48 protein-coding genes and 1 riboswitch (2 of these 49 only partly in view) are annotated in these 57,671 nt (G+C 32.4%); of the genes, 30 read left to right on the forward strand and 18 right to left on the reverse strand.

Features of this window, described 5'->3' with window-relative positions; translation table 11 throughout:
- Both C8D80_RS11095 and C8D80_RS11100 read right to left on the reverse strand, forming a co-directional pair.
- Nucleotides 1–201, reverse strand: partial view of a deoxynucleoside kinase gene (locus C8D80_RS11095; protein ID WP_133610374.1) — the start only. 414 nt of this gene lie to the left of the window's left edge; 201 of the gene's 615 nt are visible here — the first part of the coding sequence; the start codon lies at nt 199–201; the stop codon falls past the left edge of the window.
- Nucleotides 201–944: a hypothetical protein gene (locus tag C8D80_RS11100; RefSeq protein ID WP_133610376.1), complete on the reverse strand. Its 744-nt coding sequence runs from the start codon at nt 942–944 to the stop codon at nt 201–203. The genes C8D80_RS11095 and C8D80_RS11100 overlap by 1 nt, the downstream gene beginning before the upstream one ends.
- A gap of 175 nt (nt 945–1,119) precedes the next feature.
- Between C8D80_RS11100 and C8D80_RS11105 the strand changes: the two genes are divergently transcribed.
- Together C8D80_RS11105 and C8D80_RS11110 are read left to right on the forward strand one after the other, a co-directional pair.
- A complete protein-coding gene (locus tag C8D80_RS11105) occupies nt 1,120–2,028 on the forward strand; it encodes a GLPGLI family protein (RefSeq protein ID WP_133610378.1) in 909 nt (302 codons plus the stop codon).
- A 17-nt stretch (nt 2,029–2,045) separates the two neighbouring features.
- Nucleotides 2,046–4,790, forward strand: a complete 2,745-nt coding sequence (locus C8D80_RS11110; RefSeq protein WP_162845073.1) for a TonB-dependent receptor — start codon at nt 2,046–2,048, stop codon at nt 4,788–4,790.
- A 30-nt stretch (nt 4,791–4,820) separates the two neighbouring features.
- Here C8D80_RS11110 and C8D80_RS11115 read toward each other — a convergent pair whose 3' ends face one another.
- Nucleotides 4,821–6,908, reverse strand: a complete 2,088-nt coding sequence (locus C8D80_RS11115) for a tail fiber domain-containing protein (protein WP_133610380.1) — start codon at nt 6,906–6,908, stop codon at nt 4,821–4,823.
- 96 nt (nt 6,909–7,004) lie between these two features.
- The gene (metK, locus tag C8D80_RS11120) at nt 7,005–8,255 is read right to left on the reverse strand and encodes a methionine adenosyltransferase (protein ID WP_133610382.1); all 1,251 of its coding nucleotides are present in this window, start codon (nt 8,253–8,255) and stop codon (nt 7,005–7,007) included.
- 628 nt (nt 8,256–8,883) lie between these two features.
- Here metK and C8D80_RS11125 point away from each other — a divergent pair.
- From C8D80_RS11125 to C8D80_RS11160, 8 genes are all read left to right on the forward strand, one after another.
- Nucleotides 8,884–10,176, forward strand: coding sequence for an O-acetylhomoserine aminocarboxypropyltransferase/cysteine synthase family protein (locus C8D80_RS11125; protein ID WP_133610384.1), 1,293 nt, complete (start codon nt 8,884–8,886; stop codon nt 10,174–10,176).
- 64 nt (nt 10,177–10,240) lie between these two features.
- Nucleotides 10,241–11,206: an alpha/beta fold hydrolase gene (locus C8D80_RS11130; RefSeq protein WP_133610386.1), complete on the forward strand. Its 966-nt coding sequence runs from the start codon at nt 10,241–10,243 to the stop codon at nt 11,204–11,206.
- 96 nt (nt 11,207–11,302) lie between these two features.
- A complete protein-coding gene (gene thrA / locus C8D80_RS11135; RefSeq protein ID WP_133610388.1) occupies nt 11,303–13,717 on the forward strand; it encodes a bifunctional aspartate kinase/homoserine dehydrogenase I in 2,415 nt (804 codons plus the stop codon).
- Nucleotides 13,718–13,807: 90 nt separating this feature from the next.
- Nucleotides 13,808–14,980 carry a trans-sulfuration enzyme family protein gene (locus C8D80_RS11140; protein WP_133610390.1) on the forward strand — a complete coding sequence of 391 codons (1,173 nt, stop codon included), beginning with the start codon at nt 13,808–13,810 and terminating at the stop codon, nt 14,978–14,980.
- 152 nt (nt 14,981–15,132) lie between these two features.
- Nucleotides 15,133–15,242, forward strand: a riboswitch (SAM riboswitch).
- A gap of 81 nt (nt 15,243–15,323) precedes the next feature.
- Nucleotides 15,324–16,310, forward strand: a complete 987-nt coding sequence (locus C8D80_RS11145; protein WP_133610394.1) for a homocysteine S-methyltransferase family protein — start codon at nt 15,324–15,326, stop codon at nt 16,308–16,310.
- A 143-nt stretch (nt 16,311–16,453) separates the two neighbouring features.
- Nucleotides 16,454–19,129, forward strand: coding sequence for a methionine synthase (gene metH, locus C8D80_RS11150; RefSeq protein WP_133610396.1), 2,676 nt, complete (start codon nt 16,454–16,456; stop codon nt 19,127–19,129).
- Between the two features lies 1 nt (nt 19,130).
- A complete protein-coding gene (gene metF / locus C8D80_RS11155; protein ID WP_133610399.1) occupies nt 19,131–20,087 on the forward strand; it encodes a methylenetetrahydrofolate reductase [NAD(P)H] in 957 nt (318 codons plus the stop codon).
- A 256-nt stretch (nt 20,088–20,343) separates the two neighbouring features.
- Complete coding sequence (locus C8D80_RS11160) at nt 20,344–20,733, forward strand: tetratricopeptide repeat protein (RefSeq protein WP_133610401.1); 390 nt, start codon at nt 20,344–20,346, stop codon at nt 20,731–20,733.
- Between the two features lie 59 nt (nt 20,734–20,792).
- Here the strand turns inward: C8D80_RS11160 and gldA are convergent, their stop codons facing one another.
- Nucleotides 20,793–21,698, reverse strand: coding sequence for a gliding motility-associated ABC transporter ATP-binding subunit GldA (gene gldA / locus C8D80_RS11165; protein ID WP_133610403.1), 906 nt, complete (start codon nt 21,696–21,698; stop codon nt 20,793–20,795).
- 266 nt (nt 21,699–21,964) lie between these two features.
- Here gldA and C8D80_RS11170 point away from each other — a divergent pair, with 266 nt between their 5' ends.
- The 10 genes from C8D80_RS11170 (at nt 21,965) to aroA (ending at nt 32,999) form a co-directional block, all read left to right on the forward strand.
- Nucleotides 21,965–22,792: a prephenate dehydratase gene (locus tag C8D80_RS11170; RefSeq protein WP_133610405.1), complete on the forward strand. Its 828-nt coding sequence runs from the start codon at nt 21,965–21,967 to the stop codon at nt 22,790–22,792.
- Nucleotides 22,793–22,834: 42 nt separating this feature from the next.
- Nucleotides 22,835–23,917 (forward strand): bifunctional 3-deoxy-7-phosphoheptulonate synthase/chorismate mutase type II, encoded by a 1,083-nt coding sequence (locus tag C8D80_RS11175; RefSeq protein ID WP_133610407.1) that lies wholly within the window; start codon nt 22,835–22,837, stop codon nt 23,915–23,917.
- A gap of 64 nt (nt 23,918–23,981) precedes the next feature.
- Entirely contained in the window at nt 23,982–25,637 is a 1,656-nt protein-coding gene (locus C8D80_RS11180; protein WP_133610409.1) for a hypothetical protein, read from the forward strand.
- A 114-nt stretch (nt 25,638–25,751) separates the two neighbouring features.
- Nucleotides 25,752–26,729 carry a ribosome small subunit-dependent GTPase A gene (gene rsgA, locus C8D80_RS11185; protein WP_133610411.1) on the forward strand — a complete coding sequence of 326 codons (978 nt, stop codon included), beginning with the start codon at nt 25,752–25,754 and terminating at the stop codon, nt 26,727–26,729.
- A 68-nt stretch (nt 26,730–26,797) separates the two neighbouring features.
- Nucleotides 26,798–27,250, forward strand: coding sequence for a D-aminoacyl-tRNA deacylase (gene dtd, locus C8D80_RS11190; protein WP_133610413.1), 453 nt, complete (start codon nt 26,798–26,800; stop codon nt 27,248–27,250).
- An 80-nt stretch (nt 27,251–27,330) separates the two neighbouring features.
- Entirely contained in the window at nt 27,331–29,157 is a 1,827-nt protein-coding gene (locus C8D80_RS11195) for a DUF3857 domain-containing protein (RefSeq protein ID WP_249038411.1), read from the forward strand.
- Nucleotides 29,158–29,175: 18 nt separating this feature from the next.
- Nucleotides 29,176–31,086, forward strand: a complete 1,911-nt coding sequence (locus C8D80_RS11200) for a DUF3857 domain-containing protein (protein ID WP_133610415.1) — start codon at nt 29,176–29,178, stop codon at nt 31,084–31,086.
- An 8-nt stretch (nt 31,087–31,094) separates the two neighbouring features.
- A complete protein-coding gene (locus tag C8D80_RS11205; RefSeq protein ID WP_133610418.1) occupies nt 31,095–31,421 on the forward strand; it encodes a nucleotide pyrophosphohydrolase in 327 nt (108 codons plus the stop codon).
- 1 nt (nt 31,422) lies between these two features.
- Nucleotides 31,423–31,749 (forward strand): DMT family transporter, encoded by a 327-nt coding sequence (locus C8D80_RS11210; RefSeq protein ID WP_133610420.1) that lies wholly within the window; start codon nt 31,423–31,425, stop codon nt 31,747–31,749.
- Nucleotides 31,749–32,999 carry a 3-phosphoshikimate 1-carboxyvinyltransferase gene (aroA, locus tag C8D80_RS11215; protein WP_133610422.1) on the forward strand — a complete coding sequence of 417 codons (1,251 nt, stop codon included), beginning with the start codon at nt 31,749–31,751 and terminating at the stop codon, nt 32,997–32,999. Before C8D80_RS11210 ends, aroA begins: the two co-directional genes overlap by 1 nt.
- Here aroA and C8D80_RS11220 read toward each other — a convergent pair.
- Complete coding sequence (locus tag C8D80_RS11220) at nt 32,996–33,742, reverse strand: LytR/AlgR family response regulator transcription factor (RefSeq protein ID WP_133610424.1); 747 nt, start codon at nt 33,740–33,742, stop codon at nt 32,996–32,998. The two genes, aroA and C8D80_RS11220, sit on opposite strands and share 4 nt — an antisense overlap.
- Nucleotide 33,743: 1 nt before the next feature.
- The gene (locus C8D80_RS11225) at nt 33,744–36,602 is read right to left on the reverse strand and encodes a sensor histidine kinase (protein WP_133610426.1); all 2,859 of its coding nucleotides are present in this window, start codon (nt 36,600–36,602) and stop codon (nt 33,744–33,746) included.
- Nucleotides 36,603–36,796: 194 nt separating this feature from the next.
- Between C8D80_RS11225 and C8D80_RS11230 the strand changes: the two genes are divergently transcribed.
- The 5 genes from C8D80_RS11230 (at nt 36,797) to C8D80_RS11250 (ending at nt 44,545) form a co-directional block, all read left to right on the forward strand.
- Entirely contained in the window at nt 36,797–38,572 is a 1,776-nt protein-coding gene (locus C8D80_RS11230) for a fibronectin type III domain-containing protein (RefSeq protein ID WP_133610428.1), read from the forward strand.
- Between the two features lie 176 nt (nt 38,573–38,748).
- Nucleotides 38,749–39,798 (forward strand): tRNA preQ1(34) S-adenosylmethionine ribosyltransferase-isomerase QueA, encoded by a 1,050-nt coding sequence (queA, locus tag C8D80_RS11235; protein ID WP_133610430.1) that lies wholly within the window; start codon nt 38,749–38,751, stop codon nt 39,796–39,798.
- Between the two features lie 135 nt (nt 39,799–39,933).
- A complete protein-coding gene (gene kynU, locus C8D80_RS11240; protein ID WP_133610432.1) occupies nt 39,934–41,214 on the forward strand; it encodes a kynureninase in 1,281 nt (426 codons plus the stop codon).
- A gap of 80 nt (nt 41,215–41,294) precedes the next feature.
- Nucleotides 41,295–43,373, forward strand: coding sequence for a T9SS type A sorting domain-containing protein (locus C8D80_RS11245; protein ID WP_133610434.1), 2,079 nt, complete (start codon nt 41,295–41,297; stop codon nt 43,371–43,373).
- A gap of 95 nt (nt 43,374–43,468) precedes the next feature.
- Nucleotides 43,469–44,545, forward strand: coding sequence for an agmatinase family protein (locus tag C8D80_RS11250; protein ID WP_133610484.1), 1,077 nt, complete (start codon nt 43,469–43,471; stop codon nt 44,543–44,545).
- 35 nt (nt 44,546–44,580) lie between these two features.
- Here C8D80_RS11250 and C8D80_RS11255 read toward each other — a convergent pair whose 3' ends face one another.
- Genes C8D80_RS11255 through C8D80_RS11270 form a run of 4 tightly spaced genes read right to left on the reverse strand, consistent with a single transcriptional unit; the run spans nt 44,581 to nt 48,183 of the window.
- Complete coding sequence (locus C8D80_RS11255) at nt 44,581–46,113, reverse strand: cryptochrome/photolyase family protein (RefSeq protein ID WP_133610436.1); 1,533 nt, start codon at nt 46,111–46,113, stop codon at nt 44,581–44,583.
- Complete coding sequence (locus C8D80_RS11260) at nt 46,114–47,406, reverse strand: DASH family cryptochrome (RefSeq protein ID WP_133610438.1); 1,293 nt, start codon at nt 47,404–47,406, stop codon at nt 46,114–46,116.
- Nucleotide 47,407: 1 nt separating this feature from the next.
- On the reverse strand, nt 47,408–47,548 hold the full coding sequence (locus C8D80_RS11265) for a DUF2256 domain-containing protein (RefSeq protein ID WP_133610440.1): 141 nt from the start codon (nt 47,546–47,548) through the stop codon (nt 47,408–47,410).
- Nucleotides 47,548–48,183: a flavin reductase family protein gene (locus tag C8D80_RS11270; RefSeq protein WP_133610442.1), complete on the reverse strand. Its 636-nt coding sequence runs from the start codon at nt 48,181–48,183 to the stop codon at nt 47,548–47,550. The genes C8D80_RS11265 and C8D80_RS11270 overlap by 1 nt, the downstream gene beginning before the upstream one ends.
- 150 nt (nt 48,184–48,333) lie before the next feature.
- Here C8D80_RS11270 and C8D80_RS11275 point away from each other — a divergent pair, with 150 nt between their 5' ends.
- Nucleotides 48,334–49,674: an FAD-dependent oxidoreductase gene (locus C8D80_RS11275; protein WP_133610444.1), complete on the forward strand. Its 1,341-nt coding sequence runs from the start codon at nt 48,334–48,336 to the stop codon at nt 49,672–49,674.
- 24 nt (nt 49,675–49,698) lie between these two features.
- On the opposite strand, the gene C8D80_RS11280 is transcribed toward C8D80_RS11275, so the two are convergent.
- From C8D80_RS11280 to C8D80_RS11295, 4 genes are read right to left on the reverse strand one after another with little or no spacing between them, the layout of a single operon-like run.
- Nucleotides 49,699–50,061: a cupin domain-containing protein gene (locus C8D80_RS11280; RefSeq protein WP_133610446.1), complete on the reverse strand. Its 363-nt coding sequence runs from the start codon at nt 50,059–50,061 to the stop codon at nt 49,699–49,701.
- Entirely contained in the window at nt 50,058–50,348 is a 291-nt protein-coding gene (locus C8D80_RS11285; RefSeq protein WP_133610448.1) for a GIY-YIG nuclease family protein, read from the reverse strand. Before C8D80_RS11285 ends, C8D80_RS11280 begins: the two co-directional genes overlap by 4 nt.
- Nucleotides 50,348–50,716 (reverse strand): DMT family protein, encoded by a 369-nt coding sequence (locus tag C8D80_RS11290; RefSeq protein WP_133610450.1) that lies wholly within the window; start codon nt 50,714–50,716, stop codon nt 50,348–50,350. The genes C8D80_RS11285 and C8D80_RS11290 overlap by 1 nt, the downstream gene beginning before the upstream one ends.
- Nucleotides 50,716–52,233: a helicase HerA-like domain-containing protein gene (locus tag C8D80_RS11295; RefSeq protein WP_133610452.1), complete on the reverse strand. Its 1,518-nt coding sequence runs from the start codon at nt 52,231–52,233 to the stop codon at nt 50,716–50,718. The genes C8D80_RS11290 and C8D80_RS11295 overlap by 1 nt, the downstream gene beginning before the upstream one ends.
- Nucleotides 52,234–52,373: 140 nt before the next feature.
- On the opposite strand from C8D80_RS11295, the gene C8D80_RS11300 reads away from it, so the two are divergent.
- Both C8D80_RS11300 and C8D80_RS11305 read left to right on the forward strand, forming a co-directional pair.
- Nucleotides 52,374–53,006 carry a 7-carboxy-7-deazaguanine synthase QueE gene (locus C8D80_RS11300; protein ID WP_133610454.1) on the forward strand — a complete coding sequence of 211 codons (633 nt, stop codon included), beginning with the start codon at nt 52,374–52,376 and terminating at the stop codon, nt 53,004–53,006.
- Nucleotides 53,007–53,011: 5 nt separating this feature from the next.
- Complete coding sequence (locus tag C8D80_RS11305; RefSeq protein ID WP_133610456.1) at nt 53,012–53,389, forward strand: energy transducer TonB; 378 nt, start codon at nt 53,012–53,014, stop codon at nt 53,387–53,389.
- A 39-nt stretch (nt 53,390–53,428) separates the two neighbouring features.
- On the opposite strand, the gene C8D80_RS11310 is transcribed toward C8D80_RS11305, so the two are convergent.
- On the reverse strand, nt 53,429–54,133 hold the full coding sequence (locus C8D80_RS11310; protein ID WP_133610458.1) for a class I SAM-dependent methyltransferase: 705 nt from the start codon (nt 54,131–54,133) through the stop codon (nt 53,429–53,431).
- 163 nt (nt 54,134–54,296) lie between these two features.
- On the opposite strand from C8D80_RS11310, the gene C8D80_RS11315 reads away from it, so the two are divergent.
- Nucleotides 54,297–54,794 (forward strand): YkgJ family cysteine cluster protein, encoded by a 498-nt coding sequence (locus tag C8D80_RS11315; protein WP_133610460.1) that lies wholly within the window; start codon nt 54,297–54,299, stop codon nt 54,792–54,794.
- Between the two features lie 73 nt (nt 54,795–54,867).
- On the opposite strand, the gene C8D80_RS11320 is transcribed toward C8D80_RS11315, so the two are convergent.
- On the reverse strand, nt 54,868–55,440 hold the full coding sequence (locus tag C8D80_RS11320) for a hypothetical protein (protein ID WP_133610462.1): 573 nt from the start codon (nt 55,438–55,440) through the stop codon (nt 54,868–54,870).
- Between the two features lie 17 nt (nt 55,441–55,457).
- Complete coding sequence (locus tag C8D80_RS11325; RefSeq protein WP_133610464.1) at nt 55,458–56,690, reverse strand: exo-beta-N-acetylmuramidase NamZ family protein; 1,233 nt, start codon at nt 56,688–56,690, stop codon at nt 55,458–55,460.
- Nucleotides 56,691–56,697: 7 nt separating this feature from the next.
- On the opposite strand from C8D80_RS11325, the gene C8D80_RS11330 reads away from it, so the two are divergent.
- Nucleotides 56,698–57,671, forward strand: the 5' portion of a protein-coding gene (locus C8D80_RS11330; protein ID WP_133610486.1) for an ABC transporter permease. It continues 259 nt past the right edge of the window; only the first 974 of its 1,233 coding nucleotides appear in the window; its start codon is at nt 56,698–56,700; its stop codon lies beyond the right edge, outside the window.

Here is a 57,671-nt window from a genome sequence, read left to right on the forward strand (position 1 = left end):
TTGCAATACTTGACGAAAACGACTGTTTAGGAAATAAATCTGAAGATTAAAACTCCAACGTTCCATTTGGTGATAAAAATCATCCAAATACGGATTATCCACAACATCCTCAAAGTGTGGTTCCCATTTAAAATGTTTCGCTAATAATCTTGTTAACGTCGTTTTTCCTGCTCCAATATTTCCTGCTACTGCTATGTGCATTATGGTAAAATTATTTTGTAATTAGTAATTTCATTTTGGGTAAAAATAGACAAAATTCCATCTCTAAAGAAAAATTTTGAAATGATTTTTTCATCAATTGCTATTTTACTGCTACTCTTAGAAGTTAAGTCGTAATAATACAATTGATGTTCTATTTGATAAATTAAATTGTTGCTTTTTGTTAGTTGAATAGCTTCAAATTTTGGAAGAATTACTAATTTTTCAATTGTACCATAGATTGAAATGCGATACAAATTCAAATTAATATCGGTCCAATAAAAATGCGTGTAATCGGATTCATAGTGTAATATCGGATTTTCAAGCATCGTAGAAATCCATTTAAAAGTATCTGTATTTACGTTGTATAAACCAATTTTTGATGAAATACTGTCGTAAATCCAAATTTGGTTTTGGGAAGACAATGCAACAGCTTCTAAAGTGACCGGAGTTGATTTTAAGTTGAAATCTATTTTTTTGATTTCGTTTAATTGATTGTCTAAAAGGACTACAGTGTTGAAATTTTTATAGAAAACGACAATTTGTAATGGATTTTGAAAGTCTACTCTTGTGATTTTCCCTAAACCTAAATTATTGTATTGATAGGTTATAGTTTCGCTATTTTTGATTAAAATATTGTTTTTGATGCTGTAATTATTCTGTTGATTGTCAAAGCCTAAAAAAACATCACATTCTATTTTTATGCTATTTTGTTTTGTGGTTGAAATTAGTTCTTGACCTTTCATTGAAAAGCAGAACAAATTTAAAATTAATATAAATAGTGTTTTTTTTACCAGCATCGTTAAACTATTTCTGAAAGTCAGGGTCTAATATACTACTTTAACATAAAAATAGCAGTTAAATTGTGTAACAAAATGCACTATTTGTAGTCTATATATACATCTATAACATTTGAAAAGAATGAAAAAAATAATTATTGCTTCGATTTTAATGATTTCTGGGTTTCTAAATGCTCAGAATTTCCAAGGAATGGCGGTTTACGAATCTAAAACGAGTACGGCTGATTTCATGAAAGGAATGGGTGGAAACCGTGAGATTACTCCCGAAATGCAAAAACAAATAGAAGAGCGTATGAAAAAAATGTTTGAAAAAACATTTATTTTAAATTTTGATAAAACAGCCTCTATTTATAAAGAAGAAGAAAAATTAGATGCTCCAGGTCAACAAGGTGGTGGACGAATGATGATGTCGATGATGGGCGGTGGTGGAACACACTATAAAAACGCAAAAGACAAACAATATATTGTAGACAAGGAATTCTTCGGAAAAGAGTTTTTAATTAAAGATTCGTTACCTAAATACGATTGGAAATTAGAAGGGGAGTCAAAGCAAATTGGAAATTATACTTGTTTCAAAGCAACAGCAGTAGTGAAAGTAAGTGAGTCTGATTTTAGAAATTTTAGATTTAGAAATAACAACAATGCTAAAGAAGGTGATAAAAAAGCAGAAACGGTAAAAGATACTGCAAAAGCTAAGAAAACCAATTTTACAGATGATTGGGAAATGCCAAAAGAAAATACTATTACAGCTTGGTATTGTCCTGAAATCCCTGTGAATCAGGGTCCAGAGAATTATTGGGGATTACCAGGTTTAATTTTGGAAGTTAACGATGGGAAAACTGTGATTTTGTGTTCTAAATTAGTTTTAAATTCTAAAGAAAAGGTTGAAATTAAACCTGCTTCTAAAGGAAAAGAGATAACTCAAAAAGAGTATGACGAAACCGTGAAAAAGAAAATGGAAGAAATGCGTGAGATGAACTCAGGTCCAGGTGGTCAACGTGGTGGATTTAGAATGGGAGGCGGACGTTAATTTTCTATAAAAGAATTATGAAAAAAATATTTTTTATCCTTATAATGGCACTTACTACAAGTGCCTTTTCTCAAAATATCCGTTTCGAAGGTACTGTTAAAGATACTACAGGTGTAGGCTTGGAAATGGCTAATATTATGGCGATTAATCAACAAACAAAAGCCATGGATGCTTATGCTATCACAAATGAAACGGGAAAATTTATCCTAAATTTAAAAGCGGGCACGGCTTACACACTTAAAGTAAGCTATATTGGTTTTCAAACGTTTGAAAAATCGGTTACGACTGGAACAACTGCTATGAATTATCCAGTGGTATTAAAAGAAGGAACTCAACTAAACGAAGTAGAAATTGTACATGAAATGCCAGTGAGTGTTTCAGGGGATACGATTATTTATAATTCAGATTCGTTTACTAATGGCACCGAACGAAAGTTGGAAGATGTTTTGAAAAAGCTTCCAGGTGTTGAAGTAAATAAAGATGGGGAAATTGAAGTAGAAGGTAAGAAAGTTCAAAAAGTAATGGTAGAAGGAAAAGATTTCTTTGACGGTGATACAAAGTTAGCTACCAAAAATATTCCTGCAGACGCTTTAGATAAAATTCAAGTTTTACGTAATTATAACGAGGTTTCTAATTTAAAAGGATTAGAAAATAACGAAGAAAGTATCGCCATAAACATTAAACTTAAAGAAGGGAAAAAGAATTTCTGGTTTGGAGATATGATGGCTGGAATTGGTGTTGGAATGGAAGACACCCGATTCATAGTCAATCCGAAGTTGTTTTTTTATAGTCCGAAATACAGTTTAAATGTAATTGCTAATGTGAATAATATTGGAGAATTACCATTAACAGCTCAAGATTATTTCAAGTTTACAGGTGGTTTTAAAAATATGATGCGTAAAGGTGGTTCATCTTTTAATGTAGCTTCTAATGACTTAGGAATTATGGGACTTCGAAATAATCAAGCAGCTAATATTGAGTCTACTTTTGGAGCAGCTAACTTTAGTTTTAATCCATCGAAAGCTTGGACTTTAAGTGGTTTTGGAATTTTGTTAGGAAATAAAACCGAAATTGAAACTACAACGATTTCAAATCGTACAGATAATTTACCTGACGGATCAACCGAAACTACAATAGAAAATCGCGAAGATTTTACGAGACAAGATAGTAAACAAGTATTGTTTAAATTAAGTTCAAGTTATGTACCTTCAGAAAAAGTACATTTCGATTATGATGCGTTAGTTAAGTTTTCTGATCAAAAAGAAAATACAAGTGTATTTTCAAGTTTGTTGTCTGATATTTATACAGGAAAAGAACAAAATCCATTTTCTATTAATCAAAACTTAAACTATTATTACACGTTAAGTGAAAAGCATGTTTTTGCTTTTGAAATGCAACACTTGTATCAAAAAGAAGATCCGTTTTATAATGCTAATTTAGAAACGTTGCCATTTGCTCCTTTGTTAATAGGATATGTTAATGAAGGTGCTGGAGTACGAGACGATATAACTCAAAATCGTTTTGTGCAAACCAATAAAGTTGATTCAAAATTTGATTATTATTATATGTTAACTCCAAAAAGCAATATCAATTTGACTTTAGGAAACACTTATTCATATCAAAATTTTGATTCTTCAATTTTCCAGATATTGAACAACGGGACACAGAATAATCTAACGGATGCAACTTCAGTAAATGATGTAAATTATGCATTTAATGATGTGTTTTTAGGTGTGCACTATAAATTTATGTTGGGTAAATTCACTTTTAATCCTGGATTTAGTGTGCATCAATACAATATGAACGATGAACAATTAGGCGCGTCAAACAAGCAATCTTTTAATAGATTTTTACCTGATGTTTACGCACTGTGGCAAATTAAAAAATCGGAAACGTTAACTTATAATTATTCGCTTTCTAATAATTTTACAGATATTAATAGGTTAGCTCAAGGTTATGTGTTTTCAAACTACAATAGTTTGTTTAGTGGAAATAGATTTTTAGAAAATTCAACTTCTCAAGTGCATTCGTTGCGTTATTTTAAATACAACATGTTTAATTTTGAGAATATTTTTGCTAATATTTCGTATACAAAACAGCTGGAAGCTATTAAAAATAGAGCATTATTATTAGGTGTAAATCAAATTTCATCATCAGAAAATATGAATTCTAATTTTCCAGATGAAAGTTTGTCTGCAAGTGGAAATTATGGTCGTTCGTTTGCAAAATATTATAAAGCAAATTTAAGAGTTGGAGTAAACTGGTCTAAATCGAATAATATTCGTGTTTATCCTGACGCTGACACGGATCCAAATAACAATCCATCTGAAGTGCAAACAATCGAATCATATTCTCAAAGTTATGGTTTGAGCTTTTCAACGAATTATAAAACATTACCAAATTTAACTTTGGGTTACAATTATTCAATTAATGACAACTTTTCGGATATAATTTATGTGGATAGTCCAACGGTTACTTTGGAATATTTCTTCTTAGATGCGTTTTCATTTGTTTCGGAGTATTCTTATTTTCATAATAGAAATAAAGCCAAAACAATTGATAGCGAATATGATTTCTTAACAGCAAGTTTAATGTATCAAAAGAAAGATAGTAAGTGGGAATGGAAACTTTCAGGAACCAATTTGTTAGATACTAAATCTTTAGATACTAACAGTTTTAGTCAATTAGGAGGAACTAGTACTTTTTCAAGTTATAGAGTACAGCCGAGATTTGTTATTCTGAGTTTAAAATATACTTTATAATAAAAAAAGACCTGAAATTTCAGGTCTTTTTTATTTAAGTTTTTCTTCGATTGCTTTAAGCCTTTTTTCTAAAGCTTCGTTTTTTTGTTTTTGAAGTTCTAATTCTAGTTTTAATGCTTCAATTGTTTTTTGCTGTTCTTGTATTGATTTTACAATTGGAACAACAAATTCAGCATAACGTAAACTGTAAAAATCATTTTGGTTTTTAGGTACATCCACGCCACTAAAATCGTAGTTTGCTTTTTTAGCTGTTTCTTCAACATCTTGTGCAATAAATCCAGAATATCTTATAGTGTTGTTTTGGCTTTTTGGATCAATAGCTTTGAAATTATAATTATAAGTGACAGGTTTTAGATTTAAAATAAAATCTAATCCTACAACATTATTTTGTATGTTCTCTTTCAAGCGTCCATCTGATAAATTAGACCATCCAACAGCCCCGCCAATACTTGTAATATCAAAATTACCAAGTCTAATTTGATTGTCTCCCGAAATATATGCGTTAAATCCAATTGCAGTTGAATTGTTGTAATCTCCAGAATTGTAAGCATTGTAACCAATGGCGGTATTGTGATTTCCAGTATTATTTGAAATTAACCCATTGTTTCCAATGCTTGTATTAAAAGAGCCATTAATGTTGTTAAATAAGGAATTGTTTCCCAATGAAACATTGTGGTTTCCTGAAGTAGTATTTGACAAGGAATTGTAGCCCAAACTTACATTGTTTTCTCCTATATTGTTGTTTTTAGAAGCATTGTTTCCTATGCTAGTATTGAAACTTCCAGTTGTATTATTTTCCAATGAATTTGCTCCAACAGCTACATTATTATTTCCAGTAGTGTTTGATTTTAAGGTGAATTCTCCAAAACCTGAATTGTAATTTCCAGTATTTGCAAATAAAGATTGGTTTCCAAAAGCTGAATTTCCTATTCCAGCGGTTGAACTAAACAAAGCATTGTTCCCAAAAGCACTATTGTTATTTCCTGATATATTATTATACAAACTATTGAAACCAATAGCCGTATTGTTTGAGCCAGAATCGTTGTTATATAGCGAGTAGCTTCCTATTCCAGTATTCTGATTCCCTGTTTTTGATTTATACAAAGAAAAAGAACCAACAGCAGTATTCTGAAAGCCTATGGTGTTATTGTTTAAAGAATTATTACCAATTGAAGTGTTTTGAGATCCTGTTGTGTTGAAACTTAAGGATGCTAAACCAATTCCAACGTTATTGTTTCCGGTTGAATTAGCTGTTAAAGTGTAAGAGCCTAATCCGGTATTATTGTTTCCGCTAGTGTTACTATAAAGTGAATAAGTTCCAATGGCAACATTATAATTTCCATTAGTGTTGTTATATAAACTATTAGTCCCTAAAGTAGAATTTTCATTTCCTGAAATATTCATCAACAATGAGTTTGATCCAATTGCTGTGTTGGAGTTTCCCGTAGTATTATTGTTTAAAGAATATATTCCTAATGCTGTGTTGGAGTTTCCAACTGTATTATTTGTCATGGCTTGAGCACCCATTGCACTGTTAGAAAAACCCGTAGTATTGTTTTTCAAGGTGTTAAATCCAATAGCTGTATTTGAATTTCCATTAGTGGTACTACTTAATGAAAAACTACCAAAAGCAGTATTGTTAGAGCTACTCCCGATTGGCTTATACGAATTGTTTCCAAAAGAAGTATTGTTGATAGCTATAATTCCAGAATGGTTGTTATTTCTTCTAAAAATGAAGTCCGTATTATCTTTAGTTCCAATGTAATTGTTGTTTGGATTGGTATTCGTGTTTCCATTTATCAACCAAACATTTTTTGTGTTTGTTACAGAACTCCATGAAGTAGTATTGTTGTCCCAATAATAAAAGCCTGGTGCGTTATTACCTGCTGTTGTTGTAAGATAAATTAACAAACCATTTTGATCGCTTGTTGGATTAATAGCTGGAAAATTATTAACTCTTGGAATTAGAATTCCATCCGTGTTTGATGGTAAGTTACTGTCAGTTGCTACAATATCTAATGTGGATTTTGGATTTGTAGTGTTAATTCCAATTTGTGAAAAAACTTTGAAACTATTAAATAAAGTCACAAAAAAGAATATTTGTATAAAGGTTTTCATTAAAAATGAATTTTTTGCTAAAGTATAAAATCCGTAATTAAAAAACCCATTTATTCGAAAATAAATGGGTTTAACTATTTTGTATTCAGCAGATTCTTAGATATTAAAAGCTGCTTTTACTTTGTCTACGAAATCTAATTTTTCCCAAGTAAATAACTCAACAGAAACAGTTTTTGTTAAGCCTCCTGGAGCAGAAAACGTTTTGGTTACAGTTTCTGGGGTTCTTCCCATATGTCCGTAAGCAGCTGTTTCGCTGTAGATTGGATTTCTTAATTTTAAACGTTGTTCAATAAAGTAAGGACGCATATCAAAAATGCTTTCTACTACTTTGCTGATTTCTCCGTCAGTTAAGTTTACTTTTGCAGTTCCGTATGTGTTTACGTTGATCGATGTTGGCTCAGCAACTCCAATTGCATAAGAAACTTGTACTAAAATTTCGTCAGCTACACCAGCAGCTACTAAATTTTTAGCAATATGACGTGTAGCATAAGCAGCAGAACGGTCTACTTTAGATGGGTCTTTTCCAGAGAAAGCACCACCACCGTGAGCACCTTTTCCACCATAAGTGTCTACAATAATTTTTCTACCTGTTAAGCCAGTATCTCCGTGAGGTCCTCCAATTACGAATTTTCCTGTAGGGTTAATATGGTATTTAATAGCATCATTAAATAAATGAGCGTATTGAGGATTTTTAGCGATTACTCTTGGAATCAAAATTTCAATAATGTCTTTTTTGATTTTAGCTAACATCGTTGGTTCATCAGCAAAATCATCGTGTTGAGTTGAAACTACAATAGCATCAATACGAACAGGCTTGTTATCATCAGAATATTCTAAAGTAACTTGAGATTTAGCGTCTGGACGTAAGTAAGTGATTTCGTTGTTTTCTCTTCTTAAATCCGCTAAATCTTGTAATAGTTGATGAGACAATTTCAATGCTAACGGCATGAATTCAGCAGTTTCGTTTGTAGCGTAACCAAACATCATTCCTTGGTCACCAGCGCCTTGCTCTTCTTTACTTGCTCTGTCAACTCCTTGATTAATATCGGCAGATTGTTCGTGAATAGCAGATAAAACGCCACAAGAATTTGCTTCGAACATATATTCGCTTTTCGTGTAACCAATTTTCTTGATTACATCTCTCGCGATAGTTTGTACATCTAAATAAGTGTTTGATTTTACTTCTCCAGCTAAAATTACTTGACCTGTTGTAACTAATGTTTCACAAGCTACTTTTGACTCAGGGTCAAATGCTAAAAAGTTATCAATTAATGCGTCTGAAATTTGATCCGCAACTTTGTCAGGATGTCCTTCACTCACTGATTCTGACGTAAATAAATAAGCCATAATAAATTATTTTTTAAAATTTAGCGAGGAAAAATAATTGCAGAGATTGCGTAAAGGAGTAGTAATACTGCTTTAGCATTTTTTTAATGAGGTTGCAATCAGTTCAAATTTTTCCTCTTTGTTTTCGTTTGCAAATGTATGAAATGAAATTGAATTCCAAATAGTTGTTCACTTTTTTTTATAGTTTATTAATTGAAGAATTATGAAACCGTCTTTTTTATAGATTATTTTTCCATTAATAATTCATTTTTAATGAAAATAAATCCATTTTATTTAATTTAAACAACAAAATTTAGAAAAATAATCTATTTATTTTTTTATTGTAGAAAATAAATCTAATTTTGCCCTGTCAAATTAAAAGAAAAGAAAATGAACTTTACAATGTGCAATATGTGTATGATGATGTGGAATAATCCGCAGAGGAAACCTATTGCATAATTTTAAAAGTAAATTAATTCAATATAACCTCTGTCGAAAGCAGAGGTTTTTTATTTCTAAAAATTAAAATGAACATGAAAATAGCAATTTACAATCCAAGACGATGTTGTCGAATGTGTAGCTGAATCAAACTCAGTAAAATCAAAAAAATACATTTAAAAAATACAATAACATCAAAAATAAAAATATCATGAGCACAAATAAATTTGCAACAAACGCATTACACGCAGGACACGATACCACCAAAAACGCAGGAACAAGAGCCGTGCCAATTTACCAAACCACATCATACGTTTTTAATAACTCAGATCACGCAGCCAATCTTTTTGGTTTAGCTGAAGCTGGGTTTATTTACACTCGATTAAATAATCCAACAAACGACATCTTAGAACAACGTTTGGCCAAATTAGAAGGAGGAATTGGAGCTGTGGTAACCGCTTCAGGAACCGCAGCCATCTCAACAGCTTTGTTAACTTTATTAAAAGCGGGCGACCACATCGTAGCTTCTAACAGTTTATATGGTGGAACTTACAATTTATTAAACGTGACTTTGCCAAGATTAGGCATCACAACGACCTTCGTAGATCCATCAAATCCTGAGAATTTCTTAAACGCAGCACAAGAAAATACCCGAGTGTTCTTCGCTGAAAGTTTAGGAAATCCAAAATTAGATGTACTCGATTTAAAAGCCATTTCAAAAGCCGCACAAACCTACAAAGTGCCTTTTATTGTGGATAATACAGTGGCAACTCCATTTTTGCTAAACCCAATAGAACACGGAGCAAACATCGTAATTCATTCCTTAACCAAATACATCGGTGGAAATGGAACTTCTCTTGGAGGTGTCATCATCGATGCAGGAAATTTCGATTGGAGCAACGGAAAATTCCCAGAATTCACAGAACCTTCAGCAGGTTATCACGGATTAAAATATTATGAAGTTTTAGGTGCTGCATCGTTCATTGCAAAAGTTAGAATCGAAGGTTTACGCGACTTAGGAGCTTCGTTAAGTCCATTTAATGCATTTCAAATTATTCAAGGATTAGAAACATTGGCTATCCGAATCAAAAAGCACAGTGAAAATGCTTTGGAATTAGCCAAATGGTTGCAAAAACGTTCAGAAGTGGCTTGGGTAAATTATCCAGGATTAATTTCTTCAAAATATTACGATTTAGCGCAACAATATTTACCAGAAGGACAAAGTGGTATCGTAACTTTTGGATTAAAAGGTGGTTATGAAGCCGCTAAAAAAGTAGCTGATGAAACTCAATTTTTCTCTTTGTTGGCAAATATTGGCGACACAAAATCATTAATCATTCATCCAGCAAGTACAACGCACCAACAATTGTCAGAAGAACAACAAATCACAACGGGAGTAACGAAAGATTTAATTCGTTTATCAGTTGGTTTAGAAGATATTGAAGACTTGAAAGCCGATTTGCAAAGTGTTTTCGAAAAATTGCCAGTTCAAAATTTAGTTTAGGTTTTTGTTTGTTTTAAGGCTGCCGATAGACCTACCTAATGGCAGCCTTTTTTTAAAAAGAAAGATGAGTAAAATTCAAAAAATAGTGTTTCAAAATGTTCCATTGCAAAATGGTGTGGTGCAAGCAAAGGTGATTTTATCCTATCAACTGTTTGGGCAACCAGTTGGTTCTGCACCTTTGGTAGTGGTGAATCATGCTTTAACTGGAAATTCGCAAGTAATTGGTGAAAACGGTTGGTGGCAATCGTTAATTGGTGATGATAAAATTATTGACACCAAAAAGTATGCGGTTTTAGCCTTCAATATTCCTGGAAACGGTTATCATGATGAAGAAAATTTAATTGAGAACTATCAAGATTTCACTACTTACGATGTGGCTAATTTATTTTGGAAAGGAATCGATTCGTTTAAAGTGAATCAAGTTTTTGCGGTAATTGGTGGAAGTTTAGGCGGAGCAATTGCGTGGGAAATGGCTGCAATTCGACCAAAAGCGATTGCGAATTTAATTCCGGTAGCAACAAGTTGGAAAGCTTCTGATTGGTTGATTGGAAATGTGTTAATTCAAGATTTGATTCTGAATAATTCTGAAAATCCAATTCACGATGCCAGAATTCACGCCATGTTATTGTATAGAACACCCGAATCATTGCAAGCAAAGTTTCACACCAAATTGCAAAATTCGGAAGGATTGTTTCAAGTGGAAAGTTGGTTGTTACATCACGGAGAAAAATTACAAAACCGATTTCAGCTTTCGGCCTATAAACTCATGAATCATTTATTGAAAACTACCGATATTTTTAAAAACAAAAATCAAGTAGAAGTCATAAAAAGTATCACTTCCAACATTCATTTAATTAGTGTGGATACCGATTATTTTTTTACAGCAAACGAAATCAAAATAGCTTTTCAGGAAGTCAAAAACTACAAAAACAATGCATTTTATCACGAAATCAAATCCATTCACGGACACGATGCTTTCTTGATAGAATTTGAACAACTAAACAACATACTTAAACCTATATTTAATTAAAAACACAATGAAATCGCTCACAAAACTATTTGCGGAAGCAAAATCAAATAAAAAAGCGATACCATTTGTTACCAATAAAAAATAAAATCTAAACAAATGAAAATACTAAAATTTGGAGGAAAATCATTAGCAAACGGAGAAGGATTGCAAAAAGTAATTCAAACGATTGCTCAAAAATATTTCAATAACGAGCCTATCGCAGTCGTAGTTTCGGCAAGAGGAAATGCTACTGACGAATTGGTAATTCTATTAAAAAAAGCACAAGCCAACATTAATTTTCAAGCGGACTTTGAGCAATTCAAAAAATACCAATTAGAAGGTTTGAAAGAAAACATCTTCGAAGAAGAATTTTCGATTTTACAGAAATTACTAGAAGGTGTCTCGCTTTTAGGAGATTACAGCGAAAAAATCAAAGACCAAGTCATAGCGTATGGCGAAATTCTATCCGCAAAATACGTGGCTTATGTTTTAAACGAAAACAGCATCAAAGCACAATTTACAGATTCACGTCAGTTAATAAAAACGGATACCAACTTTGGAAGTGCGCAACCTATTGAAGCGATTTCTAAACAAAATGTACTAGAGTATTTTGTTAAGAACTCAGATAAAGTAAATATTGTGACAGGTTTTATTGGCTCAACTTTGAATAATGAAACCAGTACTTTAGGAAGAAATGGGAGTAATTATACCGCTTCTTTATTAGCAAATTATCTAAACGCAGAAGAATTTCAAAATTATACTCACGTTGACGGAATTTTTACTGCTAATCCTGATTTAGTTCCTGATGCGAAAAAAATTGAGCGTTTATCATTTAACGAAGCGAATGAGTTGGCAAATTTTGGAGCTCAAATTTTACATGCTAAAACCATCATTCCTTTGGTGGAAAAAAACATTCCGTTACGTATTTTAAATACTTTCAATCCTGAAAATGAAGGAACTTTAATCACTGCCGAGCAAACGAATGAAGGTATCAAATCGCTTTCGGTTTTAACGAATGTTTCGCTGATTAATTTAGAAGGAAGAGGTTTGTTAGGAAAAACAGGAGTTGATGCACGAATTTTCCGAGTGATGGCTGAAAACGATATTAGTGTGAGCATCATTTCGCAAGGTTCTTCGGAAAGAGGAATTGGTTTGGTCGTGAGTTCTGATAAGGCTTCGAAAGCTTTGGTTGGTTTAGAAAAAGAATTTGAAACCGATTTTTACACGAAAGATGTCAATAAAATTTCGGTAAACGATAATATAGCGGTGATTTCGATTATTGGTCAAGATTTAACCAATTTCCACAAACCATACACGGCTTTAATCCGAAATAAAATCACACCAATTTTGTTGAATAATACGGTTACGGGAAGAAATATCAGTTTGGTCATCAGTCAAGATGAATTCAAACGTGCTTTAAATGTAATTCACGGCGAAATTTTTGGTGTAGCAAAAAAAATCAACATTGCCATTTTCGGTCACGGAACAGTTGGAGGAACTTTGATTTCCCAAATTTTAGAATCAGCAAAAAATATCGAGAAGCGAAAAGGAATCAAGCTGAATGTGTTTGCAATCGCAAATTCCAAAAAGGTATTGTTGAATAAATTCGGAATCAGCGAAAATTGGAAAGCTACTTTAGACTACAAAGGTCAGGAATACAAAGTTGAAGACATAATTGCTTACGCTAAAGAACATCATTTGGAAAATTTAATCGCAATTGACAATACCGCAAGTTCGACTTTCATTGAAAATTACATTTCGTTAGCCGAAAATAGTTTCGATTTAATTTCGTCAAATAAAGTCGCGAATACCGTAAGTTTCGATTTTTATAAAACGTTGCGAAAAGTACTAAAAGAAAATCAAAAAGAATATTTATACGAAACGAATGTTGGTGCTGGATTACCATTGATTGATACGATTAAATTACTGCATTTGTCAGGTGAAAATATCACTAAGATTAAAGGTGTTTTCTCTGGAACATTGAGTTATTTGTTCAATAATTTTTCGATAGAAGACAAAAAATTCAGCGAAGTTTTAAAAGAAGCCATCGACAAAGGTTTCACTGAACCCGATCCAAGAGAAGATTTAAATGGAAACGACGTTGGACGAAAATTATTAATCTTAGCACGCGAATTAGATTTACAAAACGAATTCGAAGAAATCCAAATTCAAAACCTAATTCCAGAACCTTTACGCGAAGGAAGCGCAACTGATTTTCTAAAACGTTTATCAGAATTAGATGGAATTTACCAAAACATCAAAGACGCTCAAGGTCCAAATGAAGTGTTACGTTACATCGGAGAATTATCAGGTGATTTGCAACAAGACAAAGGAAAATTAGAAGTAAAATTAATATCCGTTCCAGCCAATTCTGCTTTAGGTTCTTTAAAAGGTTCTGATTCTATTTTCGAAATTTATACCGAATCTTATGGAGAGCAACCTATCGTAATTCAAGGCGCTGGAGCTGGTGCATCCGTAACCGCAAGAGGTGTTTTTGGTGACATTTTACGCTTATCCGAAAAAAAATTATAACCACCCAAACTCAAAACCTGCAAGATGTAAAAGTCTTGTAGGTTTTAAACTTTAAAAGTTCAACGATTAAAAAATTCAACAAACAAAACCATGAGTAACCAAAATTTAGGATTAGAAACCCAAGCCATTAGAACGCAATTAGAGCGCACTCAATATTTAGAACATTCCGTTCCTTTATATTTAACATCAAGTTTTATTTTTGAAGATGCTGAAGACATGCGCGCTTCATTTGCGGAGGAAAAAGAACGCAATATTTACAGTCGATTTTCCAATCCCAATACATCAGAATTCGTAGAAAAAATTTGTTTGTTGGAAGGAGCAGAAGACGGCTACGCTTTCGCAACAGGAATGGCAGCGGTGTATTCTACTTTTGCTGCTTTGTTGAATTCGGGCGATCATATAGTTTCAGCAAGCAGTGTTTTTGGTTCGACACATACTTTGTTTACTAAATATTTTCCAAAATGGAATATTACAACGAGTTATTTCGATGTGAACCAACCAGAAACGATTGAAAATTTCATTCAACCGAATACCAAAATCCTTTACGCAGAATCGCCAACGAATCCAGCAGTTGATATTCTAGATTTAGAATTGTTGGGGAAAATTGCTAAAAAGCATAATCTGATTTTAATTATCGATAACTGTTTTGCGACTCCTTACATTCAAAATCCTATTCAATTCGGAGCCGATTTAGTGATTCATTCTGCCACCAAATTAATCGATGGGCAAGGCCGTGTTTTAGGTGGAGTAACCGTTGGGCGTTCTGATTTAATTCGTGAAATTTATTTATTTTCTCGTAATACCGGACCCGCTTTGTCGCCTTTCAATGCTTGGGTATTGTCTAAAAGTTTAGAAACCTTGCCAGTTCGTATTGAAAAACATTGCGAAAATGCTTTAAAAGTCGCTGAATTTTTAGAAAATAATCCAAATGTCGCTTCAGTGAAATATCCATTTTTGAAATCGCATCCGCAATATGAAGTCGCTAAAAAGCAAATGAAATTAGGTGGAAATATTGTAGCGTTTGAAATTAAAGGAGGAATTGAAGCAGGAAGGAAATTTTTAGACAAAATCAAATTATGTTCGTTGTCTGCGAATTTAGGTGACACGCGTTCAATTGTAACACATCCAGCTTCTACTACACATAGTAAATTGACGGAAGAGGAACGTTTGGCGGTAAGTATTACTGATGGTTTGGTGCGCGTTTCTGTTGGTTTGGAAACCGTCCAAGATGTAATTAATGACTTAAAACAAGCGTTAGAATAAAACTTTTTAAATTATTTTATAGATTTATATTCTTAATTTAAGATTAAAATAGGAATATAAATCTATAAAAAATATATTTTTAATGAAATTTTAGAAAATATTTCATAATTTCAATTTTGTCACTACATTTGCAGTGTTCATAATTATAGTGTTTGTTATCACGAAAGCTGGAGGGAATAGACCCTGCGAAAGCTTAGCAACCTCCCGCGCTAGTGGAAAGGTGCTACATTCTATTCCGATATTTATCGGAAGCAGATAACGTTAGAATTGCTCTCCAACTTTCTACGGTAACAAATTAAGTTAATCAAGAAAAATAGGCAATTAGCCTTTGAGAGAGAATACAATGTCAAAAATTCAAGAAGAAATCAAAAACCGAATTCTCGTGCTCGATGGAGCTATGGGAACGATGTTGCAACGTTATAAATTTGAAGAAGAAGATTTCAGAGGCGAACGCTTCAAAGATTTTCCACATCCATTAAAAGGAAACAACGATTTGCTTTCCATTACCCAACCAGAAGCTGTAAAATCAGTACATCGCGCTTATTTTGAAGCCGGTGCTGATATTGTAGAAACTAATACTTTTTCGGGAACAACTATTGGAATGGCCGATTATTATTTGGAAGATTTAGTCTACGAATTGAATTTTCAATCGGCTAAAATCGCTCGTGAAGTAGCGGATGAATTTACCGATAAGCCAAGATTTGTGGCTGGTTCCATCGGTCCGACGAACAGAACAGCATCAATGTCACCTGATGTTAATGATCCAGGTTTCAGAGCAGTGAATTTTGATGATTTAAAAATCGCTTACAAACAACAAGTAGAAGCTTTAATTGATGGTGGTTGCGATTTACTTTTGGTAGAAACAATTTTCGATACCTTAAATGCAAAAGCCGCATTGTTTGCTATTGAAGAAGTAAAAGAAGAACGCAATATCGATATTCCAGTGATGGTTTCAGGTACAATTACCGATGCTTCTGGAAGAACATTATCGGGACAAACGGTGGAAGCTTTTTTGATTTCGATTTCACATATTCCTTTGCTGAGTGTTGGATTTAATTGCGCTTTAGGTGCTGACCAATTGAAACCGTATTTAAAAACATTGGGAAATAATACCTCGTTAAATATTTCAGCACATCCAAATGCTGGCTTGCCAAATGCCTTCGGACAATACGACCAAACGCCTGAAGAAATGCAACAATTAATTCGGGAATATTTACAGGAAAATTTAGTAAATATCATCGGTGGCTGTTGCGGAACTACACCAGAACACATCAAATTAATTGCTGAGGTAGCAAAAGAATTCAAACCAAGAGAAAGCGTTTTGGTTTAAGCAAAGAAATACAATGAAAAATAGTACAATAAAAATAAATTTTGAAGGATTTATTCAGTCACAACGATGTTGGGTTTGCCAATATGTTAGTGATAGTAAAATCTTTTGGAAGTCTGTTGCAAAACATTATAAAAGAATAAGTAATGAGTTATAATTCCGATAAATATTTAAAATTATCAGGTTTAGAACCTTTGATTGTAACTCCAGAAACGAATTTTGTAAACGTTGGAGAACGAACAAATGTAACCGGTTCTAGAAAATTTCTTCGTTTAATCAAAGAAGAAAAATATGATGAAGCCTTAGATATCGCGCGTGCTCAAGTAGAAGGTGGCGCGCAAATCATCGATGTTAATATGGATGAAGGAATGTTAGATGGCGTATATGCCATGACTAAATTCTTAAATCTAATTGCAGCTGAACCCGATATTGCAAGAGTTCCTGTTATGATTGATTCCTCAAAATGGGAAATCATTGAAGCGGGTTTAAAGGTGATTCAAGGAAAAGGGGTTGTAAATTCGATTTCCTTAAAAGAAGGAGAAGCTACTTTTATTCATCATGCTAAATTAATTAAGAGATACGGAGCAGCTGTAATTGTTATGGCTTTTGACGAAAACGGTCAAGCGGATACTTACGAAAGACGTATCGAAATCTGTAAAAGAAGTTATGATATTTTGGTTAATCAAGTTGGTTTTCCTGCTGAAGATATCATTTTTGATCCCAATATTTTTCCAGTTGCAACCGGAATGGAAGAACACAAACTAAATGCATTAGATTTCTTTCGAGCGACCAAATGGATTCGCGAAAATCTTCTATATGCTAATATTTCTGGAGGTGTGAGTAACGTGTCATTTTCTTTCCGTGGAAACGATAAAGTACGTGAAGCGATGCATTCTGCGTTCTTGTATCATGCCATCCAAAACGGCATGACAATGGGAATTGTGAATCCTGAAATGTTAGAAATTTACGATGAAATTGACAAGGTTTTACTTGAACACGTTGAAGACGTTTTATTAAATAGAAGAGAAGATGCCACAGAGCGTTTACTAGATTTAGCCGAAAGTTTCAAAGGCGATGTAAAATCGAATGAAAAAGCGATTGCTGAATGGAGAAATGGTTCGGTTCAAGAACGATTAACGCATTCATTAGTAAAAGGAATCGACGAATTTATCGAAATTGATATTGAAGAAGCGCGTCAGTTGGCCAAAAAACCTATCGAAGTGATCGAAATCAATTTGATGGCCGGAATGAACGTGGTGGGAGATTTGTTTGGAAGCGGAAAAATGTTCTTGCCACAAGTTGTTAAATCCGCTCGTGTGATGAAAAAAGCGGTGGCTTATTTGCTTCCTTATATTGAAGCTTCAAAAGACGGTTCTACTTCGTCAAGTGCTGGAAAAGTATTGATGGCGACTGTAAAAGGTGATGTGCATGATATTGGAAAAAACATAGTTTCAGTAGTTTTAGCCTGTAATAATTTTGAAATCATTGATTTAGGAGTGATGGTTCCGCCAGAAAAAATCATTGAAGTTGCGGTTAGAGAAAATGTAGATATTATCGGTTTGAGTGGTTTGATTACGCCTTCGCTGGACGAAATGGTGTATTTGGCCAAAGAAATGGATAAATTGAATATCAAAATCCCCGTAATGATTGGTGGTGCTACAACTTCACGTGCACATACGGCTGTGAAAATTGCTCCAGAATATAAAGAAACCGTGGTTCATGTGAACGATGCTTCTCGAGCGGTAACAGTAGCAACCAATTTATTGCAACCCGATACTAAAATTACTTATGCAAAATCGCTTCGTGAGGAATATGATTCACTTCGAGAAGGATATTTAAATAGAAGTCGTGAGAAAAATTTCTTATCGATTGAAGAAGCGCGTAAAAATAAATTCAAAATCGATTGGGATACGTTCGAACCAGTAAAACCAAATTTCATAGGAACAAAAACAATTGAAGTTGAACTTTCAGAATTAGTAGATTTCATCGATTGGACACCATTTTTTCAATCTTGGGAATTATACGGAAAATATCCAGCGATTTTAACGGATGAAATTGTAGGTGAACAAGCCACTCATCTTTTTGAAGATGCACAAAAAATGCTTGCTCAGATTGTTAAAGAGAAATGGTTCACCGCAAAAGGAATTTTAGGAATTTTTCCAGCGAATACTGTCAATGATGACGATGTTGAAGTTGTCGCTTCAAACGAAGTTGAGAAATTTTTGACGCTTCGTCAACAATCGCAAAAAACGGTTGGAGCTCCAAATATCGCTTTAGCGGATTTTATTGCTCCAAAAGAAATTGGTAAACAAGATTATATTGGATGTTTCTGTGTTTCAACTGGTTTTGATGTTGATGAAAAAGCTTCGGAATTCGAAAAACAATTAGACGATTATAATTCCATTTTGGTAAAAGCTTTGGGAGATAGATTAGCAGAAGCTTTTGCAGAATATTTGCATTTAAAAGTACGTAAAGAAATTTGGGGTTACGCTTCTGATGAAGTTTTGTCAAATGATGAGTTAATCAAAGAACAATATAAAGGAATTCGTCCTGCGCCAGGTTATCCAGCTTGTCCTGACCATTTGGAAAAACCAACGATTTGGAAATTACTAAATGTAGAACAAGAAATAGGTGTGAAGTTAACTGAAAGTATGGCGATGTGGCCAGCGTCATCAGTTTCGGGTTATTATTTTGCGAATCCAGGAAGTAAATATTTTGGTTTAGGAAAAATTAAAAAAGACCAATTAGAAGATTACGCCAAAAGAAGAAACATTAGCATTGAATTAGCCGAAAAATGGCTCTCACCCAATTTAGCAGATTAAGATGAAAGTAACTGAACATATACAAAACGCCAACGGAAAACCTTTGTTTTCCTTCGAAATTTTACCGCCTTTAAAAGGACAAAATATTCAATCTATTTTTGATAGCATTGATCCATTGATGGAATTCAATCCACCATTCATTGATGTAACCTATCACCGTGAGGAATATGAATTCAAAGAGTTAGAAAATGGTTTACTGCAGAAAAAAGTAGTTAAAAAACGACCGGGAACGGTAGGAATTTGTGCTGGAATTCAGAATAAATATCAAGTAGATGCTATTCCGCATATTTTGTGTGGTGGTTTTACCAAAGAAGATACTGAAAATCTGTTGATTGATTTAGATTTCTTAGGAATTGATAATGTCGTAGCGCTTCGTGGCGATGCAGTTAAAAGCGAAATTTACTTCAAACCTGAAAAAGAAGGACATGCTTATGCTTCGGAATTAGTAACACAAATCAGCAATTTGAATAAGGGAATTTATTTAGACGAAGATTTGCAGAATTCAACAAAAACCGATTTTTGCATCGGAGTTGCAGGTTATCCGGAAAAACACATGGAAGCACCAAGTTTAGATAGTGATATTCATTTCGTAAAACAAAAAATCAAAAACGGCGCTGATTATATCATCACCCAAATGTTTTTTGATAATAAAAAATTCTTCGATTTTGTGGCAAAATGCAGAGCAGCAGGAATTACTGTTCCGATTATTCCAGGATTAAAACCTATCGCAACCAAAAAACAATTGAATTTAATACCGCATCGCTTTAGTGTTGAATTGCCTGATGATTTGATCATGGCGGTTGTAAAAGCTAAAGATAATGATGCTGTGAAACAGATTGGAATTGAATGGTGTACGCAACAAAGTAAAGAATTAGTAGCGGCTGGAATTCCAGTTTTGCATTACTATTCTATGGGAAAGGCCGAGAATGTTAAGGCTATTGCAAAAGAAATTTTTTAAAATCAGTTAAATCTTATAAATGTTTTGATTTCATAAAAATTAATAAAAAAAGTAATTTTTATGAAATCTGAGTTTTTTGAGTTAAAATGAGTTGATTCTTTGTTTTTTTGTTTGTTTTCAATTTCAATTTTTAACATATTCTTATAAAAAATGTTAAAATGTTAAATCAAATATTAGTATTTTAAATATTTATTGCGAATTAAATTTGGGAGTATTGTTTTTTTGTTGTAATTTCATAGAAATAAACCTCCATATTATGAAGAAAACAATACTTACTTTCGTAATAGTTTTCGTCGCTCAATTAACTTTTGCTGGCGAATTAGATTCTATCTTGACCAAAGCTAGATCATTAACAGAGAAAAAGAATTACACTGAGGCAATCAAAGAGTATGAAAATTACATTAAATTGTCAAAAGGTGAAAATTTAAAAGACGTTTATATAGAAGTAGCAAATTGTTATTTCTATCAAAATAAAAAGGAAACTGCTGTAAATTACATAAAAGATGCCATTTCAAAGTATGGCTTTACAGAAGAGGATTTTATTTACAGTTCTATTTTGGATGAAAAATTGTCATCGTACGCGCTTTCTGTAGTTTATGACGATTATTTCAAGTTAAGAAAAAAGTATTTGGCAACATTGAATTAGTTTATTTTAGCCAAAGCTTTTTGAAATCTCCTTACAGGTTTATTTGTAAGGAGATTTTTTTATTTCTTCTTAGCTGTTTTCTCTCTGAAAATTTGCTCCAAGTTTTTGCTTTTCAATACAATTTGTAGCGTTCTCAAATTATTGGCTTGAGCAAAATCAAATAACGCTGGTCGCATATCTGTTGATGTAGTAAAAGTAAGTTCCCAAATTAAATCATGTGTATTTTTTGCCGATTTCAAATTTGGTAAAGCCACAAAATCAGATTCAGAAACTTTTTTATCAAATTCTACTTCGATAATTTGTTCTGCTTCTTCGGCAACTAAATTGTTTAGTTTTTTATCCGTAACTATTTTTCCTTTATCGATAATGATAATTCTATCGCAAATAGCTTCTACTTCTTGCATAATATGTGTTGATAGAAAAACCGTTTTGTCTTTTCCAATGTTTTTAATCAAATCACGAATTTCTACCAATTGATTTGGATCTAAACCTGTTGTTGGTTCATCTAAAATCATAACATCAGGATTGTGTAATAAAGCCGTTGCTAATCCTACACGTTGACGATAGCCTTTAGAAAGTTCGCCAATTTTCTTATGACTTTCAGGTGTTAATCCTGTCAAAGCAATTACTTCATCAATTCTCGATTTGGCAACTTTATGTAAATCGGCATTAAAAGCTAAATATTCTCTCACATATAAATCCAAATACAACGGATTATGTTCTGGTAAATACCCAACCGACTTCTGCACTTCTTTTTGAGCTGAAGTTACATCATGTTCGTTTACAACAGCTGTTCCGCTATCGGCTGTTAAATAAGTAGTTAAAATTTTCATCAAGGTTGATTTCCCGGCACCATTTGGGCCTAAAAAACCTACGATTTCTCCTTTTTTTACAGAAAAACTAATATTGTCTAACGCTTTTTGGTCTCCGTAATTTTTTGAAATATTTTGAACTTCTATCGACATATGATGTAAATTTTAGCAAAAGTAACTTTTTTTAAAAGAACTCAAATTTATTTAAAAAAGTATTTTGTTTTCATTTTTTTATTACTTTAGCAGAATCAAATAACAAAGAGCACAATGCTTAACAATAGTACATTTTTCTTTAACAATTCTTTTTATTTCTTCTGGAGACAGTTGAGGGATTGTTGTGCTATTATATAAATCAAAGAAATTTATTTTATAAACATACAATCCCGATGCAAATCGGGATTTTTTTTTGCTCATATATTATGGAAATTAAAGTCGCAATTCAGGGAATTCAAGGGTCGTTTCATCACCAAGTAGCACATCGTTATTTTGGTGAAGCAATTGGTTTGGATGAATGTGTTACATTTAGAGATGTAGCTAATAGTTTAAAAAATAACCTGTCAGACAAAGCTATTATGGCGATTGAAAACTCAATTGCGGGAGCCATTTTGCCTAATTATGCCTTAATCGATTCATACGATTTACACATTATAGGAGAGCATTTTTTAGACATACACATGAATTTGATGGTGTTTCCTGGGCAAACTATTGAAGAGATTCAAGAAGTACATTCGCATCCAATTGCTTTGTTGCAATGTGCTAATTTTTTTAGTCAATATCCTCATATAAAGTTGGTTGAAAGTTCAGACACTGCAATTGCGGCAAAACGAATTCAGGAAAATCAATTAAAAGGAATCGGTGCTCTTGGCGGACCAGTTGCGGCTGAAATTTATAATTTGGAAATCATTGCAAATGGAATTCACACCGTAAAAAGTAATAAAACACGTTTTGTAGTTTTAAAAGCATCCAACAAAGAAATTCCAAAAGATCTCATCAATAAAGCTTCAGTAAAATTTGAGTTGGATGACACGCCGGGTTCATTGGCAACGGTTTTAAATGTGATGAATAATTGCAAATTGAATCTAACGAAAATTCAATCACTTCCTATAATTGAAACGCCTTTTACTTATGCCTTTTTTGTGGATGTGGTTTTTGAAAAATACAAACATTTTGAAAAGGCAAAAAAAGTAATGGAAATCATGACAACGCATTTCAAGGTTTTGGGCGAATATGAAAAGAGTAAACAATAATAATTTAAGAATAAATAGTAATTTTACAGTGAATTAAGGATTATGGAAAATAAAAAAGAATTACGCACTTGGTTAGATGATTTTCAATTAAATCATCCACTTGTAATTGCAGGACCTTGTAGTGCAGAAACCGAAGAACAAGTTTTAAAAATAGCACACGAATTAAAGAATTCTGATGTTTCGATTTTCCGAGCTGGAATTTGGAAACCTCGCACGCGTCCGGGTGGATTTGAAGGTGTGGGAGAAATCGGATTGAAATGGATGCAAAAGGCCAAAGCTGAAACTGGTTTATTAATGGCAACCGAAGTAGCAACGGCTGCCCACGTTAAATTAGCATTGGAACACGATATTGATGTGCTGTGGATTGGAGCTAGAACCACTGTAAATCCATTTGCCGTTCAAGAAATTGCAGATGCTTTGCAAGGAACTGATAAAATCGTGTTATTAAAAAATCCAGTAAATCCTGATTTATCTTTATGGATTGGCGGTTTAGAGCGATTATATAATGCGAATATCAAAAAATTAGGTGTAATTCATAGAGGATTTTCTACTTACGAAAAAACAAAATACCGCAATAATCCCGAATGGCAAATAGCGATTGATTTACAAAATCGTTTTCCTGATTTACCGTTGATTTGTGATCCTTCGCACATTACAGGAAAGCGCGATATGATTCAAGAAGTGTCGCAACAAGCCTTAGATTTGAATTATGACGGATTAATTATCGAAACACATATTGACCCAGACAATGCTTGGAGTGATGCAGCCCAACAAGTAACGCCAGAAACATTAAAGCAAATGTTCATTAATTTACGCGTTAGAAAAGTGTCAGATGATGAAAGCGAATACAACCAAAAAATGGCAAAACTCCGCATGCAAATTGATGAATTTGATGGAAAGTTGTTAGAGATTTTGGGTAACCGAATGAAAGTAGCCGATAAAATAGGTTTGCTTAAAAAGGAAAAAAATGTAGCTATTTTACAAAACCAACGCTGGAATGAAATTTTAGGCAAAATGATTTTAGAAGGTGAAGAAAAAGGATTGAGTAACGAATTTGTAATGCATTTGTTTAAGGCGATACACCAGGAAAGTATTAGTCATCAAGAAAAAGTGATTAATAAGTAAATTTTTACTGAAAATATTCTTACATTTTTTGTAATATCGCGCCACAAATCTTTAATACTAAATAATGAAAAAAATTAATCTGTTTTTATTTGCCTTTGTTCTTGGGATTCAATTTTTAGTTGCTCAAAACAAAATTGATAAAGTGTCTTTAACTTATGGAGAAGAGTTAGCTGATGACAAACAAAAAATTGTTAAAATCGTTGGAGAGTCTAATAACAAAATCTTTGCTTTAGCTATAAAAGGAAAAGATGATTATTTTATAAAAATATTTGAATCGGGTTCAATGAAACTTGTTTCGTCTAACCCAATTGTAATACCTCAGATTAGCGATAAAGAAGTTGATTTTGAAGAAATTTTTCTTTTGAATGATAACTTGTATGTAATTGGTAGTGTATATAACAAAAAAGATAAAATTTTTAATTTAGTAGCTACACAAGTTTCAGATAAAGGTGTTTTAAGTAAATCTCCTGTAGTCTTATTTGATGCTGAAGTTGCAAAAAAATCAAGCAGAGGTGATTTTTATTTTAAATTATCTCCAGATGAAGGAGCTTTGTTAGTTATGCATACTTCATTATTTTCAAAAGAAGATGCTGTTAAATATGAAGTAAAATTGTTTGATGACAAAATGGGAACTTTGTTCTCAAATACTGAAAAAGTTAAGTTTGATGACAGTAAGAAAGATTATGAATTTACAATTTCTGATTTTGAAGTTAATTTTCAAGATGATGTTTTTTTAGTTGTTAATGAAAGTTATAGAGATTCAAAAAAGAAAGAACAAATTGAAAAATTTGAAATCCATGCTTTTAAAAGAAATAATGGATACAAAAAAGAAATCGTGAATATTGATATCAAAGGAAAAGAGATAATCAACTGTAAAATGATTTCTACAAATAAAAATACTTTGAAAATTGTTGGTTTTTATTCTAGTGTAAGAGAAAACGGAAAGGCAAATAAAGAACTTAAAGGAGTTTATAACGCAACTATTGATTTAAATACTAATTCAACTAACACAGTAAAGTTTAATGAGTTTGATTATGCAACAAAAGTTAAATTATTAGGTGAAAGAAGAGCTAAAAAAGGAAAAGACGTTAAGCCATACTATAATATTACAACTATTATTGAGAAAAATGATGGTGGTTTAATTGTTTTGTCTGAATTTCAATTTGTTTATGTAGGTCAAAGTTCAGGTATTGGACCATTAGCGGCAACTCCTGTAACTTATACTAAAAACGAAATTATCATTACAAGTTTAAAAGCTGATGGTACATTTGAATGGGGTCATGTTTTACCAAAAGAACAGTCTGCAACTGTAACTACATTGTCAATTGGATTTGGAATGGCAGGAGGTAATGGTAGTTTTGCTGTTGGTGGATCAATTCAAATTCCTTTAACTCAATTAGGTAAAGGTCCTGAGTATTTAGGTGCAATTCCAATTTACAAAAACGGAGTACTTAATTTACTATTTAATGATAATGTTAAAAATAAAGGGATCACCAATATAGACGATATTAGATCATTAGGTAATTATAACAATGCAGTTCCGGCTTTATTTATCTTCGACTCAAATGGAAATATGACGCGAAAAGATCCTGAAGAAGTTATTAAAAATGAATTAGTATTACGCCCTGGTGTTTACTATAGAAAATCAGATAAAGAGTTTATTGTTTATTCTTCAAGAAAAAGTAAAGATAAGTTAGGAAGAATGATTTTAGAAGATTAAAAATTTAAAAGGCTGCTATAAAGTAGCCTTTTTTTATTGACTAAATTTTGAATAGAAAAGCTATCTTTGCAATATATAACGAAGTTGAATTAAACTTCTAATTTCTAACCTTGAATGACAGGAATCGTTTATAAATCTACCGGAAGTTGGTACACCATTAAAACTGAAAATGGTGACTTTTTGGAATGCCGTATAAAAGGTAAATTTAGAATGAAAGGTATCAAAAGTACCAATCCCATTGCCGTTGGCGATATCGTAGATTATGATATTGAAAACACTACAGATGAAACGACAGGAGTAATTACGGCAATCCACGACAGAAAAAATTACATTGTTAGAAAATCAGTAAACTTATCGCATCAAATGCATATTATTGCTTCTAATATTGATGTCGTTTTTTTATTGGTAACCATCAATAATCCACCAACTACAACCAGTTTTATTGACCGATTTTTAGTTACAGCAGAAGCCTACGGAATTGAAGCTGTCATCGTTTTTAATAAAATTGATACGTTTGATGACCCAACATTAGACGAACAATTATATTTACAACATGTTTATTCTTCAATCGGTTACAAATGTTTACGGGTTTCTGCAAAAGATGGAAAAGGAATTGACGAACTAAAAGCGTTAATGAAAGACAGGGTTTCTATGTTTTCAGGACATTCTGGCGTTGGGAAATCTACTTTGGTAAACACGTTAGAACCAGGTTTGAATTTAAAAACCAAACAAATTTCGGAATCACACGCACAAGGAAAACACACCACAACGTTTGCCGAAATGTTTGATTTATCTTTTGGAGCGCAAATTATCGATACGCCAGGGATTCGTGGTTTTGGAATTGTTGACATGGAAAAACAAGAAATAGGAGATTATTTTCCAGAATTTTTTGCTTTGAAAGACCAATGCAAATTCAATAACTGTTTACATAAAGACGAACCGCATTGCGCTATTAAAAAAGCGTTAGAAAACGATGAAATTTCATGGTCGCGTTATAAAAGTTATACCCAAATTTTAGAGGGTGACGAAGAGCAATATCGTGCAGATATTTATGATGCAGAACGAAGAGCAAGCGACGAAACAAGAAAATGATTTGTTTTTACGGATTTCCGTAAATCTTTTCTGATATTTTTTTATATTTTTGATGTTTAAACATTAAAATGAAAGCAGTAATTCAACGAGTTTCCGAATCATCAGTTACTATTAACAGCGAAATTTTTGCTCAAATTCAACAAGGCTTATTAGTTTTAGTTGGGATTGAAGACGCCGATAATCAAGAAGATATCAATTGGTTAACCTCTAAAATAGCCAATTTAAGAATTTTTGAAGACGAAAGCGAAATAATGAATTTGTCGTTAAAAGATATTGATGGAGAGATGATTGTTGTGAGTCAGTTCACATTACATGCGTTAACCAAAAAAGGAAATCGACCAAGTTATATTAAAGCCTCAAAACCAGAAATTGCCATTCCATTGTACGAATCTTTTGTGCAACAAATGGAAATAGAATTAGGTAAAAAAATACAAACCGGACAATTTGGAGCCGATATGAAAGTAGCTTTAGTTAATGACGGACCAGTTACAATAATTATTGATACAAAAAATAAAGAATGAAACTAATAATGAGAAAATTTTTGTTACTAAATCTGTTTTTTACTTTAACTTGTTTTTCACAAGATTTAAAGCTTTCAACTTTGTTAATTCCAAAAGAACTCACAGAAAACGCAAATAGTATTGTGAGAAAGCAAAATATAGAGATTAATATTTTATCTCAAAAGTTGATGCAAATTAATAAATTAAAAGTTATAACTGTACTTAATAGTAAAGGTTTAAGTAATATAGATGCTATAGAATACTATGATGGTTCAACAAAGGTAAAATCTATTGAAGCAATAATTTATAATTCATTAGGTGTTGAATTAAAGAAAATTAAAAGAAAAGACTTTATTGATCAAAGTGTTGCTGATGGATTTTCAGTTTACAATGATAATAGAATGATTTATTTGGACTATACTCCAACTGAATATCCATTTACACTAGTTTATAATAGTGAGGTAGAAACTTCAAATACAGCATTTATTCCTACTTGGTATCCAATTGACGATTATTATGAAAGTGTTCAAGAATCATCAATTTCTATAAAATATTTACCCAATTTAGGATTTAAATTTAAGGAGAGAAATTTTACTGATGACAAGATAAAGAGAATAGAGTCGAGTCAACAAATATCATATCAAGTTGACAATTATCTTGCAAAAAAACATGAAGAGCTCTCACCTTCATTTATCAAAAACAATCCATCTGTTTTGTTTGGATTAGATTTTTTTAATTTAGAGGGACACCAAGGCAATGCAAAAAATTGGAATGAATTCAGCTCTTGGATTTACAATAGTTTATTAAAAGATACTGAGGCATTGCCAGAAATGACTATTTCTAAAATTAAATCACTTGTTGGAACAGAGAAAGATCCGATCGAAAAAGCAAAAATTGTTTACAAGTTTGTTCAAGAAAAAACGCGTTATGTTAGTATTCAAATGGGTATAGGTGGGTGGAAACCTATGTTAGCGTCTGATGTTGATAGATTGGGTTATGGAGATTGTAAAGCATTATCTAACTACACAAGAGTTTTGCTAAATAGTGTTGGTGTTGAGGCCTATTATACAATTATTTATGGAGGTAATAGTAAGCAAAACATACTAGAAGATTTTGTAGCTATGCAAGGTAATCATGCAATTTTATCTATACCCTACAACAAAGGCTTCATTTCTTTAGAATGTACTAGTCAAACTAGTCCATTCGGTTTCAATGGTAATTTTACAGATGATAGATTTGCTTTAGTTGTAAAGCCAAATGGTGGTGAAATTGTTAAGACAGCAGATTACAATGAAGAAAAGAGCAAGCAAATTGTTAAGGCAAATTGTAAGATTAATGAAAATGGAGATTTAATAGCTAGGCTTAATTATAAATCAAGCGGAATTCAATACAATCAGAAAAGTCAAATTGAAACTAAATCTAAAGAAACACAAGAGTTGCACTATAAAGAATTATTAAATTGGTTGAATGCTTTAAAAATAAATTCAATAGCCATTAAAAATGACAAAGAATCAATTGAATTTATTGAAGACTTAGATATTATAGTACCAGCTTATGCGTCAATTTCTAATGGATTAATGTTTAATTTAAATGTTTTTAATAGAACATCATTCATCCCGCAACGATACAGAACAAGGTTAAATTCGTTTGAAATTGATACAGGCTTTTTAGATGAAGATGAAGTTGAAATTGAAATTCCAAATGGTTATATTGTAGATGCAAAACCAAGTGATATTGTAATTACTGATAAATTTGGTGTGTATAAAATGGAATTAAAAAGTATTGCCGACAACAAATTACTTTACAAGAGAAGTTATTTATTAAACAAAGGTTCCTATGCTAAAGAGGAATATGAAAACTTCAGAAGTTTTTCAGAACAAGTTTCAAGAGCAGACAACGCCAAAATTATTTTTAAAAGAAATCTATAAATCAAAAACAAATTATCAATGAGAATTTTTATTTTATTTAGCATTTTACTAATTTCAAATTATGCTTTTTCACAAAAGTTAGAGTTAGGTAAGGTAACTGTTGAGGAATTAAAACAAAAAAATCACCCTATAGAATCTAATGCTTCAGCAACCATAATATTTAAAAACGGAATTTCATCTTTTAGAACTACAGGTAATGGAGAATGGGTTTTAGACACAAAAATTGATTATAAAATCAAAGTTTACAACAAAGAAGGTCTTGAACAAGGTAATCAATCATTTGCTTTTTATACAGGAGGAACATCAAATGAGAAGATAAGTATAAGCGACGCTTTTACTTACAATTTAGTTGGTGATAAAATCGAGAAAATCAAGTTAAAGAGCGAAGGAGAGTTTGTTGAAAAAATAAATGATAATTGGAGCATTAAAAAACTATCATTTCCTGCAGTTAATGAAGGTTCTATAATTGAGTTTTCTGTCACAAAATCTTCACCTTATATTACTCATATAGATGATTTTTATTTCCAAACAAATATCCCAATTGATAATTTAAAATATACTTTACAGTTTCCGGAATACTTTAAGTTTAATACTATTATCACAGGTTATGAACAAATTAAACATGAACATACTGGATCAAAACATATTTATACCGCTACAAATGTACCAGCGATTAAAGACGAAGATCATGTCATTAATAAAATTAATTATACAACTATATTGAAGTTAGAGCTTTCTTCAATTTCTTATCCGGGGGAAATTCAAAAAAATCTATCATTAACTTGGGATGATGTTGTTAAAAATATTTTTGAGAATCAAAATTTCGGTGGTGAACTTAAGAAGAAAGATTATTTTGATGAAGATTTAAAAACAATATTAGTGGATGCAAAATCAAACAAAGAGAAGATAGTTCTTATTTATGATTTTGTTAAATCTAAAATGACTTGGAATGAAAATTATGGAATTTATACAAATGATGGAGTAAGAAAAGCATACAAGCAGAATTCAGGAAATGTTGCTGAAATAAATCTAATGCTTGTTGCTATGTTACGAAGTGTAGGTATTGAGGCAAATCCAATAATTATAAGTACTAGATCAAACGGTGTTGCAATTTTCCCGAACAGAACTGCTTATAATTATGTTGCAGTTGTGGTAGAAGATCAGGAAAGTTTATTGTTTCTTGATGCAACAGAAAAGAAACTTTTACCAGGAATGCTTCCATTGAGAGCTCTCAATTGGGTAGGACGAGTTATCAGAGACAACGGAAGTTCTTATACAGAGGATTTATATAAGGTTCAACCTTCTAAAGAAACTAATATTGTTTTGGCAAGTTTAGAAGAAAACGGTGTGATGAAAGGAAAGATAAGAAAACAAATAACTGATTATTATGCGTACCTTTTTAGAAACTCCAAAGCAAACATAAATAGAGAAATGTATTTAGAATCATTGGAAAAAGAATATCATGGATTAGAAATCAGTGACTATAAAGTTGATAATGTTAATGATATTTATAAACCAATTGTTGAAGAATTTAGTTTTGTTGACAAAGGAAACGTTGAAATAATCGGCAATAAAATTTATATGATGCCTATAACATTTCTAACGATAAAAGAGAATCCATTTAAAGCTGAAACAAGAAAGTATCCAGTAGATTTTAATTTTCCAGCGAGAGACAGTTACAATTTTTCCATTAAAATACCTGCTGGATATAAGGTTGAATTTTTACCTGAACCGGTTTCGGTTAATTTAATAGAAAATTTAGGAAATTTCAAGTTTAATGTTTCTTATGCTAATAATCAAATTCAAACTGTTGTAAATTATGAAATCAATACTTTCATGATTTCTGAGCAGGACTATGGTGCTTTAAAGCAGTTTTATGAGATCATCGTAAATAAGCTAAATGAAAAAATTATTTTAAGTAAAATTTAATTTCAAAAATGAACCTAAAAAACTCCCAACAAGAAGTTGATAATTGGATTAAAGAACACGGAGTTCGTTATTTCAATGAATTAACAAATATGGCTCAGCTTACAGAAGAAGTAGGTGAAGTAGCTCGAATTATTGCACGTCGTTATGGCGAACAATCAGAAAAAGAAAGCGATAAAAACAAAGATCTTGGTGAAGAATTAGCCGATGTGGTTTTCGTGGTTTTATGTTTAGCTAATCAAACAGGTGTGGATTTACAAGCTGCTTTTGATAAAAAAATGGATTTAAAAACTAAGCGAGATCACGACCGTCATCACAACAACGATAAATTGAAATAAATTGAACTGGATTTTACTCATAATCGCTGGCTTATTCGAAGTAGGTTTTGCTACTTGCCTCGGTAAAGCAAAAGAATCAACAGGAAACACTTCTTTACTTTGGTACGGAGGTTTTTTGGTGTGTCTTTCCATTAGCATGTTATTATTAGTAAAAGCAACAAAAGAATTACCTATTGGGACCGCTTATGCCGTTTGGACAGGTATTGGAGCTGTGGGTAGTGTTTTAGTAGGAATCATCGTTTTCAAAGAACCCGCTACGTTTTGGCGTGTGTTTTTCATCACTACATTAATTTTATCAATTGTCGGATTAAAAATAGTTACCAAATAATGAATTTATTACTTAAATCATCTAGCATCAAGCATCCAGCACCCATCAAAATCACTGGTTCCAAGTCAGAAACCAATAGATTGTTGCTATTGCAAGCGTTATATCCAAATTTAGTTTTGGATAACACATCTAATTCCGATGATTCTGAAGTTATGTTGAAAGCATTGCAAAACTTCCAACTTCCAACTTCCAACTTCCAACTTGTAGATGTTCATCACGCTGGAACAGCCATGCGATTTTTAACTGCTTATTTTTCCATCCAAGAAGGAAAAGAAGTGGTTTTAACTGGTTCTTCCAGAATGAAAGAGCGTCCAATTAAAATTTTGGTAGAAGCTTTAAATCAATTGGGAGCTGATATAAGTTATGAAGAAAATGAAGGTTTTCCACCAATAAAAATTATTGGAAAGAAATTGATTCAAAACAAAGTTTCGCTTCCTGCAAATGTGAGTAGCCAATATATTTCAGCTTTATTGTTGATTGCACCTAAATTAGAAAATGGTTTAGAATTAACTCTTGAAGGTGAAATCACATCCGTTCCATACATAAAAATGACTTTGACTTTGTTGAATGAAATAGGAGTAAAGACTTCTTTTGTTGGAAATAAAATTTCTGTAAAACCACAATTCACAATTCACAATTCACAATTCACAATTGAGTCCGATTGGAGTTCGGCTTCATATTGGTATTCCATTGTTGCTTTGTCTGAAATACATTTTCAAGTTACACTTTTTAGCTATAAAAAAAATAGTTTACAAGGAGATAGTGCTTTGGCAAACATTTACCAAGATTTTGGAGTTGAAACAGTTTTTAATGAAGACAATTCTATTACTATTACCAAAACAAAAAATCATCAATTATCAATTGTTAACTATCAATTAAATAATTGTCCTGACATTGCTCAAACAATTGCTGTGACTTGCTTTGGATTAGGAATAGGTTGTCATTTAACAGGATTACACACTTTAAAAATCAAAGAAACAGATAGATTAGAAGCTTTAAAAACAGAACTAACAAAGTTAGGCGCAACAATTTCAGTTACTAATGAAAGCCTGACATTAGAGGCCTCAAATCATATTAATGAAAACATTGCTATCGATACTTATCAAGATCACAGAATGGCTATGGCTTTTGCTCCGTTAGCATTGAAAATTTCTTTGACTATTAATCAAGCAGAAGTAGTTTCAAAATCGTATCCTGATTTTTGGGAAGATTTGAAAATTATAGGAATTGTAGGTTCAGAAGTACACTAACGTTTTATAATCTGAATTTGATCTAAGATTTGTTGAGCTTTATCTGGAGAAACAGGAATTTGAGCTTTATTCTCTAATTCAATACTTACACCATCTGATTTATTGAAAGCTACTACGAAGTTAAAATTTACGATATACGATTTATGAATGCGCAAAAATCGAGAATCGGAGCATAAAATATCTTCGAAATTCTTTAAGTTTCGACTTACTAATTGTTTGCTACCATCGCTACAAAAAACTTCTGAATAAGCGCCTTCACCTTTGATATACATGATTTTATCGGTATCTAAAAATAACAATGTATTACCAGACGGAACGGCTATTTTTGTTAATGTTTCTTGTTGCAAATTTTCTTTAAAAGCTCTAAAATTTTCAAAACGTTGTTTTTGTTTGGCAACTCGTTCAACGGCTTCGGCTAATTCTTCTGGAATTATAGGTTTTAATAAATAATCAACAGCAGAAAATTTGAATGCCTTCAAAGCATATTCGTTATAAGCTGTAGTAAAAATAATAGAGAAATTCACTTCATTTTCATCGAAAAAATCTAACAATTCTAAACCACTATGTCCAGGCATTTCAATGTCTAATAACACAATATCGGGTTGGTGTTTTCTGATTGCTTTTACGCCTTCGGGCAAGTTTTCGCATTCAGCAACTATAGTAACTTGAGGGCAATATTCTTGCAAAAGTAACGATAAGGAAACTCTGGCTCTTTTTTCGTCGTCTATAATAATGGCTTTCATTTTAATACGTAATAGGAATTTCTATAATTACTTTTGTACCTAAAGATTGCTCATTTTTATTGAATTTATCGTCAAAATTAATGGCAATGTTTTTTTGTTTGTATTGGTTCAGTAAGGCGATTCGATTTTGCATGGCTTCGGTTGCAAACGACAAATGATCTTTGTTTTTTATGGCATTTAATTCGGCGCTTTTTTGACGTCCAATCCCGTTGTCATCAATTGTGATTTTTAAAGAATCAAATATGCGTTCAAAATCGATAGTCAGCTTCTTTTCACCTTTTTTATGTAGCAAGCCATGTTTAACGGCATTTTCCACATAAGGTTGTAATAACATCGATGGAATTTTGATGTTTTCAATGTCAATGCCATAAGCAATGTTTATTTCGTAGCTAAAATCTTCATCAAAACGTGCTTTTTCAATGTCTAAATACAAGCCTAAAGTTTTAATTTCTTCAGAAAGCGTAATATTTTCTTTCTCACTCATTTCCAAAATAGTCCTTGTCAGAGTTGAAAATTTTGATAAATAAGAAACGGCCTGCTTCTTGTCATTAGATAAAATATAAGACTGAATGGTGTTAAGCGCATTGTAAAAGAAATGCGGATTCATTTGCGACTTGATCGCTTTTAATTTCGATTGGTTTAAATTCTTTTCTAAATTAACTTTATCTAATAAAAGCTGATTTTTCTTTTCTATTTTTTGAATTTGATATTTATAAAACGTATACAATAACGCTATGATAATCAAACTCATGTAAATCAAGAAAAAGGTATTCAGCCAAAAAGGCTTGTTGATTTTAAAATCGATTTGCTTTATTTTAGTTTCATAATTGGCATCGATTTTTAAAAACAAATTATAATCACCTGGTGAAAGCGATGATAAAATAAGGTTTTTATTATCGGCATCTAAACGGTTCCAATTGCCATCATTTATTTTGTATAAGACACTCTTTTTTTCGTTTGGAATAAAAGAAAGCACCGAAAAGTTTACTGTTATATCATTTTGATTGTATTCTAACTCGCTTAGATTGTTTTCTTTGTAAAGAATTCCATTGACTTTAATTTCATTAATGATTAATTCGGGTTTTGTAAATTCTTTATTTTTAAATTTATTCTTAACGATAATTCCTTTAGAGGTAGCAAAATAAATTTGGTCTTTAACTATTGCAACATCGGTAACTTCTAAATCGCTTGTTAATGGTAAAATTTTGCGATAATTGTTTTTAATTAAGTTGTATTCAATTATTCCGTTTGTGGTAAAAATGAAAATAGAATTTTCCTGAATTTTAAATTTGGTGAAGCGTTCTTTCAGATGTTTTTCAAATATAGAAACTTTTGTTACCGTATTTTTCGAATCGATTTTATACAATTCTTCGCTAGTAGATAATGCATAAACGGTATTTTTATAGGATTGTAAGTTGGTAACATAAAGTGTTTTGTTTTGAAATTTTATTTCGTTAACTCCGTTTGAATTCACAAACTTTAAACCCATATTAGTTGCATAATAAATGCAATTATTTTCAGGGTTAAATGCCGTAGATTTCCCGTTAGATTTTATTAAAGCACTTTCATTAAAATTTGAAGGAGCGTTTAAGTTTTTATTATGCAAACTATCCCATTTGCTTTTTTTGTCACTAACTTTAAACAAGCCACAAATTCCACTAGCTGCAAAAGAGTAATAGGTGTCATCAATTTTTTTGATATCTTTTACAGCGAAAGATTTTTCGTTTGAAACAATATTTTGATTGTTTAAAATTTTAAATTTTGATGAAGTAAAATAGATGTTTTTTTCTTTTTCGTTTCCAATAATTTGGTTGATAGGATGGTTGCTGTTGTTTTTGTAAACAGTATTTACTGATAAATCGTTTAATTGTAATCCAAAAATAAGATCGTTTTCGGTGCCTATCAAAAGCTGATTGTCATATGATGAAAAAACGGTTGGTTTAGGAGATAAAGGAATAAAATTATTTTTAAAATCTTGAATAAATAACAAACCACTGTTAACTGTTGAAATCCAATAATTTTGTTGCTTATCTTTAAAAATATAGGAAACATTAAAATCGGAAAAGTAAGTCGTTGCTTTTTCATTTTCATATTTTATAATTCCGTTTGGAGTACACAACCAAGGCGCATTATCAATTATGGCTAAATTTTGTATAAAATCGAAAGAACTATTGAACTTCTTTTTTGAAAGTTGATTTTCCTTGTAGGTGTAATAATAATTTGAAAATTTTGAAACGACAAAAAATTCATTATTTAATTCTTGAATAATTGGTACTTCTAGTGTTTTTCTAAAATCTTCTGTTAGAGGATAGGTTTTTATTTTATTTGGATAGTCAATTTCGTAAATATGCTCTCCTACAAAGTAAAACTTTGAATTGGAAGTATAGGTAGCTCGAATGTATTCGTCTTTAAGATGATAGGTATAAACCAATTGCAATGTTTTTAAATCATAAACGGCTACACTTTTAGTTTGAATTAAAAAAAGTTTGTCTTCAATTATGCCAAATTTTATATAACCCACAGATTCTTTTTGAGGTAAATTTTTTAACTCGCCATTTTCAACGTAATACAAGTAACCATCAAAGTTAATGTACCAAATTCTTCCAAAGCTATCTTCGTTGATACATGAACCTGATTTTGATGTTTGAATATCAGAAGTAAATGTTTTAAAAACGCTTCCGTCATAACGGCACAATCCTTTACCTGTTGCAAACCACATAAAGCCTTTGCTGTCTTGAAAAATATCATAAACACTGTTTGAAGGTAATCCGTTAGTTCTATCAATGCTATAGTAATAAGGGTTTTGCCCAAAAGTAAATTGGGAAAAAAGAAGCAACAATATGATTTTTAGAAATTTCAATTGGTTTTGATTTATAACAAATATAGGAAATAAAGGAATATGGAATAAACTCAGTTAATGAAACCCTCTTTTAAATTAACGAAATCGCTTATCATTCTTTTTTCGTTAACCGAAAATAGGATTTGGTAAACTCAACAAAAATTTAAGATAGGATTCAGAATACTTTTGAACCAAACTTTAAAATATTACCTCTTATGAAAACAAGATTACTATTATTTTTATTATGTGCATTTTCTTTTGGGAATGCGCAAGTTGCTACATTCTCTGCGCCAAATTCTTATAATATTACTGCAAATTCGGCAACGATTAGCTTTCAAGTAACATCAAATAGTACAACAACACTTTATTCTCAATTGGCAACAGGTGATGCGGGTAATGTTGCTCTTGCACCACTTTCTGGAGCTGGAGGAAATGCTGCAGGAACTTGGGTTTCACCGAAAAACTTGACGGGATTAACGCCAAACACAACGTATTATTTTAGATATAGATGTGATAATGCTTCTGGAACATCTTTTTCTACAACAGGTTCATTTACAACTTTAAGTGCTGCTCCAACAATTTCAGTTATATCTTATCCTGCAACTTACAACGGTGCAACAATTAATTATTGGCTAAATGCTAACGGATACGCAACAACATCATTGGTTAGATATGGTTTAACAAGTGGAAGTTTAACAAATCAAGCCACAGGTTCATCAACTTCTGGAACGGCAGCTGTAGCAAGTTTTGCTAACCTTTCAGGATTATCATCAAATACTACTTATTATTATCAAGTTGAAGCAACCAATTCTATCGGAACTTCAACAACTGCAATAGGAAGTTTCACTACACCTCCTCAAACTCCGGGTATTTATAGTGTTGCTGTTTCATCAATAACAACAAATTCAGCTTCTATAAATTATTCGCTTTGGGACAAAGGTTTGGCTACTACCTCAATTGTAAGATATGGTTTAACTAGCGGAAGTTTAACCAATCAAGTTACTGGTTTTTCGGTTTCAGGAGATGTCACAGTTCCTGGAAGTGCAAGTTTAACAGGCTTAAATCCAAGCACAACGTATTATTATCAAGTAGAAGCAACAAATTCCGCAGGAACTTCTACAAGTGCAATTGCAAGTTTTACAACGTTTTCAGTACCAGGACTTGTTGCAGAATATACTTTTAACAACACCTATAACAATGTAAATGGAAATAATCCTTTTGCTAGTATACCAGGAACAACATCTTTTGTTCTCGCTAGAAATGGATCAACAGTAGGTGCATTACAAGTTGTTGGTAATGGAAATAATGGTACTTTTTGTAACGCAATTGCACCTACAGGAGCAAGTCCTCGAACAATTTCTTTGTGGTATAAAACGCCTAACCATACCTCTCATAGTATATTTTCATATGGTACTGCAGTTCAATATAAAACATTTGGTGCCTATTTTGGCGCGTCGGGTAATATAATTTTACAAGGTTATGCTTATGATCATCCCTTTAGTAATGCAAATAATGCTATAAATACTTGGAGACATTTGGTAATAACTTTTGATGGAACGAATACTAAGTTATACATGGATGGTACTTTTATACAAACAATTTCAACTCCTTTGTTAAATACAGGAACTGGGTCTAATTTCAGAATTGGTAATACAGGACTTACTATGCAATTTGATGATTTAAAAATTTATAATTACGTATTAGAGCAAGCGGATATCACCAGTTTATACAATAACAACACTTTGACTTCAGAGAATTTTAATTTAAATAATTTAGAAGTAAAATTATATCCAAACCCAGTTCGAGATATTCTAAATATTGAAATCGAAAATGATATTCAATCGATAGAAATCTACAATATTCAAGGGCAAAAAGTGCTTTCATCTAATCAAAAACAAATCAATGTTTCTGATTTAGCTACTGGAATGTATATGGTAAGAATTCAAGATATCGATGACAATATTGCAACGAAGAAAATTGTAATTAAGTAGTTAGTTTTTTTGTTTTAGATTCAGGCGTTGTCCAGTAAACAAAGGGTTTTGTAAAATAAACCTCAATTTACTTGACAACGCCTATTTCATAATCGTATATTTGCATACTAATTTTTTGTGTTTAATGAAAAACAATTCTTAAACACTTAAACTTTTAAACACTTAAACAATTTCAAATGAAATTATCTCATTTCAATTTCAATTTACCAAATGAATTATTAGCTGAGTTCCCAACGGAAAACCGTGACGAATCTCGTTTAATGGTGGTTAACAGAAAAACCAATACTATCGAGCACAAATTATTTAAAGACGTTATCGATTATTTTGATGATGGCGATGTAATGGTGTTAAATAATACAAAAGTTTTTCCAGCACGTTTATACGGAAATAAAGAAAAAACAGGAGCTCGTATTGAAGTTTTCTTATTAAGAGAATTAAATGCAGAACAACGTTTATGGGATGTTTTAGTAGATCCAGCACGTAAAATTCGTATTGGAAATAAATTATACTTTGGTGATGACGATTCGTTAGTTGCTGAAGTTATCGATAATACAACTTCTCGTGGAAGAACATTACGTTTCTTATACGATGGTTCTTATGAAGAATTCAGAGAAAAATTAGTAGAATTAGGAGAAACTCCAATTCCAAAATACATTGAAAGAGAAGTTACACCAGAAGATGCAGAACGTTACCAAACCATTTACGCAAAAGTAGAAGGAGCAGTAGCTGCACCAACAGCTGGTTTACACTTTTCTAAACACTTATTAAAACGTTTAGAAATTAAAGGTGTTGATTTTGCTGAGGTTACATTACACGTAGGTTTAGGAACTTTCAATCCAGTTGAGGTAGAAGATTTGTCAAAACACAAAATGGATTCTGAAGAAATGATTATTTCTCAAGAAGCTTGTGATATTGTAAATAACGCAAAAGCTAAAAAGAAAAAAGTGTGTTGTGTAGGAACTACCGCTATGAGAGCTATGGAAAGTTCAGTTTCTTCTCAAAGAACTTTAAATCCTTATACGGGTTGGACTAATAAGTTTATTTATCCACCTTACGATTTTAGTCTTGCAGATTGTATGATTACTAATTTCCATACACCAAAATCAACTTTATTAATGATGATTTCTGCTTTCTGTGGTCACGATTTAATGAAGAAAGCTTACGAAGAAGCAATTAAAGAGAAATATCGTTTTTACTCATACGGAGACGCGATGTTAATCATATAATTTTAAAATCCCAATCGAAAGGTTGGGATTTTTATTTTACTGTTCGTTCTAAATCTGAAATCCAATTTTTGTGTTTTTTATCACTTTGACACTTTGTAACTTTTAACTACTTTTGTTTTCCAAACAACCAAACAAATGACTTTTCAAAATACACGCGAATTCGCACAAAGTTTAGATGCTCAAGATGAATTGAGAAAATATAGAGATGAATTTCATTTCCCGCATGTAAACGGAAAACAAGTAATTTACTTTACAGGAAATTCTCTAGGACTTCAGCCTAAAAGAACCAAAACTTACGTTGATGAGGTAATGAATGATTGGGCAAATTTAGCAGTAGAAGGGCATTTTTATTCTGATAAGCCTTGGTGGGATTACCAAGAACGTTTTGCGGTTCCTTTAAGTGAAATCGTGGGAGCAAAACCTTCTGAAGTTGGAGTTATGAATACTTTGACTGTAAATTTACATTTGTTAATGGTATCGTTTTACAATCCAACACCAAATAAATATAAAATCATTTGTGAAGAAAAAGCTTTTCCAAGTGACCAATATATGTTTCAAAGTCAAGTGAAATTTCATGGTTTTGATCCAAAAGATGCAATTGTTGAAATTAAGCGTAGAGAAGGTGAAGCGAATATCCGTTTAGAAGATGTTTTGGCTAAAATTGAGGAAGTAGGAAGTGAATTGGCTTTAGTGTTAATTGGAGGTGTTAATTATTACACTGGTCAGGTGTTTGATATGAAAACCATAACTGCAGCGGGGCAAAAACAAGGAGCTTATGTAGGATGGGATTTAGCGCACGCTGCAGGAAATATCAAATTAGAATTACACGATTGGAATGTAGACTTCGCCGCTTGGTGTAGTTATAAATATATGAATTCTGGGCCAGGAAATGCTTCGGGATTTTTTGTTCACGAAAAACATCATAATGATAAAGAATTAAAACGTTTTGCAGGTTGGTACGGACACAATAAAGAACGACGTTTTAAAATGGAACCTGATTTTGATCCTGTTCACGGAGCAGACGGATGGCAAATTAGTAATTTACCTATTTTGTCTTTAGCACCTTATTTAGCTTCGGTTGAAATGTTTGCAGAAGTAGGAATGGATAAATTAATTGCAAAACGAAATTTAATTACTTCTTATTTAGAATTTGTGCTACATGAAATCGACAAAGAATTAGAAGGCGCGGATTTTGAAATACTAACACCTGCTAATCAAGAAGAACGTGGTTGTCAATTATCTGTTTACCTTCACGGACAAGGACGAGAATTGTTTGAAAGATTAATGAAAAATGGAGTGATTACCGATTGGAGAGAACCAAACGTTATTCGTTTAGCGCCAGCACCATTCTATTGTTCTTTTGAAGATATGTACGAATTTGGACAAGTTTTAAAACAATCCATTTTGAGTAAATAGTAAATTTTTAACATTTTTTTATGTTTTGTTATATTTTTTTGGTTTATTTGTAATAACCTAACTATCAAAACATTAAAATAATGAAGAAAGCTTTACTTACGCTAGCCTTTTGTGTTATCGGAACGGCTCAACTTTTGTTTGCTCAGGTATCTGAAAAAGAAGCTGTTGCAAGACAATGGATTAAATCCAATTTAAAAGAATTGAAAATCAATTCAGATTCTGATATTAATTTGCGTTTTGTACGTAAAAGTATATCGGGTGAAACATTACGTTTTCAACAAATGGTTAATAATGTACCTGTTTTTGATACTGAAATTGTAGTGCATTTTAATCCTTCTGGAGAAATTTCTTTTTCAGATCATAACATTACGAAAGAAGTTATTCAAATCAATACAATACCTCAAATTTCAAAAGAAAGAGCTGTTGAATTAGCTGATAAAGAAATTGGCGTTTCTGGAATGGTAACTTTGCAAGAATCTAACTTGTTTGTTTATAATAAATTAGAAACGACAAAATTAGTTTACAGAACTGTTACTAGTTTTGAAGAAAAACCAGGAACTTGGGAAGTTATTATTGATGCAATAAATGGAGCCGTTTTAAGTGTTAAAGATATCGCAATCTATTGTGGTTCTGAATGTACTACAACACATCAACACAATACTAGCACTTCTGGAACTACAAAATATTTTATGCCTAAAGAGGCAAATACCGCTTTAGCTTTTGAGACAGGAACCGCAATGGTATTCTTGTCAGATCCGCTTTCTGGAGCTGCAGTACCTTACGCAGGTAATTATGTAGATGGAAATGATGCTGATACAGCAGAATTAAATGCACAAAGAGCTTTGGTAAATCTTCCTCAAGTTGATAATACTGCTGGAACTTATTTATTAAAAAGTTCTTATGTTGAAATTAAAAATTTAGAAAACCCTAATAAAGGATTATTCACTCAAGCCAATCCAAACTTTTTATTTACAAGAAATCAAGACGGATTTGAAGCGGCAAATGTTTTTTATCACACTGATAACAATTTAAGATACATCAACGTGACATTAGGAGTAAATTGTAGACCCTTAACAAACGGTGGAGTTCTATGGTATGACCCATCGGGTTTAAATGGTCAAGATAATTCGTATTATTCATCTGGACGTTTAGTTTTTGGTGAAGGTTGTGTGGATGATGCAGAAGATGGTGATGTAATTTGGCACGAATTAGGTCATGGTTTACATGATTGGATTACTGGAGGTTCATTGTCGCAAGTAAATGGATTGAGTGAAGGAAGTGGCGATTATTGGGCGCAATCTAACAGTCGTTCTTTGAATGAATGGGCAACAACAGATGCTGCTTATCATTGGATGTTCAACTGGGATGGTCATAACGTTTGTTGGGGTGGAAGAACTACAAATTATACTCCAATATACCCAGGAGGTTTAGTAAACCAAATTCATACCGATGGTCAAATTTGGGCAACGGTTAATATGAAAATTTGGGATGTATTAGGAAGAACAAAAACAGATACTGCTTTTTTAGAAGGATTAGGTTTAACTAATAGCTCAACAAATCAACAAAATGCAGCTATTGCTGTAAGACAAGCTGCAATTGATATGAACTACAGTTGTGCTGATGTTAAAGTGATGACTGAAAAATATACAGCAGCAGGTTATGTAATGCCGCCAATTGATTTAAGAATCAACTGTCCTGGTACACAAACCGTAACGGCTGATGGATTAGGAAATTATACTGTGCCTAGTTTTGCTAGTTTAGCAAATGCAATCAATTCAAATTGTGATGCTGTTGTAACTCAAAGTCCAGCGGCAGGAACTGTTGTTGCTGTAGGAACACATGTTGTTACAATGACAGCTACAAGCGGAACTTCTGTAAATTGTAATTTCAATTTGGTGGTTCAAGCAAGTTTAGGAGTTGACGATGTTGTTAAAAACACATTCAGTATTTATCCAAATCCAGCTTCAACTTCTATTACAATCATTGGCGATAATTTCGAAAATGAAGAAATTGAAATTTATAATATGTTAGGACAAAGAGTAATAGGAAAAAGCCTTATCACCAATGAATCTACAGTTGATATTTCTAATTTAGCAAATGGCGTTTATATGGTTTATTTTATGAATGCAAAAGCATCTCATAAGTTTGTAAAACAATAAGAAATTTTAAATAAATAGTAAAAGCCGGACATCTTGTTCGGCTTTTTTTGTTAAATAAACTATCTTTGTATAGAATAACAGTATTACAAGAAATCATGACTAAAGAACAAATTTTAGAAAATTTTGATCCATCCCAACCAGGGTTAGCCGATGCTACTATTTTTGGTTTGCCATTTTCGGCAGAGCAAAGTGAAATCATTGTAATTCCAGTGCCTTGGGAAGTTACGGTGAGTTATGGTTCTGGAGCTTCAAAAGGTCCAGATGCGGTTTTAGATGCTTCTTTTCAAGTAGATTTAAATCACCAAGAATTTCCTGAATTATGGAAATTAGGTATTTATTTAGATAAAGCCCCAAAAGAGTTAAAAAAGAAATCAAAAAAATATAAGAAACAAGCTGCTCCAATCATCAAAGCATTGGAAAGCGGAATGATTCTAGATCACCATCCATCTTTGACTAAAGATTTAGAAGAGATCAATTATGCGTGTTCTGATATGGTGGAAGCCGTTCGTGAGCAAACGCTTAATTGGATGAATAAAGGTAAAAAAGTAGTGCTTTTAGGTGGAGATCATTCTACGCCATTAGGCTATTACCAAGCCTTAGCAACCAAATACGAGAACTTCGGAATATTGCATTTAGATGCGCACATGGATTTACGTATCGCTTATGAAGGATTCACGTATTCGCACGCTTCTATCATGTATAATGCGCTACAAATTCCGCAAATTTCTAAAATTGTACAAGTAGGAATTCGCGATTTCTGTGAGCAAGAAGTGGAAGTAGCTTTAAGCGATAGAGTTTTAGTTCACACTGATAGCGATTTAAAACAAGAAGCTTTCGAAGGCAAAACATGGCAACAACAATGCGATCAAATAATCGCTTCGTTACCAGAAAAAGTTTGTATTTCTTTCGATATTGATGGCATGTATCCTTGGTATTGTCCAAATACAGGAACTCCGGTTCCGGGTGGATTTTCATTTGAGCAAGCCGCTTATTTGTTCAATCGTTTAGCAGCAACTAATAAAGAAATCATCGGATTTGATTTAGTAGAAGTGGCTCCAGGTGATGACGATTGGGATGGAAACGTAGGAGCAAGAATGTTGTTCCACATGTGTGGTGTTTTTGCAAAATCTCAAAAGATGAATGTAGGTAATAAGATTAAATTTAATAAATAAAATTCAAAACCGAAGTTTCAAAAGCTTCGGTTTTTTTATAAAGTTTCTATTTTTTCTAAAATCGAAATCGCTTTTTCTTTCGTAGCAGCTAATTCTTCTGGTTTCATTTTTCTTAGTAAGGCTAACATCATGCTCATTCTTTGATTATTGGCAAAATGTTGCTTTTTCTCATCTAAAAAATGCCAATACAAACTATTAAAGGGACATGCTTTTTCGCCCAATTTCTCTTTTACTTTGTAATGACAACTGCCACAATAATTGCTCATTTTATTAATGTAACTTCCTGAAGAAACATAAGGTTTAGTCGCCACAATTCCGCCATCCGCATATTGACTCATGCCACGTGTATTCGGCATTTCTACCCATTCAATGGCATCGATGTAAACGCCCAAATACCAGGCATCAACTTCATCAGGATGCAATTGTGCTAACAAGGAAAAATTTCCAATGACCATCAATCGCTGAATGTGATGCGCGTAAGCTTCCGATAAACTTTGAGAAATCGAATGTTGCATGCATTTCATCTTGGTTTTTCCGGTCCAAAAGAAATCTGGTAGCGGATTGTAGTTTTCTAATGCGTTCATTTGGGCATAATTGGGCATTTCTTTCCAATAAATTCCTCTGACATATTCACGCCAACCAATAATTTGTCGCACAAAACCTTCTACTTGTGCCAATTCAATCGTTTCTTGATTTTGATAATAATATGAAATCACAGCATCCACAACTTCTTTTGGACGAATCATTTTTGAATTCATCGCAAAAGACAGACGCGAATGAAATAGGAATTTATGTCCAGAAAATAAGGAATCTTGATACGTTCCAAAATGCGCCAACAAATGCACACAGAAATAATCAATCAATTGCAAACTTTCGTTTCTTGAAGTCGGCCAATTGAAATTTTCAGTATCAATACTTCCAAAAGTGGTAATGTTTTGACTTTCAATTTCGGTAATAATTTCACTCACATTTTTATGAAATTCCAAAGGAAACGGAATCGGAACTTCATTTTTATATTGATTACGATTGTTATGGTCAAAGTTCCATTTTCCGTCTAACGGTTGATCACCAACCATTAAAATATGATGTTTTTTGCGCATCATGCGATAGAAACTTTCCATCAAAAGTTGCTTTTTCCCTTTGAAAAAATCCGCCAATTCATTTCTAGATGTATAAAAATGTTCGGAATCAACAGCTTTTGTTGGAATAGAAAGTTTTTCACAAATGGATTTCAATTGTTTATCCAAGCGATGTTCATCAGGAAATTGGTATTCAAATTGCTCGATTTTGTTATTCTCCACCAAATCCAAAATCAATTGTTCTAAATTATGAGGATTATTTGCATCCGAAATTTTATAATAAGCAACTTGATGACCTTGTTTTGTCAATTCCTCCGTAAAATTTCGCATCGAAAGAAAAAAAGCTACCACTTTTTGAATGTGATGTTTCACATAATCCGTTTCCTGACGCATTTCTGCCATCACATACATCACATTCGGATTGACTTCATCAAACCAAGAATGTTCCGAATTGAGTTGGTCGCCCAAAAGTAATCGAAGTGTTTTCATTTAAAATAATTCAGGAATTAACCACATTTTTTGAAATTTTCCGTCACCATCATATAGTTCCGCTTGACGTTTGATGTTGAATTTTCTATCTCTTGGATCGTTTCCAACACCAGCGTTGTACATCCAATTTCCGTAATTGCTGTGCACATCGTAATCGATTAGCATACTTTCGAAATATGCTGCGCCAATACGCCAATCTTGTTCCCATTCCTTTGCCCAATAACTCGCCACATTCTGACGACCGCGATTGCTCATCCAGCCTGTTTTTTGTAGTTCAATCATGTTGGCATTTACGAAATGTTCAGGCGTGGTGCCGTTTGTCCATTGGTTGAAAGCTTTTGTATTTTGGTTCCAATGGTATTCTTTTTGTAAAATGCCGTTCAATTGGAATATTTTATTGCTGTGTTTTAGCGAAATGTATTTGAAATAATCGCGCCAAATCAACTCGAAGATTAACCAATAGGTGTCTTCGTTTTTGACTACTTTTTTCTCAAATTGTTGCACTTCCCAATAAATCATTCGTGCCGAAATACTACCATTTGCCAACCAAGCCGAAAGTTTTGAACTATAATTCTTTCCTATTAAACCATTACGAGTTTTCTTGTAAACGGCTAGTTTTTTGGTATCCCAAAAATAGTCTTTGATTCTTTTTTTAGCTTGATTTTCGCCACCTTTAAATGGAAAGGCGGTTTTGTTCGGTTGCTTAAAACCTTCAAATCCTAAATCTTCTAGCGTTGGAATACTTGTTTTTTCTTCAATTAGATTAGAAGTTGGTTTTGCTGAAATGGAAACGGTTGGTCTCACTCGAATTTTCTTTTCCAATTGCTTTCTAAACTCTGTAAAAACTTCTGGAATTTTCTCCCAATCTTCATACGGAACATCATCAGGATGAAATAAAAATTGGTCGTAATACGTTTTCCAATTCACCGCAGGAATTAAATTGCGAACTTCATTTTCTACATCTACTTCTTCCTGCGTCCATTCGTTTTGAATATAAATCGTGTCAATTTGATATTTAGCAGCTATTTCTGGAATCAATTGTTCAGAATAACCGTAATAAACTAATAATGTGATATTTTTCTCAGCTAAATTTTCTTGTAGTTCGGTTAAGGTTTCCAGAAGAAATTGAGTTCTAAATTTTTCTGTTTTCTTGAAACCATATTGAGTTGTTTCGAAATGTCTCGGATCCAAGCAATAAATACCAATTATTTTTTCATTTTCTCTACAAGCATTGTACAACGAATGATTGTCAATCGTGCGTAAATCGTTTCTAAACCATACTAATCCGTTCATGCTATTTGTTTTTATTCATTCTGCATTTATCACTACAATACATTACTTCTTCCCAGTTTTTCTCCCATTTTTTTCGCCAAGAAAAAGGACGTTGACAGGTTTTACAGATTTTTTCGGGAAGATTTACTTTTTTATGCGCCATTATAACATGGAAGTTGATGGTTTATCTGGTCGCGCATAATGAAATCTGTCTGCTAATTTTGGTACAGCATAACCATCTAAACCGTTTATGGCGATTACATTTCCTCTGTCCAATTGCATCCAATTATCATCATGAAATAGTTTTTCATCAGCATAAATAGTCTCAACCGAAGCGATGATATGAATACAATCGTTTTCTTCAATTTTGTATTCGTTCACATATTTACAAAGTAATTGTACCGGACTTAATTTTACGAAAGGTACTTTGTGATTGTCAATGAATTCAGGTTCTAAATTTGTTTTATCAAATTCTGAAATGTGTTCTTCATAACTTGAAGACGTATGATGTGCATCAGCAATCATTTCTTCTGTAATGTGATTTACAGTAAAGAATCCGGATTCTTTTATGTTTTTATAAGTGTCTCTTGGAACCGTTGTAGGTCTCAAAATAAATCCCAATAAAGGTGGTTCACTTCCTAAATGCGTAACACTGCTAAAAATAGCAACATTTAAAGTGCCATTTTCTGAGCAAGTTCCTATTAAGTTGGCCGATTTGTAACCAGTAACACAATTTACTAAGTTCAATCTTGGCACTTTAGACATATAAAACAATTCGTCTTTCGTAATCTTTCGCATAGCAATTTTTTTATTCAAAGATACATTTTGTTTAACCAATAATAAAAATAATTAAACAAAAATAAATTTCAAAATGAAAAATCTCATAAAAGTCGGGTATTAAAATTTATTATTCCGTATTTTTGTAGTCCAAATTTTTACAAAAACTTCATGCAAACGCCACAAAAAATTGCTGTTGTAGGTTCTGGATTAGTAGGAACTTTACTGGCAATCTATTTAAAAAGAGCCGGACATATAGTACATGTTTACGACAGAAGTCCCGATATTAGAACGGTTGAGTTTTCGGGTCGTTCCATTAATTTGGTGATGTCAAATCGCGGTTGGAAAGCATTAGAAGATGTGGGTTTAGATGAAGAAATTCGAAAAATCGGAATTCCAGTTGATAAAAGAGCCATCCATTTACAAGATGGAAATCTAAATTATCAATATTACGGAAAAGAAGGTGAAGCTATTTTTTCTCTATCAAGAGGCGTTTTGAATAGAAAAATGGTGGATTTAGCTGAAGCTGAAGGAGTAGAATTTTTCTTTGAACGTAAAATTTGGGATGTAACGTTAGCCACCGCAACTTTATGGGAAGGCGAAACGGAACAAGGTGATTGGACCGAGTTAAAATACGATAAAGTTTTTGGAGCCGATGGCGCTTTCTCGAGAATTAGACACAGAATGCAACGTCAATCGATGTTTGATTATTCGCAAGAGTTCATGAAAATTGGTTATAAAGAATTGCACATTCCAGCTAATGCAGATGGTTCTCCAAAAATTGATATTCATTCTTTACATATTTGGCCGAGAGGAAATTTCATGTTAATGGGATTGGCTAATTTAGACAACTCGTTTACTTGTACTTTGTTCATGCCAATTGAAGGCGAAAATTCGTTTGAATCGTTAACCAACGAAGAAAAATTAGTTTCGTTTTTCGCGACTTATTTTCCAGATACAAAAGATGTTATTCCTGATTTAGTGCGCGATTTTTTTAGAAATCCGAATAGTTATTTGGCGATTATGAAATGTTTCCCTTGGACATTTAATGATAAAATTGCTTTAATTGGTGATTCAGCGCATGCGATTGTACCTTTCTACGGTCACGGAATGAATGCAGGTTTTGAAGATATCACCATTCTGAATGAATTAATGCAACAATATGGCGATGATTGGGATAGAATTTTCAAAGAATATGAAATTTCAAGAAAGCCAAACGCAGATGCTATTGCAGAACTTTCCAGAAGAAATTTCGAAGAAATGAGTGCCAAAACTGCGGATGCCAATTTCTTATTACAAAAGAAAATCGAAAAATGGTTTTCCGACAAACATCCAGAAAAATGGATGCCATTATACAGTAGAGTAACTTTTAGTTTACAACCTTATTCAGAAGCCATGGCGATTGGTGATTTTCAAAATGAAATCATGCAAGAAGTTTTGAAAATGGATAATATTCAAGAAAATTGGAATTCAGAGGAAGTTGAAAATAAGATTTTAGAATTATTAAAATAAAAAAAGAGGCAATTGCCTCTTTTTTTATTCTTCTCTATTTACAGCATCCATACTAAAAGCTGGCGTACAAATCGCCAAATATTCACATGGTTCATCAAACGGATTTGAATATTGAACACGTGTATTTTTCTCAATTTTAATGGATTGGCCTGTTTCTAAAACTACTGTTTCATCTTCAATAATGAATTGCTTTTTCCCTTTAATGATATACGTATATTCATCAAATTCAGGAGTTTGAAAAGGCTCGCTCCAACCTGGTGGCGCAATCATATGAGCAATCGAAATCGCTGAATTGTTTGTAGTTGCCAATCCGTGATATTCTTCAATTAATTTTCCATCAGTTGTTGGAACTACGAATGGCGACTTTTGAATAAAATATTTTTTCATGGATTAGTGTTTTTAAATTTTGGCCATTGATTATAACCAATTTCAGGATTGTTAGAGTTATATTTAATAATAAATTCAACCTCTTTTTCATTTACTTCTTTATCAGAAGCTATTTCAGATTTCCAAATAATTTGTCTTCTAATAGTAAAGTCATCTCGCTCTTCATCAGTAAAATCTTTTTCTATTAATCTACTATTTGCGCTTCCAAAATAGTTAATGCTGTTCGTTAAATCTTTTCCTATATAAATTTTCCCGTTTGGATAAGTGATTTTATATATAATTTTCATTACTTCTTAAAAATAAAATAAACCGCTAAAACTAAAAAACAAAATCCTACTGCGTGATTCCATTTGAAAGTTTCGTTCTTAAAGAAAACCATCGAGAAAATCACAAAGATTACTAAAGTGATTACTTCTTGAATTACTTTTAATTGCATTAATGAAAACGGACCACCATTGCCTTCGTAACCAATTTTATTCGCAGGAACTTGAAAGAAATATTCAAACAAGGCTAATCCCCAACTGATTAAAACAATGGTGGTTAATCCTGCGTTTTCAAACCACTTTAATTCTTTAAATTTTAGATGACCATACCAAGCTAATGTCATAAAAACATTAGAAAGTATAAGTAATCCTATGGTAACAATCCCTTTCATTAACGTTTAAACATCTTCATCAGCAAACCAAAAGCACCTCGAATAAAACTCGCACTTGTCACCACTTTGGTAATTGATTTCCCAATAACTTCTGTCGTACTTGGTTCTTCTTTTGCTTTTCGGGTTGGTTTTTCTGCTTCTTGTTCGGCTGCAACTTCTTGTGCTTCGGCAATTTTTTTGTTTAATAATTCGTAAGCACTTTCACGATCTAAAACCTCATTATATTTCTTCGCTAGTTTCGATTTTGCAATACTAACTTCAATTTCACTTTCAGTTAAAACATCCATTCGACTCATTGGCGCTCGCATCATAGTAGCCACTAATGGCGTTGGTGTTCCTTTTTCGCTTAATGCTGTTACAAAAGCTTCTCCAATTCCTAACGAAGTTAAAACTTCATCGGTTTCATAAAAATCAGTATCTGGATAATTTTCAGCTGTCATTTTAATTGCTTTTCTGTCATTTGCCGTGAAAGCTCTCAACGCATGCTGAATTTTTAAACCTAATTGCGCCAAAACGCCTGTTGGAACATCCATCGGATTTTGCGTAATGAAATAAACTCCAATTCCTTTCGAACGAATCAATTTCACAATCGTTTCAATTTGATTTAATAAGGCTTTACTGGCTTCGTCAAAAATCAAATGCGCTTCATCAATGAAAATCACTAATTCTGGTCGACCAGCGTCACCTTGTTCAGGCATGGTGTTGTAAATTTCGGCTAACAAACTCAACATGAAAGTTGAGAATAATTTTGGTTTGTCTTGAATATCGGTTAAACGCATGATGTTGACATAACCATTTCCGTTTTCGTCAACTCGCATTAAATCTTGGATGTCGAATGATTTTTCACCAAAGAATAATTCTGCACCTTGTTGTTCTAATTCGATGATTTTTCTCAAAATCGAACCTGTTGAACTGGTTGAAATTCTTCCGTATTCGGCTTCAAATTCGGCTTTTCCTTCTTCGGTTGCGTAATTAAGTACTTTTTTGAAATCTTTTAAATCCAATAATGGCAGACTATTATCATCACAATATTTAAAAATGATAGAAACTACGCCAGATTGCGTATCATTTAAATCTAAAATTCGAGAGAATAAAACAGGTCCAAATTCAGAAACCGTAGCACGTAATCGAACCCCATTTTGTTCTGAAATTGTCATTAATTCCACCGGAAAAGCTTTAGTTTCATATGGAAGTGTGATTTTTCCATGACGTTCTGTAATAAACGATTTTTCTTCTCCAGGCATTGCAATTCCTGAGAAATCTCCTTTAATATCCATCATCAAAACAGGAATTCCATTTAGCGATAATTGTTCCGATAGTACTTGAATGGTTTTAGTTTTTCCTGTTCCTGTTGCGCCAGCAATTAATCCATGGCGATTTAAGGTTTTTAAAGGAATTTTCACATGCGTGTTTGGAACTGCTTCGCCATCTAAAATTCCTCCGCCTAATGTAATGAATTCTCCTTTACAAGTATATCCTTCCGTTATATGTTTGATAAAATCTTCTGTCTTGCTCATTTTGATGTATTTTGAATTTCAAATGTAGTAAAATCGGACGAAATTTCAAGAACAACTTCAACTCGAAAATTAATTTCTAACTTCTTATTTCTAAATTCTAACTTCCAAGTTGTATCTTTGCCCACTATTTTAGTTTTAAGATGTTACAAAAAGAAACACAGTTAGCGGTTGAAAAAGGCGAAATGTTGCCTTTAATGGAGGAGTTTTACACGATACAAGGCGAAGGATATCATACAGGAACAGCTGCTTATTTTATACGAATTGGCGGTTGCGATGTAGGTTGTCATTGGTGTGATGTCAAAGAAAGTTGGAATGCTGAATTGCATCCACCAACCAATACCGATATTATTGTTGCCAATGCCAAAAAATACGCTGACACAGTTGTAGTAACTGGTGGAGAACCTTTGACTTGGGATATGACGTTATTGACTTCTAAACTAAAAGCTCAAAATTTAAAAGTACATATTGAAACTTCAGGAGCATATGAAGTTTCGGGAACTTGGGATTGGTTTTGTTTATCACCAAAGAAAAATAAATTACCCGTTCAAAGTGCTTACGATATTGCTAACGAGTTAAAAGTAATTATTTACAACAAGCACGATTTTATTTTTGCCGAAGAACAAGCAGCAAAGGTAAATCCAAACGCGATTTTGTTTTTACAACCGGAATGGAGCAAAAAAGAAGAAATGACACCTTTAATAGTTGATTATGTAATGAACAATCCGAAATGGAGAGTTTCGTTACAAACCCATAAATATTTGAATATTCCTTAAATTATATGAAGAAGTTTTTAGTATTAGCTGTATTTGTTTTGTTTTCTAATCTAAGTTTTTCACAATTAGGTGGAGAAGATGAAGTGTATTTAGGAGGTGATTTTATTGAAGCCAAATTTCAAAATGGTGGAATTGATAAATTTTATGATTATATCATTCAAAATTTTGACACAAGTACAATTGAAAAGAAAGGTCAAATTGTTTTTGAGTTTACTGTTAACGAAAAAGGAGAAGTTAAAAACATCAAAATTATTAGAGAATTAGGAGATAATTCATCGATGGAGTTAATACGTGTTTTAAGAAAAGCACCAAAATGGGAGCCTGCTTCAAGAGCAGGAAAAGCTGTTAGCTTTAATCTTAAAATGCCTTTGACATTTAAATAAACAAAAAATCCCAAATCATTAGTTTTGGGATTTTTTGTTTTATAAAGTTAGCTTCGCTAAATAATCAAAATGTTTCCCTTCTAAAATCAATTCACATTCTAAACCATTTGCAATTGCGGCATTTTGTAGTGTATTATAATCCAAATATAACCAATCGAAGGTATCTTCCGTTTCTCCTTTATACTGAATAGTGAACGTTAATTCACCATAATAACCATTAGCAGGAACTTCGTAAGCGCCATCTTCGTCTTGGTCGTACATGTAAATTAAGTCCGAACTATCAATTAAAATTTGTCCGCCTTCATTTAAAAGCGATTTCAATTTTTGCAAAAACTTTGGAATCTGATTCATTTTTCCGAAAATTCCGGTTCCATTCATTAAAAGTAAAATGGTGTCGAATTTTTCAGAAGTATCTAAATCCAAAACATCCGAAACTTTACAGTTTTTCAAACCTCTTAATTCACAAGCTTTAATGGCATTTTCAGAAATATCAATTGCAGTAACATCAAAACCTTTTTCTTGTAAATACAAAGCATGACTTCCTGCACCGCAACCAATATCTAACACTTTTCCTTTTGCTAATTGTAATGCTTTTTGTTCCAGTTTTGGCATCTCTTTAAAATCACGAAACAAATAGGCAACGCTCATTTCATCTGCTTCCGAAATAGAAGTTTCGGTGATTATATCTTCGGGAGAATTATTGGTTTGATAGTCTAAAATGGCTTTTCCGAAAAGGTCTTTCATTTTTTTTGTTTAAAGTTTCAGGTTTTTTTAGTTTCAGGTTATTTTGTTTAAAGTTTCAAGTTTTTTTAGTTTCAAGTTCTTAACTTTGCCTTCAATCAGTTTTCGTATATAAAAAACATAAAGTGACTTAACTTGAAACCTGAAACTTGAAACAAATTAATTCATGCTAAAGCCAAATTTAAACGAACTCGGAAAACTTGCCAAAGATACGCATATCGAAACCAAAAAGTATTTTGACAAGCTAAAAAAGAAAACTCCCAAGAATTTGGATTATGTAATGCAAGATTTACACGATGCTGAATTCAAAAAAACGGATTGTTTGGAGTGTGCCAATTGTTGCAAAACAACTGGACCGTTATTTACTTCGGCCGATATTGAACGAATTTCCAAAAGTTTGCGTCAAAAACCACAACAGTTTATCGACCAATATCTTCGCATTGATGAAGACCAAGATTATGTGTTGAAAAGTGTTCCGTGTACGTTTTTAGATAGTGACAACAAATGCTTCATCTACGATGTCCGCCCTAAAGCCTGCCGAGAATTCCCTCACACCGACAGAAAAAAATTCAATCAAATCACCGATTTAACGTTACTAAACGTAGCGATTTGTCCAGCAGCGTTTAATATTGTGGAGAAAATGAAGGAGAAGTTGCCTCTTTAGAAAGTGTTCAGTGTTCAGTTGAAAGTGTTCAGTTTTTTCGCAATCTTGTCATTCCGTTAGGAATCTCACAAGTTTAGTTCAAACTTGTAGCGATAACTTCCGCATCTAAGTTGTTTTCATTATTTGTAATTTTTGAAATAATAGAAAAATCATTCAAAAGATAATTTGTCTTTTTAATTCCAATATTTTCTGGATTTAAATGTTCTAAGTATTCATCTTTATTTTCGATTCTTAGTTTGTTGAATTTTAGATTTTTATTTCCTGAGAATCCTCTCAATTCATATGAATAATTTTCTTTGTCGGAAATAATTAATATGTTGTAATAAAACTTATTTTTGGTAAATGGTATGTTGGTTTGAATAGTGTCTTTTTGATTAAACTCACAATTATAATTTTCGTAAATAACAAAATTTGAAAATTCTTCTTTAGATTTTAATTTGTCAATTTCTTTAGAGATATCTTTTCTGAATTCTAGAAGAAAATCAATGTTTTTCTTTAATTCTTCTTTATTGCGGATTAAAGAATCTGTCTTATCTAATTTGGAAATTATTTGATTATTCCAATTATCAATTGAGATAGTTCCGTTTTCTCTTGAACAACCTATAAATGTTAATAGAAGTAAAAGTAATAGTCTTTTCTCTTTCATCTTTTCTCTATTTTCTTCTATTCATAAATCAAATACTTCCCTCTAATTTCCTTAAACTGCTCCAAACCTTCTTGCCAAGTTTTTCTAATTTCTTTTTCGGTCATTCCGGCTTCAATTTGTTCGCGTAATTTTTTAGTTCCGGCTAATTTGGTGAAGAAATCGTTGAAGAAATCGGTTTTGTCTGTTGTATTTTGGTAAGCTTTCAATAACCATTTTAATTCTAGTCGGTGTACTTTTCTAATTTCGGTTAAATCTTCTCCAAAGCACACTTTTCCATTGTGAACTGGATCTTTCGCGCCAAAATTTGGTTTAGGAGTAAAGCTAAAATCAAATTCGCTTTCAGGTAAAAAAGGCGAACCGTAAATTTGGAATTGTTTTTCAGTACCACGACCTAAGCTTACATTCGTGCCTTCAAAAAAGCACAAACTCGCATACAAATTAATCGATTGATCGTTAGGTAAGTTTGGAGAAGGTTTCACAGGTAAGCTATATTTCATGTCATGCGAATAGTTCAAACAAGGTGCTACTTTTAAGTCACATTGCAAACTATCTTTTAACCATTTTTCGCCATTAATCATTTTTGCATATTCGCCAATCGTCATCCCATGCAAAACTGGAATTTCATGCATCCCAACAAAACTCTTATGGTCCTTCTCTAAAATTGGACCATCAACAATAGTTCCATTTGGATTTGGTCGGTCTAAAACTAAAAGTGGAATATTATTTTCCGCACAAGCTTCCATCACATAATGCAATGACGATATATAAGTGTAAAATCGCGCGCCAACATCTTGTAAATCAAAAACCAAGATATCAATTCCTTCTAATTGCTCGGGTTTTGGCTTTTTGTTGTTTCCGTAAAGGGAAATAATCGGCAAACTTGTTTTCGTGTCTTTTCCATCAACGATTAATTCGCCAGCATCAGCGGTTCCTCTAAAACCGTGCTCAGGTGCATAAATTTTCTGAAGATTGATGTTTTGTTCGATTAAGAAATCAACTAAATGCTTCTCTTTTGAAAGAATTCCTGTCTGATTCGTAACAATCCCAACTCGTTTATCTTTTAATAAAGGCAAATAACTTTCAAAGTTTTCGGCACCTGTTTTAAAAGTGACATCTGTTGAAGTGGAACTCAAAGTTACATTGTCAGTACTCGGTTTTAGTTGCGGAATAGCCTTTTTGCTACTTCCGCACGAAACGATTAGTAAAGAAAAAAATAATAATGTACTTTTGAAAAATAATTTAGATGTCATAAAAACCTTGAATTTAGAATATTTCATAGCCAAAAGACTAATTGCTGCTAAAAGTTATAAAAGTAGTATTTCTTCGCCAATTATAAAAATTGCGATTACGGCAATTGCCATCGGAATTATTATGATGATTATGGCTGTGGCTACAGGTGTTGGGCTTCAAGATAAAATTCGCGAAAAAGTTTCGGCTTTCAACGGACACATTATTATTTCTAATTTTGATGACAATCAATCACAAGTCACTACTGAACCGATTTCTATCAATCAAAGTTTTTATCCCAAATTCAAAAATGTAGAAGGCATCAGTCATGTGCAAGCGGTTGCAAGCAAAGCTGGAATCATTCGCACAGAAAAAGCATTCGAAGGAATCATATATAAAGGTGTCGGTAAAGATTATAATTTCACCAATTTAGAAGAATATTTGGTCGATGGTAAAATTCCAAATCTAAAATCTGAGCTCAATACCGAAGTTTTGATTTCGGAATACTTAGCAAAACGTCTTCATTTAAAAGTAGGCGATAAGTTTCTAACCTTTTTCATGAAAGAAAACGGAAAACTGCCAAATAAAAGAAACTTCCTAATCACCGGAATTTTCAATTCAGGTTTTCAAGAATTCGATGCTACTTATATAATAGGTGATATTCGCCACGTGCAACTCATCAATAAATGGCAACCAACAGAAGTTGGTGCATTTGAAGTTTTCGTAGATGATTTCTCAAAAATTAAAGAAAAAGGCGAGGAAGTCTACAAAGAAATTCCGCCTACTTATAATAGTATCACCATTGAAGAAAAGTATTATAGCATTTTCGAATGGCTAAAATTGTTCGATTTCAACATTTTGGTTATTCTAATCGTAATGATTGTCGTAGCCACCATCAATATGGTAGTCGCATTATTAGTCCTAATTTTAGAACGCACCCAAATGATCGGAATTCTAAAAGCCATGGGTGCTAACAATTGGAATGTCCGAAAAATATTCCTTTA

It is taken from the genome of Flavobacterium cheniae, assembly GCF_004363695.1.
In the GTDB taxonomy this organism is placed as follows: Bacteria; Bacteroidota; Bacteroidia; order Flavobacteriales; family Flavobacteriaceae; genus Flavobacterium; species Flavobacterium cheniae.

Bases quoted from the DNA above. Each gene is read 5' to 3' on its own strand.
- C8D80_RS11100 (WP_133610376.1), bottom strand. From the start codon at position 944: ATGAAAGGTCAAGAACTAATTTCAACCACAAAACAAAATAGCATAAAA.
- C8D80_RS11105 (WP_133610378.1), top strand. From the start codon at position 1,120: ATGAAAAAAATAATTATTGCTTCGATTTTAATGATTTCTGGGTTTCTA.
- C8D80_RS11110 (WP_162845073.1), top strand. From the start codon at position 2,046: ATGAAAAAAATATTTTTTATCCTTATAATGGCACTTACTACAAGTGCC.
- C8D80_RS11115 (WP_133610380.1), bottom strand. From the start codon at position 6,908: ATGAAAACCTTTATACAAATATTCTTTTTTGTGACTTTATTTAATAGT.
- metK (WP_133610382.1), bottom strand. From the start codon at position 8,255: ATGGCTTATTTATTTACGTCAGAATCAGTGAGTGAAGGACATCCTGAC.
- C8D80_RS11125 (WP_133610384.1), top strand. From the start codon at position 8,884: ATGAGCACAAATAAATTTGCAACAAACGCATTACACGCAGGACACGAT.
- C8D80_RS11130 (WP_133610386.1), top strand. From the start codon at position 10,241: ATGAGTAAAATTCAAAAAATAGTGTTTCAAAATGTTCCATTGCAAAAT.
- thrA (WP_133610388.1), top strand. From the start codon at position 11,303: ATGAAAATACTAAAATTTGGAGGAAAATCATTAGCAAACGGAGAAGGA.
- C8D80_RS11140 (WP_133610390.1), top strand. From the start codon at position 13,808: ATGAGTAACCAAAATTTAGGATTAGAAACCCAAGCCATTAGAACGCAA.
- C8D80_RS11145 (WP_133610394.1), top strand. From the start codon at position 15,324: ATGTCAAAAATTCAAGAAGAAATCAAAAACCGAATTCTCGTGCTCGAT.
- metH (WP_133610396.1), top strand. From the start codon at position 16,454: ATGAGTTATAATTCCGATAAATATTTAAAATTATCAGGTTTAGAACCT.
- metF (WP_133610399.1), top strand. From the start codon at position 19,131: ATGAAAGTAACTGAACATATACAAAACGCCAACGGAAAACCTTTGTTT.
- C8D80_RS11160 (WP_133610401.1), top strand. From the start codon at position 20,344: ATGAAGAAAACAATACTTACTTTCGTAATAGTTTTCGTCGCTCAATTA.
- gldA (WP_133610403.1), bottom strand. From the start codon at position 21,698: ATGTCGATAGAAGTTCAAAATATTTCAAAAAATTACGGAGACCAAAAA.
- C8D80_RS11170 (WP_133610405.1), top strand. From the start codon at position 21,965: ATGGAAATTAAAGTCGCAATTCAGGGAATTCAAGGGTCGTTTCATCAC.
- C8D80_RS11175 (WP_133610407.1), top strand. From the start codon at position 22,835: ATGGAAAATAAAAAAGAATTACGCACTTGGTTAGATGATTTTCAATTA.
- C8D80_RS11180 (WP_133610409.1), top strand. From the start codon at position 23,982: ATGAAAAAAATTAATCTGTTTTTATTTGCCTTTGTTCTTGGGATTCAA.
- rsgA (WP_133610411.1), top strand. From the start codon at position 25,752: ATGACAGGAATCGTTTATAAATCTACCGGAAGTTGGTACACCATTAAA.
- dtd (WP_133610413.1), top strand. From the start codon at position 26,798: ATGAAAGCAGTAATTCAACGAGTTTCCGAATCATCAGTTACTATTAAC.
- C8D80_RS11200 (WP_133610415.1), top strand. From the start codon at position 29,176: ATGAGAATTTTTATTTTATTTAGCATTTTACTAATTTCAAATTATGCT.
- C8D80_RS11205 (WP_133610418.1), top strand. From the start codon at position 31,095: ATGAACCTAAAAAACTCCCAACAAGAAGTTGATAATTGGATTAAAGAA.
- aroA (WP_133610422.1), top strand. From the start codon at position 31,749: ATGAATTTATTACTTAAATCATCTAGCATCAAGCATCCAGCACCCATC.
- C8D80_RS11220 (WP_133610424.1), bottom strand. From the start codon at position 33,742: ATGAAAGCCATTATTATAGACGACGAAAAAAGAGCCAGAGTTTCCTTA.
- C8D80_RS11230 (WP_133610428.1), top strand. From the start codon at position 36,797: ATGAAAACAAGATTACTATTATTTTTATTATGTGCATTTTCTTTTGGG.
- queA (WP_133610430.1), top strand. From the start codon at position 38,749: ATGAAATTATCTCATTTCAATTTCAATTTACCAAATGAATTATTAGCT.
- kynU (WP_133610432.1), top strand. From the start codon at position 39,934: ATGACTTTTCAAAATACACGCGAATTCGCACAAAGTTTAGATGCTCAA.
- C8D80_RS11245 (WP_133610434.1), top strand. From the start codon at position 41,295: ATGAAGAAAGCTTTACTTACGCTAGCCTTTTGTGTTATCGGAACGGCT.
- C8D80_RS11250 (WP_133610484.1), top strand. From the start codon at position 43,469: ATGACTAAAGAACAAATTTTAGAAAATTTTGATCCATCCCAACCAGGG.
- C8D80_RS11255 (WP_133610436.1), bottom strand. From the start codon at position 46,113: ATGAAAACACTTCGATTACTTTTGGGCGACCAACTCAATTCGGAACAT.
- C8D80_RS11260 (WP_133610438.1), bottom strand. From the start codon at position 47,406: ATGAACGGATTAGTATGGTTTAGAAACGATTTACGCACGATTGACAAT.
- C8D80_RS11265 (WP_133610440.1), bottom strand. From the start codon at position 47,548: ATGGCGCATAAAAAAGTAAATCTTCCCGAAAAAATCTGTAAAACCTGT.
- C8D80_RS11270 (WP_133610442.1), bottom strand. From the start codon at position 48,183: ATGCGAAAGATTACGAAAGACGAATTGTTTTATATGTCTAAAGTGCCA.
- C8D80_RS11275 (WP_133610444.1), top strand. From the start codon at position 48,334: ATGCAAACGCCACAAAAAATTGCTGTTGTAGGTTCTGGATTAGTAGGA.
- C8D80_RS11280 (WP_133610446.1), bottom strand. From the start codon at position 50,061: ATGAAAAAATATTTTATTCAAAAGTCGCCATTCGTAGTTCCAACAACT.
- C8D80_RS11285 (WP_133610448.1), bottom strand. From the start codon at position 50,348: ATGAAAATTATATATAAAATCACTTATCCAAACGGGAAAATTTATATA.
- C8D80_RS11290 (WP_133610450.1), bottom strand. From the start codon at position 50,716: ATGAAAGGGATTGTTACCATAGGATTACTTATACTTTCTAATGTTTTT.
- C8D80_RS11295 (WP_133610452.1), bottom strand. From the start codon at position 52,233: ATGAGCAAGACAGAAGATTTTATCAAACATATAACGGAAGGATATACT.
- C8D80_RS11300 (WP_133610454.1), top strand. From the start codon at position 52,374: ATGTTACAAAAAGAAACACAGTTAGCGGTTGAAAAAGGCGAAATGTTG.
- C8D80_RS11305 (WP_133610456.1), top strand. From the start codon at position 53,012: ATGAAGAAGTTTTTAGTATTAGCTGTATTTGTTTTGTTTTCTAATCTA.
- C8D80_RS11310 (WP_133610458.1), bottom strand. From the start codon at position 54,133: ATGAAAGACCTTTTCGGAAAAGCCATTTTAGACTATCAAACCAATAAT.
- C8D80_RS11315 (WP_133610460.1), top strand. From the start codon at position 54,297: ATGCTAAAGCCAAATTTAAACGAACTCGGAAAACTTGCCAAAGATACG.
- C8D80_RS11320 (WP_133610462.1), bottom strand. From the start codon at position 55,440: ATGAAAGAGAAAAGACTATTACTTTTACTTCTATTAACATTTATAGGT.
- C8D80_RS11325 (WP_133610464.1), bottom strand. From the start codon at position 56,690: ATGACATCTAAATTATTTTTCAAAAGTACATTATTATTTTTTTCTTTA.